Source organism: Pseudomonas sp. MWU12-3103b, assembly GCF_023100615.1.
GTDB classification, from domain to species: Bacteria; Pseudomonadota; Gammaproteobacteria; order Pseudomonadales; family Pseudomonadaceae; genus Aquipseudomonas; species Aquipseudomonas putida_A.
On the sequence record NZ_JALMEY010000020.1, the window covers coordinates 57672 to 113892 of the forward strand.

Genomic DNA, 56221 nt, shown 5'->3' on the forward strand with positions numbered 1-56221 from the left:
CTGGTCGAGCCGGGCAAGACCGCCGAGCTGACCTGGACCTTCAGCAAAGCCACCAGCCTGGAATTTGCCTGCAATATTCCCGGTCACTACCAGGCGGGCATGGTCGGCAAACTGACTGTCAGTCAGTAAGCACTCAAAGGCGGGCGCAAAGGCTGATAGAATCCGCTGATTCTTCAGTCAGGTTTCCGCCATGCATCCCGCAGCCGAACATTCGCCGCTGGGCAAATCCAGCGAATACATCGCCACGTACACGCCGTCCCTGCTATTCCCGATTCCGCGCACCGCGAAATGGGCCGAGCTGGGCCTGACCGCCGAAACCCTGCCGTATAAAGGCGTGGATTTCTGGAATTGCTTCGAACTGTCGTGGCTGCTGCCGTCGGGCAAGCCGGTGGTGGCGATCGGTGAATTCAGCATTCCGGCGGATTCGCCGAACATTATCGAATCGAAGTCGTTCAAGTTGTACCTGAACTCGCTGAATCAGACACCGTTTGCCGATATCGCCAGCCTGGAGGCGACGCTGGTCAAGGACCTGTCGGCCGCTGCCGGCAAACCGGTCGGCGTACGGGTACGCAGCCTGAAGGACGTCGAAGCCGAAGGCGTCGTGGCGTTGCCGGGCGTGTGCATCGACGATCTGGACATCAGCGTCAGCAACTATGAGCATCCGCGTCCGGAACTGCTGCGTTGCGATGATTCGAAGATTGTCGAAGAGAGCGTGCATAGCCATCTGCTCAAATCCAACTGCCCGGTGACCAGTCAGCCGGACTGGGGCAGCGTGGTGGTGGAATATCGTGGCGCGGCGCTGGATCACGCGAGCCTGCTGGAATACATCGTCAGTTTCCGCCAGCACTCGGACTTCCACGAGCAGTGCGTGGAGCGGATTTTCCTCGACCTGCAGCGTTTGCTGAAGCCGGAGAAACTCACGGTGTTTGCACGTTATGTGCGCCGGGGCGGGCTGGATATCAACCCGTATCGCAGCACTGAAGCGGTACAACTGCCGAACCACCGCCTGGTCCGTCAATAAACATCTGAATTGTGGGAGCGGGCTTGCTCGCGAAAGCGGTCTGTCAGTTGATAATGCATTGGCTGACAGACCGCTTTCGCGAGCAAGCCCGCTCCCACATTGGAATGTGTTTCAAATTGTGGAAATGAAAAAGCCCTGCCAGCGCTGGCAGGGCTTTTTGCATTTCAGGGGAGGAAAATCAGATCCCCATGCTACCCAGCGCATTGACGATATTGCGCAGGGTGCCGGCAATGGCCGGGTGTTCGAGTTCAAAGCGGTCCACCGCCAGGTTCACGCCATCGGCGATGCTGGCATCCTGAGTGGCGCTCTCCAGTTTGATTTCAGTTTCGATCTGCGCCATCAGCGCATGCAGATCTTCACGTTCGGCTTCGGACAGCGGCGGATTCTGCTCCAGTTGCTCGCGCAGGGTGTCGAGTTGTTTTTGCAGTTCTTGGGCGGGCATGGTGGGGTTCCTTTTATCAAGAGGCACTGGCATTGACCGCAGCCGCGCGCCAAAGGTCTATGGCTGACCTTTAGATTAATCCACTCTGCTGCAACCTGCATGATCCCGGTCAGGGCTTTTCGCCCTTGAGGCGGCGCAGGTTGATGTCGGCCAGGCAGGTGTCGAGCTCGCCCAGATGATCGATCACCGAATGCACGCCCAGCCCGAACAACTGCAGGGTTGCCTTACCGCGTCGTTGGTCGCGTTCGTTCTGGCTCAGCGCTTGCCACTCGCTCGGCGACAGGCCGCACAGTGAGCCGCAGGACGCCAGGCCGATGGTCCACAGCCCGGCGTTGAGGCCCGCTTGCAGCAACCGGGGCTCGCCGCTCACCAGCACGCAGCCATCCAGGCAGCTGACGTTCAAAACCATCAGCGCCTGCCAGCAGGCGTTCGGTGCGGGCCATGGATTGATTGTTGCTGAATATTGCGTCGGTTTGATCCACGCCGGCAGAGAGGCCGCCAAGGGTTGCGCGAGGGCAGGGGGCAGCTCGTCGATCCACGCACAGGGAATCTGCTGGCGCTGCAGGCTGAGCAGGCTGTCGAGAGCGCCGGGTGTGGCGTGGGCGTGCTCGGGCAGTACGCTGGCGTGTTGATGGGCACGGGCGCCGAAATCCACCAGACAGCCACTGAGTCCGAACAGCACGGCGGTCAGGCCGGGCGCGGCGACAGGCAAGACTTCAGCGTGGGTCATGGCAACGTCCCTGAAATAGGCATGAGGCTAGGCGACGCCGGTGACAGTTGGATGACAGGGGTGTGAAGGCGCTCCCTGGAAACGTCCTGCATTACTCTTCACGGGCAGACTGCCCAAAACGGCTTTTGCGCTTATACTAGCGCTCTTAACGCCTGGGCCCGGGTGCCCGCGCCAGTAAAAATCCAAGGAGTTTTTCTATGCGCTGGAGCAATCCTCTCGCTCAGCTATGTGTATGTGCCAGCGTCCTGCTGGTTCCGTTCGCCGCCAACGCTGCAACGGAAGAAGACCCTTGGGAAAGCGTCAACCGCCCGATCTTCCAGTTCAACGACTTCGTCGACACTTACGCGCTCAAGCCGCTGGCGCAGGGTTATGAGTTCGTGACGCCGCAGTTCCTCGAAGACGGCATCCACAACATGTTCCGCAACGTCGGTGACGTCACCAACCTGGCGAACAACATTCTGCAGGCCAAGCCGGCAGCAGCCGGTGTCGATACCGCGCGTATCATCTTCAACACCACCTTCGGCCTGCTGGGCTTCTTCGATGTCGGTACCAAAATGGGCCTGAATCGCAGTGACGAAGACTTCGGTCAGACCCTCGGTTACTGGGGCGTCAGCAGCGGCCCTTACGTGATGCTGCCGTTGCTCGGCCCGAGCACCCTGCGTGATGCACCGTCCAAGTACGTCGACAGCTACACCGGTCCGTACCGCTACATCAACGACGTGCCTGTCCGTAACTCGGTGTTCGGCCTGAACATCGTCGACACCCGCGCCAGCCTGCTGTCGAGCGAGAAGCTGATCAGCGGCGACAAATACACCTTCATCCGCAACGCCTACCTGCAGAACCGCGAGTTCAAGGTCAAGGATGGTCACGTCGAAGACGATTTTTAATCTCGACCGATGACAGGAAGGCGGCCCGCGAGGCCGCCTTTTTTGTGTGCGCTTATTTCATCTTCAGAATGCTCAGGCCGAGCTTCTGGCCATCGCCGTCCTGGGCCTTGACCCAGACCACTTCGGTCTCCGCTTCCAGCCCGCTCAGCGCCGCATGATCGGAATCGATGCGCACGCTCAAACGGTCACTAACCGCGAACTGGCGCGGCGCTTCGACCTGCATGCCACTGCTAGAGAGGTCGATGCACACGCCCGACACCTGATCCCCTTCATGAATCAACACCACATCGGCATCGACCCGCATGCGAATGAAATCGCGCTTTTCGCTGTAGTCCCGACCGGTTTGACTCATGGCTTCGACCTTCCATTGGGTTACGGTTTGAGCTGTTCTTATAACTCTCGGTGATTTGACAAGTAAAGTCGTCAAGCGACCATCGGCGCATGCTTGAAACGCCCCGCGGATGGGAGTACCGTCTGCGCCTTAGAAGGGCACCTCTGGTGCAATCGCGTTCCGGCTCAGTGCTCGAAAGCGGTGCAGCAGAGAGGCTAGAAAGCGAATCCAGTAGTCTGAGCCGGGCCGATGCCCCGCCTGCTACGCCAACCTAATTCTGGCGCCGTTTGCCCACATGCCAAAAACCAGTGCCACGCTGCTGATAATCGATGATGACGAAGTAGTGCGCGCGAGCCTCGCGGCCTATTTGGAAGACAGTGGTTTCAGCGTCCTGCAGGCCAGCAACGGCCAACAGGGTCTTCAGGTATTCGAGCAAGACAAGCCCGACTTGGTCATCTGCGATCTGCGCATGCCGCAGATGGGTGGTCTCGAACTTATCCGTCAGGTCACCGAGCGCTCACCGCAAACGCCGATGATCGTCGTTTCGGGTGCCGGCGTGATGAACGACGCGGTCGAGGCGCTGCGCCTGGGTGCGGCGGACTACCTGATCAAGCCTCTCGAAGACCTGGCCGTGCTCGAGCATTCGGTGCGTCGCGCGCTGGATCGTGCGCGCCTGCTGCTGGAGAACCAGCGCTACCGCGAGAAGCTGGAGAAGGCCAACCGCGAGCTCGAAGCCAGCCTGAACCTGCTCCAGGAAGACCAGAACGCCGGTCGTCAGGTGCAGATGAACATGCTGCCGGAAAGCCCGTGGCGCATCGACGAGTTCCAGTTTGCCCACCAGATCATCCCGTCGCTGTACCTGTCGGGTGATTTTGTCGACTACTTCCGTGTCGACGAGCGTCGGGTGGCGTTCTACCTGGCCGACGTATCGGGCCATGGCGCCTCGTCAGCGTTCGTCACGGTGCTGCTGAAGTTCATGACCACGCGCCTGCTGTTCGAGTCCAAGCGCAACGGCACGTTGCCGGAATTCAAGCCTTCGGAAGTCCTTGGTCATATCAACCGGGGGCTGATCAGTTGTAAGCTGGGCAAACACGTCACAATGGTCGGTGGAGTCATCGACGAGGAGACCGGTTTGTTGACCTATAGCATCGGCGGCCATCTGCCGTTGCCTGTGTTGTACACGCCTGACAGTGTTCGTTACCTCGAAGGCCGCGGTTTGCCGGTGGGCCTGTTCAATGAGGCCACCTACGAAGATCACGTGCTTGAGCTGCCTCCGACGTTCAGCCTGACGCTGATGTCCGACGGCATTCTGGATCTGTTGCCAGAACCGACGCTCAAGGAAAAAGAAGCCGCTTTGCCCCAACGGGTGAAGTCGGCGGGCGGCAGCCTGGATGGTCTGCGGCAAGTGTTTGGATTGGCCACGCTAGGGGAGATGCCGGATGATATCGCCCTGTTGGTGTTGAGCAGGAACCTTCAATGAGTACCGGTAGAATCCAGTTCGCCGAGCAGGACGGCACCTTCGTCCTGAAGTTCGTCGGTGAAGTTCGCCTGACCCTGTGTTCGGCGTTGGATGCGACTATTGAGAAAATCTTCACCGCGTTGAATTTCAACGCGATCGTGATCGATTTGACCGAAACCCGCAGCATCGACAGCACCACCCTCGGCCTGCTGGCCAAACTGTCGATCCTGTCGCGGCAAAAGGTCGGCCTGCTGCCGACCGTCGTCACCACCCACGAAGACATCACCCGTCTGCTGCAGTCGATGGGCTTCGAGCAGGTGTTCAACATCGTCAACCACCCGGTGCCGTGCCCCGAGTGCCTGGATGACCTGCCGGATCAGGACCAGTCCGAAGAAGTGGTGCGGATCAAGGTGCTCGAAGCGCACAAGATCCTCATGGGCCTGAACGACTCCAATCGTGAAGCCTTTCATGATCTGGTTAACGCCCTCGAAAGACACTGATTCTTTGGGGTTGAGGTTGTCTGTTCCGGCCTCTTCGCGGGCAAGCCCGCTCCCACAGTGATTGAGTGAACCCGAGATCTTCATTCCACACCTGACCCTGTGGGAGCGGGCTTGCTCGCGAAGGCGCCAGTCCAGACGATGCATCTTTCAGCACCGCATAAAAAAAGGGCGAACCCGTTTGGGTTCGCCCTTTTTGCATTTCAACCGCTCAGATCACAGCTTGGCCTGCAGCAGCGCCTCGAGCTTCTCCTGGTCACGGGCGAATTGACGGATGCCCTCAGCCAGTTTCTCGGTGGCCATCGCGTCTTCGTTGGACAGCCAGCGGAATTGCGCTTCGTTGAGGCTCAGGCGCGCTTCGCCGGCGTGGCCCGGGGCGAGTTTGCGCTCCAGTTTGCCAGTGTCTGCCGCGAGCTTGTCGATCAGGTCCGGGCTGATGGTCAGGCGATCGCAGCCGGCCAGTTGCTCGATCTGGCTCAGGTTGCGGAAGCTGGCACCCATGACCACGGTCTTGTAGTCATTGGCCTTGTAGTAGTTGTAGATGCGGGTGACCGACTGCACGCCCGGATCATCGGCGCCGGTGTAGTCGTTGCCGTTAGCCTTCTTGTACCAGTCGTAGATGCGGCCCACGAACGGCGAGATCAGGAACACCCCGGCGTCAGCGCAAGCGGCAGCCTGAGCGAAGGAGAACAGCAGGGTCAGGTTGGTCTGGATGCCTTCCTTCTCGAGGATCTCCGCAGCGCGGATGCCTTCCCAGGTCGAAGCGATCTTGATCAGCACGCGGTCACGGCCGATGCCGGACTTGTCGTACAGCTCGATCAGGCGATGCGCACGCTTGAGCACGGCGTCCTGGTCGAACGACAGGCGCGCATCCACCTCGGTGGAAATGCGGCCCGGAATCACTTTGAGGATTTCCTGGCCCACGGCGACGCCGAAACGGTCGCTGGCCAGACCCACGTCGCCCTTGCAGTCGCTGACGCAGGCGTTCAGCAGCTCGGCGTAGGCGGGGATGGCGGCTGCCTTGAGCAGCAGGGAAGGGTTGGTGGTGGCGTCGACCGGCTTGACCCGGGCGATCGCTTCGAAGTCGCCGGTGTCGGCAACTACGGTGGTCATCTGTTTGAGTTGTTCCAGCTTGGAAGTCATGGGTGTGCTCTGTCCTGTGGGTTTGACGACATTACCCGAGCGTTGACAGCCACTCAAGGGCATCAGGGCGCAACGGGTTCCCCGGGGGCAACAACCTGAGAACGGCTGTTTGAACGGTGGGGCGCGGTATCGATGAATACGATGCCAAAATCGGCCGCAGGTTCAAAGCAACTGACGGCCAGCGCCCCTTGAGCACATTGATGGAGGTTATTGCTGGCTCAGCTGGGTTTTGACCGCAGTTTCTGCCGGTTTCGGCTGGCCATCGGACGTCAACAGACCGAAATTCTTCTCGCGGTCATTGCTGCCGGTGTCGCTGTTTTTCCACTCGTAAATCGAGGTCAGGGCAATGTTGCGGGTTTTGATATCGGCCACGAATGCACTGATTTTACTGGCTTGGCCTTCAGTTCCGCCGTTGGAGGGAAGCGCCGAGATGCCCCATTCGCTGATCACCCCCGGCAGATGGAAGTTCTGCTGGATAAACGCCTGGGCGTTGCTGATCTGCGTGCCGCTCATGCCGTAGGGATGGTAGGAGACCGCGTTGAGGCATTTAGGGTATTCGCTGACGATTCGGTTGAGTGCCACGGTGGACGCCGAGCCGGCGGTCGGTGGCCGGGCAAAACCAAAACCGATCACCGGGACTGTCTGGGGTTTGTCTTGCAGGGTCTTGCACGCTGCGCTCATGAACGGCACGAAGGTCGTGTCGAAATTGCCGGTCGGCCAGTAGGTGCCGAGGTCCGGCTCATTCCATAGCTCGATCGCCACCAGTTGTGAGCCATAGGTCGCTGCCAGGCTGGTCAGCGCGTTGGCATACGCGACCCCCGCATTCGCCAGATCATTGGCCGGTAACGGCTTGGTCGCGCGCAGGGTCATCAGCACCGGCAGTCCGGCTGCGCGGGCCACGGCGAAGGCATCGCTGATCTGCTTCTGGTAGGCCGCGCTGGGCAGGCTGTCAGTCCATACGCCAAAACGCACGAAACTGAAGCCGGTGGCTTTGACGCGCTCGGCGTCGGCAGCGGAGAAGGTCTGGACTTTGACCTGAACCCCGATGGTTTTATTGGCGGGCAATGCCGGGAACAGTTCATTGGCCTGGCTCTGGCCGGTTGCCGCCAGCAGTAACAGGGTCAGGGCGCTAAGGGGTTTGAGATGGGCTGATTTCATGTCGGTTCTCCGGGTGAGAAGTGACAACGGCGAAAAGGTATCTCGAGATAACTGTTTCGAAACTGACAATGGCACTAAGTGCGCCAATGTTATTTTTTGTCAGGAAAACCAGACCTGAAAATCACAGTTATTTTTAGTCCGTTAATTGTGTTTTGGCGGCTTTTGACCCTGTGGTACTTAATACGCTGGTACTAACAGGGCGAATCTATTTCTGAGTGCAGAATGATCTAGTGGGTTCATTAAGATCCGCTCTAGATGTTGGCAGAATGATATTACACAGGAATGTAAACCTTGTTCAAAAAGATCCTCGTCGTGTGCGTTGGCAATATTTGCCGAAGTCCGACAGCAGAACTTCTGCTGCGCAACGCGCTGACCCCCTCAACCATTTCGGTGACGTCCGCAGGTCTTTCTGCGCGGGTCGGCGAAGGCATGGAAGCCTCGGCGCGCCAGGTGCTGGAAGACCACGGGCACAGCGCCGAGGGTTTCCGGGCCCGGCAATTGACCGCCGATATCGTCAATGAATCAGACCTGATTCTGGTCATGGAAAAACAACATGTGAATCAGGTGCTGAAGATTGCCTCGCACGCCCGAGGCAAAGTGTTTCTTCTCGGCAAGTGGCAGAGCGAACGAGAAATACAGGATCCGTATCGTCAAGGTAAGGCCGCTTTTATTCATGCCCATGCATTGATTGAAGATGCTGTTAGCTCGTGGGCGCAGCGCCTCGGACATTGATGAATATTCTTCAGATCAGTGAATGGTAAGAAAGACTTATGCAGTTACCGTCAGTAATCGCCAACCGTGATAACGATCAAGACAGTATTGATCTTCTCGGCATATTCGGCAGTTTGATCGACCAGAAATGGTTGATCGGTGCATTCACCGGTGCATTCATGGCCGCCGGCGTTGCCTATGCGGTATTGGCGACGCCGGTGTACCTGGCGAACGCGCTGGTTCAGGTCGAACCGAAAAAGAACGACATGCTCGGTTTTTCCGACCTCAGCAGCATGCTCGGCGGGCAATCGCCGTCGGTGACCGAAATCGGCATCATCAAGTCCCGTGCGGTGATCGGCAAAACCGTCGACGACCTGCGCCTGGATATCGACGTCACCCCCAACACCTTCCCGGTGGTCGGCGGTTTTCTCGCCCGGCGTTATCGCGGCGAAACCGAGTTCAGCGTGGCGCCGCCGCGTTTTGGCTTCAACAGCTACGCCTGGGGCGGTGAGCGTCTGGAGTTCGCCCGGCTCAATCTGCCCAAAGAACTGTTGGGCAAGAAGCTCACCCTGATTGCTGGCGAACAACAGCACTTTCAGTTGCTCGATGACAACGACAACCTGCTGGTCGAGGGCGTCGCCGGCGAAGCCTTCGCCCAGGACGGCGTCGAGGGTTTGATCGAGCGCCTGCAAGCCAACCCGGGTACTCGCTTTGAAGTGGTGCGCAATCCACGGATCGTGACCATTCAGGGTTACCAGGATGCGCTGGATATCTCCGAGCAAGGTAAAGAGTCGGGGATTATCCGTCTGGCGCTGGCCAGCGCCGATGCGGCCGAGGCGGTGAAGATCCTCAACAAGATCGCCGCGCTCTACGTGGACCAGAACGTGCGCCGCACCTCGGCGGAAGCGGCGCAGAGCCTGGCGTTCCTGCAAAGCCAGTTGCCGCAGGTCAAGCGTGATCTGGCCAAGGCCAGCGATGCGCTCAACGCGTATCAGACCCACGGCAAGACCGTGAATATTTCCCTGGAAACGCAATCGGTGCTTGGTCAGTCCGTGGCGCTGGAAACGCGGATTTCCGAGCTGAAAATGCAGCAGGCGGAAATGGATCGCAAGTTCACCAAGCAGCATCCGGCGTATCGCGCGCTGATGTCGCAGATTGGCGAATTGACCCAGCAGCAGAAGTCGCTGGAAGGCAAGGTCGGTGATCTGCCGGCCACGCAGCAGGAGCTGCTCAACCTGACCCGGGATGTGGAAGTGGCTTCGCAGATCTACACGCAGTTGCTGAACAAATCCCAGGAATTGGACATCGTCCGCGCCGGGGCGGTGGGCAATGTGCGCCTGATCGATCCGGCGGATGTTGACCTGAGCAGCCCGGTCAAACCGAAAAAAGCCCTGATCGTGCTGATCGCAACGTTCCTCGGCGCCTTTCTCGGCGTAGCCCTGGTGCTGTTGCGCAAATCGTTGAGCAAGGGTCTGGAAGGGCCGGAAGCCATCGAACAGCTCGGGCTGCCGGTGTACGCGTCGATTCCCTACAGCGCCTTGCAGCGTGACGAGGACACGAAAAAAGGCCGAGCCAAAATCACCGCCGAGACGCCGGCCTATCTGCTGGCCCTGCGCAACCCGACCGACCTGTCCATCGAGTCGATCCGCAGCCTGCGCACCTGCCTGCATTTCGCCGCGCTGGATTCGACCAACAACCGCATCATGATCTCCGGCCCCAGCCCGCAGGTCGGCAAGACCTTCGTCTCGTCCAACCTCGCAGCGGTCATGGCGCAGAGCGGTCAGCGCGTGTTGCTGATCGACGCCGACATGCGCAAGGGCCACCTGCACAAGACGCTGAATGTGCCGATCGCCAATGGCCTGTCGGACCTGCTGGTCAAGCGCTGCAGCATCGAGCAGGCGATCAACACGGTGGAAATCGACAACCTGCACTTCATCAGCCGTGGTCAGGTTCCACCGAATCCTTCCGAGTTGTTGATGCACGCCAACTTCCGCGATTTGCTCGCCGAGCTGAGTCAGCGCTACGACGTGGTGATCATCGATACGCCGCCACTGCTCGCGGTTACCGACGCGGCGATTGTCGGGCGTGAAGCCGGGATCAGCCTGATCGTCACGCGGTTTGCGGTAAACCCGGCCAAGGAAATTGAAGCGACCATTCGCCGCTTCGCGCAGAACGGCATCGAGCTCAAGGGCGCGGTGTTCAACGGCGTCGAGAAGCGCGCTGCCAGCTACTACGGCAATGGCAGCTATGGCTATTACAACTACGAATACGCGTCGGACAAATCCTGAAATCAGGGGCGTTCCAACAGGCATGAAAGTGGGTGGGTTGTGAAGAAAATACTGCACGTGGCTGAAACGATAAAAGGTGGGGTCGCCACCGTTATCCGCACCATCTCGGCGTCGCCCGAAGGCCATGACTCGAACTACGAGCTGGTCTATCTGGTGCCGCTCGACCAGAAAAAAGAGCTGCACGGTATCGATGAGCAGCAGATTCGCACGTTCGAACGCAGCGGGCGCGATGTGCGTTCGCTGCTGCGATTTGCCTGGCAACTGACCCGGGTGATGCTCAAGGAAAAACCCGATGTGGTGCATTTGCACAGCACCTTTTCCGGGGTAATCGGCCGCGTGGTCTGTGTGCTTCTGCGACCGTGGCGCAGGCCGAAAATCGTCTACTGCCCGCACGCCTTTTCGTTCCTGATGGAAAGCTCGCCGACCAAGCAGAAGATCTACGCATGGATCGAGCGGGTCCTGCAGCGGGTCACCGACGTGATCATCTGCGTCAGCCGCTACGAGATGGACAAGGCTGCGCGGTTCGGCATTCAGCGCTCGCGCATGAAGCTGATCTACAACGGCATCCACCAGCGAGACGAAGCGCCGAAGGCCGAGAGCCCCGCGCCGATCCATCTGCTGTTCGTCGGTCGTCTCGACTACCAGAAAGGTTTCGACGTGCTGCTCAAGGCCTTCGCCAAGGTGCAGCGAAGTGATCTGAAACTGACGGTGGTCGGCAGTGCGGTCAACGAGGACACGGTCGAGTGCCCCGAGATGGACGCGGTCGAGTACCTGCCGTGGGTCACGCCGGCTGAAGTGCAGGCGCTGTATCAACAGGCCGACGCGCTGATCGTTCCGAGCCGCTGGGAAGGTTTTGCCATGGTGCCGCTGGAAGGCATGGCCATGGGCTTGCCGGTGATCGCCAGCAACTGCACATCACTGCCCGAACTGGTCACCCATGAAGTGTCCGGCTACGTCTTTCCCACCGGTGATCACCAGGCGCTGGCCGACGTGCTGGCGCGAATCCAGAAGCCGCGGTTGCTCGACCTCGGCAGCGAAGGCCGGAACATCGTGCGCGAGCGCTTCAGTGCCGCGCTGATGATCCGACAGACCTACGACGTGTATTGCGCTCCCACTTATTAAGTAGAACTCAGCTTATGAACGTAACGATTTTGCATGGCTACAGTGCGTCCAACTCCGGTGACGGCCTGCTCGTCGATCTGGCCATCGCGTTGGTGCAGCGCAACTTTGGCGAAGACACCGCGATCAATGTCGTGGCGTCCGACCCGCAGTCTTTCGCCTACCTGCCGCACCCGCGTTTCGACGCGCCGGTGATGGCGGCCAAGGGTCTTGGGCGGGTCAAGCAGGCGGTGTTTCTCAATCAGTCGTATGCCGGGCTGGCGGATCTGTTGCGCAAGACCGATCTGATCGTCGGCGTCGGTGGCGGCTACATGCGCTCGAAAAGCGCCTTCGAGCACATCAAGCTCAAACTCGGTCACGCCAAGCAACTGGAAACGGCGATCCTCAGCAAGGTGCCGTCGGTGTACCTGCCGCAAAGCATCGGCCCGTTCCATGGCGAGAGCCGCCAGATCGTCGATCACTACGCCAGCGCCGACGCGGTGTTCGTGCGCGATAACCGCTCCTCGGCAATGTTCGATGCCTGCGAAAACGTCTATCGCGCGCCGGATCTGGCGGTGCAGTCACTGGCCAGCAAGATCCTTCAGCAACCGAAGTTCACCCGCTGCGCCGCATCGCCGGCCACCGTGTGCGTGGTGCTGCGCAAGCCGCCGGAGTGGAGCAAGGAAAAGAAGGTCGCCTACGTCGCCAACCTGAAGTTGCTGCTGCAGCGCCTGAAGAACAAAAGCAAAGTGGTCTGCGCGGTGCAGAGCGCCGTTCGCGGCAACGATGACGGTGCGTTCTATCGCGAACTGGGCATCACCGAGGACCTGCTGTCGTTGAAGGCGACGATTGCCAAATATCAGCCGGACCTGGTGATCTCGGTGCGCCTGCACGGCGCCATCGAATCGCTGTTGTCCGGCGTCCCGGCGTACCACATCAGCTACGAGCGCAAAGGCTTTGGCGCCTATCAGGACATGGGCGTGGAGGATTGGGTGATCAATGGCGGCGACATCAATGTCGAGCAGATCATCGACACCGTTTATGCGCCGAACGCGCTGTCGAATTTCGGCAAGCGCCTGACCGACACTTGTCGCGAAATCGAAGCCAAGACGGTGATGATGGACGAGATCATCAAAGGCGTCGTTCGATGATATTTCGCTTGCTGCTGCGCGGCGGAGCCTTGGGCGCGAAGTTCTTGCTGGTGTTGGCCATCACCCATTACCTGGGCTACGAAGCGCTGGGGTTTTATGGCGTGGTGGTCGCGGCGTCGCTGATCGCTTCGAAGTTCTACAGCGTTGGTTTCAGTTCCGAGATCAATCGGTTGATCAGCGTTGGCGGCAGCTCGCGGCGGGTGGTCGACAAAGTCCTGTTGCTGTACCTGGCGGTGGGGCTGCTGCTGTCGCTGCTCACGGTGGGGATTTACTCGCTGTTTCAGCAGGTCGAGGCGAGCACCGCGCTGATCCTCTGCGTGACACTGGTGCTGCTCACCGAACACCTGTCGTTCGAGATCAACTCGTTCGTGTTTTCTGCGCAGAAAGCCACCGCGGGCGCGCTGCTGTTCTTCATCAAGACCGGTCTCTGGGCGCTGCTGGCGGTGGGCGGGATGATGCTCGACTGGGTCTCCGGCATCGCCAGTGTGCTGTGGCTGTGGGTGGCCGCCAACGTGCTGGTGATCGTCGCCGGTTACCTGATCGTGGTGAATGTGCACAAGGGCCGGGTCAGCGAAGCACTGACTACCGCGACCGTGTGGAAGGCCGGGTTGCCGTTCTACTTCGGTACGGGGTTGATCGCGCTGAGTCAGTACGCCGAGCGCTTTCTGATTGCCGATCTCGAACCCTACGCCAGCCTCGGTAAATACGTGTACGCGTGGTCGGCGGCGAACACTTTGCAGGCGCTGTCTTACGCGGTAGTGGCGGTGGTCGGCATTCCGGTGCTGGCCAAGCGGTTTCAGGCGGATCAGCAGTCATTTACGGTCAAGCAATTGTTCGTCAACAAATGGGTGATGCGCTCGTTAGTGGTGTCGGCGGCGGTGGCGGTGCTGATCTATCTGTTCTTCAACGTGGTGCTCGATTACGTCGCCACCAGCGTGCCGCGCCCGGATAACGCGATCCTCGGCGTGTTGATCTTTTCCTTTGCCTTGCGGGCCATTGGCGACATCGTCTGGGGCGGTCTGATCGCCTCGAAAAACAGTCGGGTGTCATTCGCCAGCGCGGCGATCTGCCTGCTGGTGTCGGTCCCGGTCAGCTACCTGCTGATCAAGCACTATTCGATTTACGGCGCGGCGTGGGGCAATGTCTTCGCGATCATCGTCCAGCTCGGTGTGATCGCCGTGTTGACTCGGGCGACCCGTGCCAAAGGGGCGCTGGCATGGGGTTGAAGTTGCCGTGTATCGAGTTTCGCGGCCGCAAACTCGATTCTTCGCTGTCGTTCCTGATTCTGTTCACCGGGTTGTTTCTGTCGGTGGCGATGCCGCTGCTGATCCCGCGTGATCCGGGGCCGGATGCGATGACCTTGTGGTCTTCCTATGCGCGCGCCGACAACTGCAATTTCTGGAACCCGTTCTCGCCGGATCGCTCCTCCTACGAATGTTCGGCGTTCCTGCTGCGGCCCACCGGGATCAACCTGACCAACGCCTGGGCCTACGGGATGTTCTGCAACTTCTTCCTCACGGCGATTCCGGTGGTGGTGTTCCGGCGCATGCCGCTGGCGATCTTCGGCACCCTGTGCCTGTGGGGAATTGTGCGTTCGTTTTTTCTGGAAAACCTGACCAAGGAAATCATCGTCTCGGTGGCGGTGCTGAGCATCTTGTTCAGCTCGCTGACGCGCAAATACCGCGGCGGATTTTTTCTGTCGGCGGTGATCTACGGCGTGCTGATCCGGCCTTACTGGATTCTGTTTTCGCTGTCGTGGGTCGGCGTCTGCGTGATGAAGAAGTATGTGTCGCGCTTCACCTTCTTCCTGATGCTGTTCCTGTTTTACCTGGCGGTGGCCATGGCGATCCAGCTGGCGCTGGGGTTTCCGGTGTCATCGATTCGCGCCAGCAACAACGAGTTGCGCACGGCCGGGGAAGAGGGTTCGAAATCGCTGATCGTCTCTTGGCTCAGCGGCAGTGACTTCGTCTCGCAGGCGCTGGACTCGATGATCATTTTCTTCCGGCTGTCATTCCCGGTGGAGCTGATTCTGTTGTCCGGGCCGGGCCAGGTGATCTTTGTGGCGCTGATGATCATGACCGCGCTGCTGCTGTTCAAAGTCATCACTTCCACCGACTACAAAGGCGCACCGATCGAAACCAAACCCAAGGAACTGATCGCGATTCCGCTGGCGTTCCTGCTGGTGCAGGGTTTGTTCGAACCGGACTTCGGCTCCTTCGCCCGGCACTTTTCCATGGTGGTGCCGGTGTTGTTTGTTGGCCTCGGCCTGATGTTGCGCGCGAACAAACCGGTGCGGGTTGAATCAAGAGTTCTGAATTGAGGCAGGTGCTGTATGTCGAGCAAGAAAAAATCGCTGGAGATCGAAACCCTGCGGGGCCTGGCGTGCCTGCTGCTGGTGCTCTATCACGTCATTGGCCCGTTGGGCGGAGGCCTGAAGATCGATCTCGGCTCGCCGTTTCGGGTGATCGCCGACTCGATGGTGTACGTGCGCATGCCGCTGTTCACCTTCATTTCCGGCTACATCTATTCGATCTACAAAATTCGCGGCAATGACTTTTCCGCGTTCTTCAGCGGCAAGGTACGACGGCTGATCGTGCCGCTGTTTTGCGTCGGTGTGCCGTTCTCGGTGTTGCAGGCGGTGGGGCCGGGGGTCAACAAGGACGTCGGCGTGATCGATGCCTTGTTGTCGTTCTGGGTGCCGGTCAATCACTTCTGGTTCCTGCAGGCGGTGTTCATCATTTTCATGTTCGTCGGCCTGCTGGAATGGCGCGGGATGCTGCGCTCGATGACGCGCTTGTATCTGCTGTTCGCCTTCGCTGCGGCGGTGTTTCTGTTGCCGCCGTTCAAGCTCGATGCGTTCGGCATCAATGGCGCGATTTACCTGCTGCCGTTCTTTGTGGCGGGGATGATCGGCCAGGAAAATGTCGAGGCGTTGAAGCAGCGGTTCAAGGTGGTCGGGCCGCTGGTGTTTGTGTTGATTTCGTTGACGCTGCTGTACGTGGCGGCGATTGATCGTGAGTTGATCGTCGACCGCCGCAGCCTGATCGGTCTGACCGTGGGGTGTGTGTCCTGCATTGCTTTGCTGTCGAGTGACATGCGCTCGAAGTGGCTGACCTGGCTGGGCGGCTACTCTTACGCGATCTTTCTGTTCCATGTGCTGTTCGCGGCGACTTCGCGGTTTGTCATGGGGCGGCTGGGTGTGAAAGACGAAAGCATTCTGGTGCTCAGCGGACTGCTGTTTGGTCTGTTGGGGCCGGTGGTGCTGTCGATGATTTTCAGTCGCTTCAATGTCACTTCGGTGCTGTTTTTGGGCGAGCGTGCGGCGAAGAAAAAACCGGTGGCGAGCGTTACTCCGGTGGTGCCGGCCAATAGCTGAAAGGCTTCGCGAGCAAGCCCGCTCCCACAGGGGTTGTGTGAGTTGCCGAGATCCAATGTGGGAGCGGGCTTGCTCGCGAAGGGGCCATTCCAGACTGAAGGAAATAATGCATGTTGGCAGTAAATGACGCTCAGCCCGTCGCAGCGTCGGTGGTGGAAGTAGGCGATGCGCGCGAGCGCTTTGCGCAGTGGCGCGAAGGCAAGGCCGGGAAGGTCTTGTCGGTCTCGGTGATCGGCGACAGCTACAGCGCCGGGCAGGATTTCTACCTGAACAAACTGGTGCAGCGCGTGGCCGGCGAAGTGGGTTTTGCCGGCCCCGGTTACGTCGGTTTCAACCACGGCGCCGCGCTGGGCGGCACGCATTTCAAATACACCCGCAGCAGCGAAAAGTACTTCGGTGGTGGCTGGCAGGTTTCCGGTCTCGGTCAGGCCAGCCCTGACAGCCGCACGGTCACCGGCAAGCCCGGTGCCTGGTTGCAAATCGATGCCAGCCCGACACCAGCCATCGACACCCAAGTCACCCAGGCGAAATTGCTCTATCTGGGCAACGGCGAAGCCAGTGAGCTGCGCTACCGTTGGACACCCTCGGAAGACTGGCAGCCATTGACGCTCAAGGGTTCGGGCGTTCAGGAAGTACCGCTTGCAGGTCTCTCTTCAGCGCCAGACTGGTCATTCAAACTGGAAGTGGTGAAGGGCGCACCGACCTTGTTTGGCCTGTGGCTGAGCAACGATCAGCACGGCGTGCGGGTTTCAAAACTGGCGGCCTCGGGCGCGGCATCCGCGGATTTCTATCACCAGAACCCGCAATGGCAGGTGCAGTGGAAAGCCGCCGTGTCGAAGATTCCCGCCGACGTTTACCTGATCATGCTCGGCGGCAACGATCAGGGCTTCGGGGTCAAACCCGAACAATACCTGCACAACGTTCAGGGCCTGGTGGCGATGATCCGCGAGATCCAACCGGCGGCGAGCATCAACCTGATCATGCGTCAGGACACCACGCGTTCCAGCGCCTATCCGATGTCGGCGTATGCACAGGTCTTGCAGCCGTGGGCGCACGAGCAGCAGCTGGGGTTTGCCAATCTGCAATGCGCGTTCGGCCCTGACGTCAAACGCTATGCGGCGGCGATGATCGGCCCGGACAAGATTCATCCGCAGCCGGCCACGGGCGGGAAAGTGATTGCCGATTACTTCTATCGCTGGATCGTCAGTGGCATCAACGCGGACAGTTGCGACTTGTAGGAGCTGCGGCACGCTGCGATCTTTTGATCTTGCTCTTGAAAACAAAATCAAAAGATCGCAGCGTGCCGCAGCTCCTACAGGAAAGTGTTTTTATTTGAAGTTATCTATCTGGCTAAGGAGCTCAGCCGTTTTCTGCGGCATCAGTTGCGTGGCACACCGCGTCTCGACATTGATGATGATCGCCGGCTCGTTGCAGCACAGGCGTACGCGGAAGCGCCAGTCGCTGAAGATCACCTTCAGGCCATCACGATCGTCCATTTCCAGCGCCTGCTCGGCATACCGTTGTTTCAGATGGGCGAGCAGGGGATAGGGATCCGCCAGCGTGCGGCGAATGTCGCCGGACGCCGGAAACATGCCGATGCGCTCCACCAGCAGAATGCTGCCCAGCCACGACTCGTTGGCGCTGGGCAACGGCTGATGGCGTGACAGCCAGCTGACCGCCCCGAGGTTGCCCACCTCCCGTTCAATCTCTGCTGCATGCTGTGCCATGTTCATCGGTTGCCTCCTGAAAAGAGAAGTGGGCGGGGCCGTCTCAGCGGCCTTTGAGGTAGACGTTGTCGTAGCAGAAGTTGGTCGCCTGCAGGTAACCCTCGGCGTCGCCGCAGTCAAAGCGCAGGCCCTTGAACTTGTAAGCCAGCACGCAACCGTTCTGTGCCTGTTTCATAAGCGCGTCGGTGATCTGGATCTCGCCGCCCTTGCCCGGTTGGGTGTCGGCGATCAGGTCGAAGATGTCCGGCGTCAGGATGTAGCGGCCGATGATCGCCAGGTTCGACGGGGCATCCTGCGGCGCCGGTTTTTCCACCATGTTATTGACCCGGTAGATGCCCTCGGAAATCAGCTCGCCGGCGATCACCCCGTATTTGTGGGTCTGGTCGGCCGGGACTTCCTGGATGGCGACGATCGAGCAGCGGAATTTCTTGTACAGCTGGATCATCTGCGACAGCACGCCGTCACCTTCCAGGTTCAGGCACAAGTCGTCGGCCAGCACCACGGCAAAGGGTTCATCGCCGATCAACGGGCGGCCGCTGAGAATCGCGTGACCGAGGCCCTTCATTTCCACCTGACGGGTGTAGGAGAAGGTGCAGGTGTCGATCAGCTCGCGGGTGCCGGCGAGGAACTTCTCTTTCTCGGTGCCGCGGATCTGGTGTTCGAGTTCGTAGCTGATGTCGAAGTGGTCTTCCAGCGCACGCTTGCCCCGACCGGTGACGATGGCCATGTGTTGCAGGCCGGCGTCCCGTGCTTCTTCAACGGCGTATTCGATCAACGGCTTGTTGACGATCGGCAGCATCTCTTTCGGCATGGCTTTGGTCGCCGGCAAGAAACGCGTGCCGTAACCGGCAGCGGGGAACAAACATTTACGAATCATAAAAGTATCCTGGACAGTCATGGAACACAGGCAACGGGTGCGCGCACTTATCAAAGCGCACAAGTTTCAATGATTATTGAACGAGTACTTTAATACCTGAGTCAGGTTGTTAATGGCAATTAGCGCAGGGGGTAAAACATGACAATGTTATGAGATGTCGGTTAAGGCGTTATTAGTTATTTTTAGTCGGTATCTGTTGATAGTGATGAGTGTACTTGGGGTGCTAATAAGTACCGGGCAATACAGTTTGACCTGCAAAAATATTTATTGCCAGTGGTTGAACTAATTTTGTTTAAGGCTGTTGTCGTCCTTATTTGTGTGGTGCGCCACAGATTCAATGAAAGGGACTTGACAGGCTACTTGTCACTTATCCAATGACGGACCGCGCTATGAAGATTCTGGTAACGGGTGGCGCCGGCTATATCGGCTCGCACACCACACTTGCGCTGCTTGAAGCAGGTTATGAAGTTGTTGTACTGGATAATCTTTGCAACAGCAGCGATGCGGCATTGCACGCGATAGAAGGTATCTGCGGCAAAAGCGCGTTGATGATTCGCGGCGATGTCTGCGACCGGGCGTTGCTCGACCGGATCTTCCGCGAGCATGCGATCGACGCGGTGCTGCATTTTGCCGGGCTCAAAGCCGTCGGCGAGAGCGTGCGCAAGCCGCTGGATTATTACGAGAACAACGTCGGCGGCAGCATCACCTTGTGTCAGTCGATGGCCGCAGCGGGGGTGTTCCGGCTGGTGTTCAGTTCGTCGGCCACGGTGTACGGCGAGCCTGAGCAGATGCCGATCCGCGAGGATTTCCCCACCGGCATTCCGACCAATCCTTACGGTCAATCCAAGCTGATCGTCGAGAACGTGCTGCGCGACCTGAGTCAGGCCGAGCCGCGCTGGAGCATCGCCTTGCTGCGTTACTTCAACCCGATTGGCGCGCATCACAGCGGGCATATGGGCGAAGACCCCAGCGGCATCCCCAACAACCTGCTGCCTTACATCAGCCAGGTCGCGGTCGGCAGCCTGCAGGAGTTATCGATTTTCGGCGACGATTACCCGACGATCGACGGCACCGGGGTGCGCGATTACATCCATGTTGTCGACCTCGCCGATGGCCATCTCAAAGCCTTGCAATCGATTGCCGACCGCCCGGGCATCCATACCTGGAACCTCGGCACCGGCGACGGCTACAGCGTGATGCAAGTGCTGCACGCCTTCGAACAGGCCAGCGGGCGACCCGTGCCGTACCGGGTGATGCCACGGCGCAGCGGGGACATTGCCGAGAGCTGGGCCGACGCCTCGAAAGCGCAAAAAGAACTCGGCTGGAAAGCCACACGCAGTTTGCAGGACATGGTCACCGACACCTGGCGCTGGCAATCGAATCATCCGCGCGGTTATCTCGAATGATGTCGTTCTAATACTGAATGTTAGTTTCGGTCAGCTGTTAGATATCGTCGGGAAAATACGCTGGAAATGCCTTTTGCAAGTCCGTAGATATAAACCTGCCGTTCGACTTTTATCAGTTGGGTAAGACTGTGAAAGAACGACGGATCTTGTTCGCGATTTTCGCGAACTTGAACGCTACCACCGCTAACTCAGGCCGGTTTTTAACAGGCTGAATGTTAGAAAGGAGTTGATATGAAAAAAGTGATGGCGATTGCCCTGTTGACGATGTTGAGCAACTGGGCGTCCGCTGCTGAAGCGCCGCTAACTGCGGTGACCAATGTATCTGGCAGTGTGGCGGCTTCTACAGCGCCTGCTGCCAGTACTGCAATGGTTGCCAGTGCAGTCGCGGCGTCCAACAGCGGCGGAAGTGCCAACGGCGGTACCACTGGCACCACCGGTACTACCGGCACCACCGGCACGCACAACTAACAGGAACATTTGTTAGTGCAGTACAGGGTCGCCCGACGCAAGTCGGGTGACTTTATTTTTAGATTCGCCCTTGAATAGCGTAGTGCCATTATGACTCGTAGTTTTTCTCTTTTGCTGTTGGCAAGTATCGCTTTGCAAGGTTGCATGTTTTCCCCCGGCCAGTACCTGAGCACCGGCGACATCACGCGCCAGGGCGCCAGCGAAAGCAGTCGGGTCGAGCTGATTCCGATCACGCCCAAGCTGATCTCGATGACCCGTGCCACGCAGAAGCGTGAGACGGTACCGTCGGAACTGTTGGCAACGCCTGCGGAATACCGCATCGGCAGCAACGATGTGCTGTACATCACGGTCTGGGATCACCCGGAGCTGACCGCGCCATCGGGGGCACAACAGCAGATCGACGCCAACGGTCGACTGGTGCGCTCCGATGGCACGCTGTACTACCCGTTCATCAAGGAAGTGCAGGCGGCCGGCAAGACTATTCAACAGCTGCGCTCGGACATCGAAACACGCCTGTCGGCGTTCATCGCCGAGCCGCAGGTGGATGTCGCGGTGCTGCGTTTCGCCAGTCAGAAAGTGGTGGTTTCCGGTGCCGTGGCCAAAGCCGGTCCGCAGCCGATTTCCACCAACCCGCTGAGCGTGGTCGAGGCCCTCGGCACTGCCGGCATCGACACCAACAACGCCGACCTGTCGGGCCTGTTGCTGACCCGCAATGGCCGGGTGTATCCGCTCAATCTCGACTCGCTCAACCAGCAGGATTCCGAGTTGCAGCACGTCTTCCTCAAGGGCGGCGATCAGCTGTACCTGCCGTACAACGACAACAAGCGCATCTACGTCATGGGCGAAGTCAATCAGCCCCGTGCGCTGAGCTTCAAGACCGCGACGATGAACCTCTCCGACGTGCTCGGTTCGGTCGGCGGCTTGAGCCAGACCACCTCCAACGGCAACGCGGTGTACGTGATTCGCGGGGTGGAAAACCTCGATGTCGAGCCGGCGAAAATCTATCAACTGGAAGCCCAGTCGCCGACCGCCATGGCACTTGCTTCGCACTTTGAAGTGCGCCCCCAGGATGTGGTTTACGTCGGCCCGGCCAACGTCACGCGCTGGAACCGCTTCATCAGCCAACTGGTGCCGTCGGCATCGATTGTCGGGACCGGGGCTTCCGCTGCGAAGAACTGGAGCGAATTCAGTAACAACAGCAAATAAGGCCGACCGTGAAAACCTTGAAAGTCGGCGTCTGCCTGATGGCGGCCTTGATGTTGTGTGGCTGTAACCCGCTGATGACCGCCTCGGTGCGCAACCTCAAGTCGGCGGTGATCGGCCCGGACGAGCTGGACGTGAGTGCGGCCCAGGTCGCCGAGGTCAAGTATCCGCAAGTCAAACTGACCACGCCGTCCGGCTCCGGGGTGCTGGCGCTGGTGCGCGAGCGTGAAGACCTGCAGTTCTGGGTCGCCTCCGGTAAACAGGTGTTGCTGCTGCGTGATGGCCTCGCCGTGCGCACCATCGGCCTCGGCGTCGAGGGCGACCTGGACGGCACGCGGCTGGCCGACAACGCGCCGTTCAAGCGCGGCCTGCATCAAGTCGCCGATGGCTTCACCAGTCAGCGCTGGATCGACCTGTACAAGGGCCAGGAAGTCGGCTTGATCGTCAACAGCCGGTTCTCCCGTCGATCCACGCAAACCCTGCAAATTCTCGACAAGGAATACACCGTGCTGCGTGTCGACGAACGTATCGACGTCCCGGCGATCGGCCTGCGCGCGACCAACCATTACTGGGTCGATCCGCTGGACGGATTCATCCTGCAGAGCGAGCAGCAACTGACCGCGCAAATGCGCGTGCGCATCGTGCAACTGACTCCTGATCACAGGCATCTGCCATGAAGCGCTTACGGATGGTATCGGCGGGTTTGCTGTTGCTCAGCGGCATCAGTCAGGCAGCGGTCACCGTCAGCGGCGATGTCGCCAACCCAGGGCCGGTGGAGTTGCCGCCGGGCGGGCGCTTGCTCGACGTGATCAGCGTGGCCGTACCGAATGCCGAAGGTTACTGGCTGGCCGGCGTGTTGCTGCGCCAGTCGTTGCTGGAACAGCAGGCGCGGCTCAAGGCCGGGGTGTTGTTTGATCTCGATGTGTTGCAGCGCATGGCTTCGTTGTTTGACCGACCCAGTCGCGCGGCGCTGGCGCTGCGCCTGGCCGAGCAGGTGCGGCAAATGCCGGTCACCGGGCGTCAGGTGGCGGACCTCGATCCGGTCGCGGTGGAGGTCGGTTTCGCGCGCAACATTCGTCTCGACGATGGCGATCAGCTGATCTACCCGAAACGGGTCGACGAGGTGCAAGTGCTGGGCGCGGTTGCCGAGACCTGCCACCTGCCTTATCAGCCCCTGCTGGAAGCGCGCGAGTACCTGGAAAGCTGCACGCCGCTGGACGATGCCGAGGCCGATTACCTGTGGCTGATCCAGCCCAATGGTGCGGTGCGGCGCGTGGGTATCGCCCACTGGAATCGCGAGAGCGGGCAGTTCCCCGTGGCCGGCAGCAAGATTCTGGTGCCGGTGAAAAACGATGATCTGGATCCGCCTGTTCCTGAACTGAATCAGCAGTTGGCCGAATTGATTGCCACGCAGCTGGCTGAGGTGGTTCGTTGAAGTTACGTTTTGCAGCTGTGTTGTTATTGCCGTGCGGTCTGGTGCATGCCGAGCCGCGTATTACCCAAAATGATTTCGGCGGCACCGGTCTGTTGCAGACCCCGACCGCACGCATGGCCCCGGCCGGCGAACTGAGCGTCAACGCCAACCGCACCGAGCCTTACAGCCGCTACAGCGTGTCGTTGCAGCCCCTGGACTGGCTCGAAGGCTCGTTCCGCTACACCGCCATCACCAACCGCCCGTACGGGCCGGAGTCGATGAGCGGCAGCCAGAGCTATAAGGACAAGGCGGTCGATGCCAAAGTCCGGCTGTGGCAGGAAACCCACTGGGCCCCCGATGTCGCTTTGGGCTTCCGAGACATTGGCGGTACCGGCTTGTTCGCCAGCGAATATTTCGTTGCCAACAAACGCTTTGATAATTTCGATTTCAGTGCCGGCATTGCCTGGGGTTATCTCGGTAATCGTGGCGATCTCGATAACCCGCTGGGCTACCTCGACGATCGCTTCAAGACCCGTCCGGCCCTGGAAGGCACCGGTGACGTCAACGCCGGTTCGTACTTTCGCGGCAAGCCTTCGTTCTTTGGTGGTGTGAGCTATCAGACACCGTGGGACCGACTCAGCCTGAAGCTCGAATACGAAGGCAACGACTACAAGCACGAGCCGAAGGACAACGTGATCAAGCAAGACTCGCCGATCAACTTCGGCGCGGTGTTCAAGGTGGCGGATTCGGTGGACGTCAGCGCGGCGTGGGAGCGGGGCAACACGGCGATGTTCGGCATCACCTTCCACACCAATTTTGTCAGCCGCAAGGCGCCGGCCAAGACCTACGACCCGACGCCGGAACCGCTGCCGGCGAAGATGCCGACCACGCCGATGGAACAGGTCAACTGGGCCGACGTGTCGCAACGCTTGCAACAGAATGCCGGGTACAAGGTCGAGCGCATCAGCCAGCGTGATTCCGAGCTGATCGTCTACGGCGAGCAGCAGCGCTACTTCCATTCGTCGAAGGCTGTCGGCCGCGCGAGCCGGATTCTCGACAACAGTGTGAACGACGACATCAACTGGTTCACCGTGGTCAACAAGCGTTACGACCTGCCGCTGGAAGAGACCAGTGTGCCGCGCCAGACCTTCCGCGAAGTGATCAACAACGAGGAACCGCTGGAGTCGTTGCACCGCACCACCGAGATCAACCCGGCGATGCCGCACAACGAGAAAACCCTCTACAGCGAAGCACCGCAGCACTTCAATTATGGCGTCGGCCTGGGTTTCAAACAGAACGTTGGCGGCCCGGATGGTTTGCTCTATCAATTCAGTGCCGACGCGGACGCCGAGTACCGCTTCAACCGCAACACCTGGTGGAACGGTCTGCTCAGTGCCAACCTGGTGAACAACTTCGACAAGTTCACTTACGATGCGCCGAGCGGCCTGCCGCGGGTGCGTACCGATTTGCGTCAGTACCTGACCACCTCGGAAGTGACCATGCCGTTGTTCCAGGTCAGCCATGCCGAGCAGTTGGACAAGGACCTGTATGGCATGGTCTACGGCGGCTATCTGGAGTCGATGTTTGCCGGTGTCGGCGGTGAGGTGCTGTTCCGGCCGACCGGTGAGCGCTGGTCGGTGGGAGCGGATCTGAACTACGTGCGCCAGCGCGAGTTCGACCAGGGTTTCGGCCTGCGCGATTATTCGGTCTGGACCGGGCACATCACCGGCTACACCGACTTGCCGTACGACACGCTGGCTGCGGTCAGCGTCGGTCGTTATTTGGCCGGCGACTGGGGCGGCACGCTGGACATCTCCCGCGAGTTTTTCAATGGTGTGCGTTTCGGTGCCTGGGCGACGATTACTACTGCTGGCAGCGCCGAGTACGGGGAGGGTAGCTTCGACAAGGGCATCTACCTGTCGATCCCGTTCGACGAAATGATGAGCATGTCGACCATGCGCCGTGCCAACCTGGTCTGGGCCCCCCTGACCCGTGACGGCGGCGCCAGGCTCAATCGCAGCTTCCAGCTGCACTCGATGACCGATAGCCGTGAGGGTGACATGTTCTATCGCAACTTCTCGAAGATTACCGAGTAAACCCGAGAACCCCCCTTGAGACCTGTGGGAGTGGGCTTGCTCGCGAAGGCGCCGGCACATTCAACATCTATGCTGCCTGACCCACCGCTTTCGCGGGCAAGCCACGCTCCCACAGTGTTTTGTGGTGAGGCACATATCCCGATCCATACCGAGATCCCCTGTGGGAGCGGGCTTGCTCGCGAAGGCGTCGGCACATTCAACATCTGTGCTGCCTGACCCACCGCTTTCGCGGGCAAGCCACGCTCCCACAGTGTTTTGTGGTGAGGCACATATCCCGATCCATGCTGAGATCCGCTGTGGGAGCGGGCTTGCTCGCGAAGGCGTCGGCACATTCAACATCTGTGCTGCCTGACCCACCGCTTTCGCGGGCAAGCCACGCTCCCACAGTGTTTTGTGGTGAGGCACATATCCCGATCCATACCGAGATCCCCTGTGGGAGCGGGCTTGCTCGCGAAGGCGTCGGCACATTCAGCATATGTGCTGCCTGACCCACCGCTTTCGCGGGCAAGCCACGCTCCCACAGTGGAACGGGGTGAAGCGCATATCCCGATCCATACCGAGATCCCCTGTGGGAGCGGGCTTGCTCGCGAAGGCGCCGGCACATTCAACATCTGTGCTGCCTGACCCACCGCTTTCGCGGGCAAGCCACGCTCCCACAGTGGAACGGGGTGAAGCGCATATCCCGATCCATACCGAGATCCCGTGTGGGAGCGGGCTTGCCCGCGAAGGCGTCGGCACTGCCACCCTCGCAACCGCCTGACCCACCATCAAATACCGCCCACAAAAAAGGGGACTTTCGTCCCCTTGCGGTATTGCCTGGCTTGTCACCCGTCCATCAATAAATATCTTTCGACAACAACGTAAATGGCGTCTTTACCAGGATCTTCAGATCCAGCCACAACGACCAGTTGTTGATGTAATGCAGGTCCATCTCCACCCGACGCTGCATCTTGTCGATGGTGTCGGTCTCGCCACGGCAGCCGCTGATTTGCGCCAGGCCGGTGATGCCCGGTTTGATTCGATGGCGAGCCATGTACGCGAGGATTTTCCCCGAGTAGTAGTGGTTGTGCGCTACAGCGTGAGGACGTGGGCCGACCAAGGCCATCTGCCCCTGCAGCACGTTGAACAACTGCGGCAGCTCATCCAGCGAGGTGCGGCGGATGAAGCGGCCAACCGCAGTAATGCGCGAGTCATTACGGCTGGCCTGAACCACTTCGCGATCATCGTGCACGCGCATCGAGCGGAATTTCCACACCTGAATCACCTTGCCGTTCCAGCCGTGGCGATCCTGCTTGAAGAACACCGGCCCCGGCGAGTTGATCTTCACCGCCAACGCGATGAACAGCAGCACCGGGCTCAGCAGGATGATCGCCAACAGCGCCACGCCTTTTTCTACCAGACTCTTGCTCAGCGCAGCGGTAGGGCGGCTGGTCAGCGGACTTTCGTTGAGGCAGATCGCCGGCAGACCATCCACGACCTTCACCGAGTGGTTGAGCAGGGTCAGGCTGTTCAAGTCCGGCACCCAGACCACATCGACGTTGGCGCCGAGCAAATCGACGTACATCGCTTCGATTTTCGCGGCCTCGGCCAGCGGCAAGGTGATGTACAAACGGCGGATGTCATGATCCTTGATCAGCTCGAGCAAATCTTCCTGATCACCGACCACACGCGGTGCATCCGAATCCAGATTCGGTGTCGCGCCATTGCTGACCAAACCTACCAGCGGCAGGTTTTCCACCTGACTGATCTTCTTCGCCAGACCCAGAGCCAGCTCGCCGGTACCGACGATCAACGTCTTCTGTGCACTGGTGCGCGAACGCTGGTAGTACTTGGAAAAGGCATGCAGCGGCGCGTACATCAACGCCTGACCGAGGAAGCCGTAGACCGCCCAGCTCAGCGTCACTTCGCGGGAGAACACTTCGTCGGCCTTGCACACGAACGCGATGCCGGCCAGCGCCACCATGGTCATCGACCAGCCCATGAACAAGCGTCCAAGTCCGGTCAGGTAATTGTCCTGCTTGCGGTACACGCCGCTGAACGTATATGCCGGTACCGAGGCCAATACCGCCAGTGTTGCGCACATGCGGTAATAGAACTCGACGGTGCCTGTGTGCCGTTCAGCCAGTATGAATAACAACGCAACAATGAAAGCCTGCGCCAATGCCCATTGGCCCCAGAAGGTAAGTCCCTTGAGGCCGTTATTTCGATTGATCCGTAGAGAAAGTTCCATGAGATATCCCCAGAAATACGTCCATTCAGGTTTCGACAGTTGAAGTCCGAGTTGCTAGATAGGCTTGTTGTTGTTATTGGACGAGTGTCCTGAGGTAACAACGTCGATAGGCCGAACTGTCGTCAATCAATAGACTAAGTTATTGCCGGAGAGGGTGTCTGACGAGTTCTAACAAGATGGCACAGTGCCAACTTTTTAATAATCAAATACAAGGGTGTTAGAAAAGGTCGCAGAGCGGGGGGTGAATAAATTATGTTGTGTTTGTTACTGTAGGAGGGGTGGAGGCAGGGAGCTATTATTACCAGGGGGGAAGCCAAACAGAGTGCTCTTGTTGTTTTTGTAATCGCACTGTTTTCTGTTTGTTTTGTTCGCGGATATCGGCGGTATTTACGCAACGATTTCCTGAATGAGGCAATAACCGCGGTTTCTTACGGCACGGAACAATCGCTCACCATTACTCGCGTTTTTGAACTTGTCCTGCAGGCGACTCAGGCACATCTCCAGGCCGCGATATTGCTCCGGCTCGCGGCCGATGCTGAGGATCAGGTCATCTCGACTGACTACACGTTCTTCGTGATGGAGCATTTTGCGCACCAGCGCGGTTTCCAGTCCGGTAAGGCTGATCTCGACGCCTTCCTTGACCAGGGCGCCTTGATCGTTGTCCAGATGCCAGGTTTCGTTGCAGGTGGCGGCGTCTTCGATGGCGGCAGTGCGGGTGTCGCTCTCTGCACTTTGAAACGGCTTCGCCGATTGTGCGGACAGCCATTCCGATTCGAGGGTGGCCAATATGCGCTGGGTGTCGTGTTCAATCGTGCGGGCAACGTTTTTCCGGGTGCCCCTTGGGTAAGTGAACTCCATCAGCATGGGAGCGGAAGAGGGCGAAGTAGCACCTTCAATAAACATTTGTGCCTGAGACGTGCCAAACGAATTGAAGCGCTCGCTGGACAGAATGCTCTCAAGTTCACGCTGCGACGTTGTACTGTTGGTCACGACGACAAAATATTTTCTTGGGAGGGTTGTACTAGTTTCCATGTCTCTCTCCTAAAATGTGCACCAAAATGGGCGAAAAGGTAAATCGGCAGGCGAGCAATAACTTCCTTGGAAGTAACCGACAGGCAGGGTCTGGGCCCAAAATGGCCTCGATAAATTCCACTCGTTCTGCTGCTATGTTGTTAAGTTTATTGTTATGGTTCGGTGTAGCCGTGCTCATTCAATGGCTTGATTATTAGTAGATTTGAAGTACAACTTGAGCTGTATGGTTGCATATGACGATCCTTCGTGATTATGCAAAGAGAATGGCTGCCCGAGAGTCAGGCAGTCGATATCAGACCCCGCATCAGGCGATAGCCGTAGCCGCGGATGCTCTGAATCGCGTTGGTACCATACATGTCCTTGATTTTTCCACGCAAGCGGCTGATGGATTTTTCCAGCGCTCTCGGGTCGTAGAAATTGGTATTGAGCCCCATGATGCTGGCGATTTCATCATGGCTGAGAATGTGATTGCTGGTCTGCGCAAAGGCTTCCAGGATCTTCATCTCGGCAAACGAGATGTCGAGTTTCTGGCTGGTGCCGCCCTGCAGGCAGATGCGCGTCGGGTCGAGCGTGAGGTTGATATCCCGCTGCCATTCTTCACTGTTGAAGAATTCACCGAGCAACTCGTCGCCCTCGTCGGAAAGGGTATTGAGTTTGATACAGAAGTCGGCACCGGCCAGGAAATACTTGATCTTGTTGAAAGCGCCGCGACCGGTTATGACCGCGCAAATGATCGGTTTCAAGTTGTCGGAACGCAGGTTCTCGATCAGCGCAAGATTGTCTTCCAGCGCTTGCGGAGTGTCGATAACGATGAAGATGGCTCGATACGAACCAGAAAGTTCATTGTTATAGGAACTAGTGTAAGAACTGGCCTCAAGTGCCATATCAGTGCGTACGTGCTTTGCGATCAGCGCACTAAAATGTTCGGCCACGCCACGGGTACGGCCCAGTGTGAGAACGCCGGGTACGTCGTTTGTCGGGCGCGGACTTCTAGTCGCCAAGTTCCCTGAGAGCATCATGCTTTGACTCGAATTAGGTGCTGACATCGGGATGTTAAAGCACCGGTTCTCATCTGTGACTGACAATTGGTAACATTCACGCGATTTTTAGACGTGGCTCCCGAGTTTTCTAACAATAATTAAGCATTTCAAGCTTTTAGTTGATTTTCTCGGGGCTGTGAACTAGTCGTTACATGGTGGCAATGTGGAATTGTGCCACTATTTTGAATCTATGGCGATGGCTTTATTCATGTCCAATTGCCACTGTCGACGATCCTGAGACAATGTGAGCTGGATCACACTTTATTGGCCAGTCGAACTTTTTTCTACTATAGCCCTAAATATTTTTCGTGTAGTTCGTAGGCGGACGTTTATTAACATGGCTTGAGTGTGTCTTTTGATAAGACATATTCTCCGTCGCCTGATCAGGCAATGGGTGTCGCGTTATACCGATTGTTTAACTTCAGATACTCAATTCCTGAATACAGTTGACCGGTCGCTCATCAAGAGCGCTCTGACGGAGGATTAATGGATTTCTGGACCTTTATCCAGGTGTTGATATTGGGCGCGGTAGAAGGCCTGACCGAGTTCTTGCCGATCTCCAGTACCGGCCACCAGATCATCGTCGCCGACCTGCTGGACTTCGGCGGCGAACGCGCGATGGCGTTCAACATCATTATTCAGCTGGGCGCGATCCTGGCCGTGGTCTGGGAGTTTCGCCCGAAGATCTTCGACATAGTCAAAGGCCTGCCGACCCAGCGCAATGCACAACGTTTCACCCTCAACCTGCTGATCGCCTTCCTCCCGGCGGTGGTTCTTGGCGTGCTGTTCGCTGACAAAATCCATCAATACCTGTTTAACCCGATCACTGTGGCCATGGCCTTGGTGGTGGGCGGCATCGTCATGTTGTGGGCCGAACAGCGCAACCATTCGGTGAGCGTCGATCACGTCGACGACATGCGCTGGTCAGACGCGTTGAAAATCGGTTTCGTGCAATGCCTGGCAATGATCCCCGGCACGTCGCGCTCCGGCTCGACCATCATCGGCGGTTTATTGTTCGGCTTGTCCCGGAAAGCCGCCACAGAGTTCTCGTTTTTCCTCGCCATGCCGACCATGGTCGGCGCCGCGGTGTACTCCGGCTACAAATACCGCGACCTGTTCCAGGCCAGCGACCTGCCAGTGTTCGCCCTCGGTTTTGTCATCGCCTTCATCTTCGCCATGATCGCCGTGCGCGGCCTGCTCAAATTCATCGCCAACCACAGTTATGCGGCGTTCGCCTGGTATCGGATCGCGTTTGGTTTGTTGATTCTGGCGACGTGGGTGTTTGGTTGGGTGAACTGGACGGAAGCGGCGGCCTGATCACTGACTGCTGATCAATGTAGCAACCGCGAGGTCGTTCAACGCCGAGTCGGGCAATTCTTGGCGGTAGCGCTGCAAGGCTGATGTGAAATACGTGGCTTGCAGCATGCCGTCGCTGGCGAGGTAATAGCGCGCTGCTTCGATTTCCTCTGGCGAGTAAACACGTTTCTTGAGTCTGGACACATCTGAGGTCGCATCGAACGAGGCCACCGTCGCCGTGAAAAACAGAAAGCCGGAAAGCTGAGTCGACTCAAAAGGGCCACCATCTCCCTTACCACACCCCTTCACAAAGTCGCAGGAGGCGACGGCGCTGGAAGAGATAGTCGAAATTAAAGCGAGGAGGATAAAACGCTTGAACGAAACACAGCGAAACGCGGGCATAAACAAAAGACATCCTGTCAGCACAGCAAAATTCCGGGCAACGCTCATTCGTTGCCCGCACAGTCAAACCATCAATCAACGGCCTTCAAGCAACTCGCCGGCCTGATCCAGCAACGCCAGCGGATCCTTGGCCTTGTGAATATCCACCGACAACAACTGGCGGAATTTACGCGCACCCGGGAACCCGGTGCCCAACCCCAGCACGTGCCGGGTGATGTGATGCATCGCGCCGCCGGCCTGCAAATGCTCGGCAATATAAGGCCGCAACTGCGCCAGCGCCTCGGCACGGCTGATCACCGGGGCGCTGCTGCTAAACAACTGCTGATCGACCTCCGCCAGTAAATACGGATTGTGATAAGCCTCACGCCCGAGCATCACACCGTCAAAGGTCTGCAAATGCTCATGGCAGGCCTCCATCGTCTTGATCCCGCCGTTCAGCACAATCTCCAGCTCCGGAAAGTCCGCCTTCAACTGGGCCGCCACGTCATACCGCAACGGCGGAATGTCGCGATTCTCCTTCGGCGACAAGCCCTCCAGAATCGCAATCCGCGCATGCACGGTAAAACTGGTACACCCGGCATCCCGCACCGTACCGACGAAATCACACAATTCGGCGTAACTGTCCCGCCCATTGATCCCGATCCGATGCTTCACCGTCACCGGAATCGACACCGCATCGCGCATTGCCTTCACACAATCCGCCACCAACTGCGGATGCCCCATCAGGCACGCACCGATCATATTATTCTGCACCCGATCACTCGGGCAGCCCACATTCAGATTCACCTCGTCGTAACCATGCGCCTGCGCCATGCGCGCGCAAGCGGCCAGATCAAGCGGAACACTCCCGCCGAGCTGCAGCGCCAGCGGGTGCTCGGCTTCGTTGTGACGGAGGAAGCGTTCGTGATCGCCGTTGAGGAGAGCGCCGGTGGTGACCATCTCGGTGTAGAGCAGGGCGTTCTTCGACAGGAGGCGTAGGAAGTATCTGCAATGCCTATCAGTCCAATCCATCATCGGGGCCACACTGAAGCGGCGAGACGGCTCGGAACGGGGAAAGCTTGTGTTTGTGGGCGCTTCAGGTTTTTCGAAATTCATTGATACTGATCTTTTATACAGCGGTTTTTACCCATTTTTCCTTGTTTTCTGAATTCGGTTGCTGTAGCAACCGAATTCAGCAATGTAGCAACTGGAAATGGGCACGATCACATCACGCAAGCGCAAGGACAACTCGACGGCCTACACGGCGCAGATACGGATCAATCGGGACGGGCGCACAGTTTATCAGGAAAGCCAAACCTTCGACCGAAAGCAGGTCGCCCAGGCTTGGATCAAACGGCGTGAGACGGAGCTGGCTGAACCAGGTGCGATTGAGCGCGCAAACCGTAAGGGGGTGACGATCAGGAAGATGATCGAGCAGTACCTGGAAGAGTACGAGAAGATCAGGCCGTTGGGTAAGAATAAGAACGCGACGTTGAAGGCGATCAAAGATACCTGGTTGGGCGACCTCGACGACTCGGCCCTGACCAGCCAGAAGCTGGTGGAGTTCGCACAGTGGCGGATGAGTAAAGAGGGTGGCGGTGTTCAAGCGCAGACGGTCGGTAATGATCTCTCGCACCTGGGTGCGGTCCTGTCTGTGGCGAGGCCTGCGTGGGGCTACGAGGTGGATCCTCTGGCTATGTCTGACGCCCGAAAGGTGCTGCGAAAACTGGGTATGGTGAGCAAGAGCAAGGAGCGGAATCGCCGTCCGACGCTTGAGGAACTGGATAAGCTGATGACGCATTTCTTCGAGATGCAGACGCGCCATAAAGCCCAAATCAACATGCCGAAGATGATTGCCTTCGCTCTCTTCTCGACGCGTCGGCAGGAGGAGATCACACGTATCCGCTGGGAGGATCTCGACGAGTCGCGGCAGGCTGTCCTGGTGCGCGATATGAAAAACCCCGGTCAGAAGATCGGCAATGACGTGTGGTGTCATCTGCCAAACGAGGCTTGGGCAATTCTGCAGAGCATGCCCAAGAGTGAGCGTGAGATCTTCCCCTACAACGCGAAATCGGTGTCGGCCGCATTCACGAGGGCGTGCCCGATGTTCGGCATCGAGGATCTGCATTTCCATGACCTGCGGCATGAAGGTGTAAGCCGGTTGTTTGAGATGGACTGGGACATACCGAGGTTCGCGAGCGTATCAGGTCATAGGGATTGGAACTCTTTACGACGGTACACACATTTGAAGGGGCGAGGGGATGCATACGCTAAATGGAAATGGCTGGCCAAGATAAATGTCGCATTAGTCGCATGATTCACTATGCTACATGCGTATTCTGGGCTTCCCGATGGGGCATGCAAAGCGTGGAGAAAAAATGGATGTGAGCATCGCTTGGTGGAATACGGGAATGTCTCCCCCAACAACAAAAAAAAGTGTGAAGCTGAATAAAAAGACTGCAGAGGGGTTTTTAACTGTAATAAAGCATATGCTGGTCGATGGTGATATTGATATTTTAGGTTTGTGTGAAGTTGATGAGACTGACATTCAGTTGGTCGGGGTTTTCCTTCAACAGCTGGGGGTTGGGAATTTTGAGGTATGCTCTTTATATAACTCATCGAGAAATCGGATTAACGATTTTTGCATTATCATAAATAGGGAGAAAATTGAATTTTTGGATCATGAGTATGTTGCTCGTGTTGACGAGGTCAGAACTTACTATAAGGCTGGGGTGAAAGTAAGGTTGCTGGTAGGTGGGGATTCGCTTTTCAATGTTTACCTTTCTCACTGGCAAAGCAGAATGTCTATGCCCGCGAAGGCTCACCGGGGTCAGCTAGGAGGAACTTTAAGGTCGTCAATAAATTCTGTATTTGAGAGGGACGGAGAGAAGTCTCATGTGATTTTGATGGGGGACTTTAACGATGATCCTTATGAAGACTCCATGACGCATCACCTGAAATCTACTCGAGATAAAAGTTTTATGTTGGAGAATAAACGGGTTTTATATAACCCTTTTTGGAGGGAGATGGGCGCCTTAATTCCACATGTTTACGATCAAGAGCAGCTTTGGAATTATCCTTCTGGGACATGCTATTTTAAACAGAAAAAAGAACTTACATACTGGAAAACCTTTGATCAAATTTTATTTTCATCATCTTTTTTTGGTGAGGATAAATGGCATTTCTGTGAGAGCTCTACAAAAATTTATTCTTTGTTGGAGTTTGGTTGCTACTTCGACGATTGGAGTCATGTTTCGGATCATTTGCCAATTTCTACGAAAGTGATGAGGGTTTAGTATGTCTGATTTTATTTCTGCTTTTAAAGTTGGTATAAAGGCGGCTAAGGATTTACATAAGCATGAACTTGAAATTGACGAGGTTTTTTCTGAGCTAGCGAGTACTATGCGACATGTGACAGGGGGGGAGCTCACAATAGTACGTTCAACATCTACTGCGTCAGCCGCAGCAGTCGCTGTGGAGTCCATTATTGGTGCTGCCCCTCGAGCTAGGATAAAGTCAGATGGTGGCGTATACCTGCGTGATGTGTCTGATGCAAAAAGAAGCGTTCGGGTTGCTAACTGGATTAAGCAACCTAAAGGGTTCAGCTTTTCGTTGCAGTTTGACTCTCGTGAGATAATTTCACGAAGTAAGATCGAACTGAAGAATGCTCTATCTGAGTTGCTTAGCTCTCCTGTTGTTGGTGTTGCTTATCTTAGTCTAACTAATTCTTCTAAGAGCGCCGGATCTGATAGTAGCAGTTCCGGTTCGACAGCGGCTAAGCCAGCAATGAAACGTGCGACAGCTAAGCCGGAGGCGAAGAAAACAGCAAAGCTCGCGGCAGCTAAGCCAGCGGCGAAGGCAGCAGCGAAACCCGCGGCAGCTAAGCCAGCGGCGAAGGCAGCAGCGAAACCCGTGGCAGCTAAGCCAGCGGTGAAGGCAGCAGCGAAACCCGCGGCAGCTCAGCCAGCGGCGAAGGCAGCCAAGCCGGCGGCACCTGTAGCGAGGCCTGCGGTACCAGCTGTGCCAAATCAAGATTCGTTCAATGGAGGCGTGAATGAGGTGACGTCCGGAGCTCCCCAAGGTGTAGTCAACGTTGGCGTGTTGAATTGAACGAAATTGAGCTGGGGCAGAGCTGTATTGGTTGTCAATTCCAACAGGGGCGTAAGCCCCTATTTCATGCCACTCGCCCCATGAGCTGATTTTGTTCTCTAGCGGCTTTTTCCCTCTGGCGGTCGATATAGTCGGCCAGATTTTTGAGATGGATACACGACGCGGCTAGACCAGTTATGGAGTGTGAGCTGCAAGTAATGCTTTGCACCACGAGAAGTCTAAATCAGTGTCCGTAGGCTTGAAGCCTGGAACAAGTAGCGGATGACTACTCGGTGAATCGCGTTACTCCCCGGTCTTGCTGCGATAGCAAGCCAAAAGAAACCACATGCCGGGGGAGGGTATCCAGAAGCAACGCGGCGGGATTACACAGATTTCCCTTCGTCCTGATTTCCCATTGGGTCTCAGGACAAGGGCTTCGCCCGGCTCACTCCATCACTACGCTCGATGGCTTCAGTAGGACACAACCGTGGGGGGATTTACGCTCGCGCATGGAGACGGTCATAAGCCGCGGGGTGAACAATGGTCTGAGTTCTGGCGCCCGAATTCAGTTGTTGCAATTGCACCATGGCTTGAGGTCTATTCAAGCGACCAAGCAATGGAGCGCACCATGGAAAATTTTTTTGTTGAGCTGGAAGCGCCGCATCCTCACTGCGTGAAAAATATTGTGTTCGGAGGAAAATTGCCGAAGCGGGGACTCAGATGGGAATTCGTAAACGAGTTAAAGCCAATTGACCTTTATTGCTATCTGTATGCCAAATACGGAGAGCCAAATGGTATTCAGAACTTTTTGAGAACAGATGATTCCGATAACTTAATTCATTGGGAGTGGACACTTGCTAGTGAGCGGGGTATCGTTTCTATTTTGGGTATGAACTTTCGAACTGAAGTCCATTTGATAGGAGATTTTGTTGATTCTGGTCTAACTCTGGAGATGTTTATCAGTCAGATTAAGTCTGATTTAAAAAATTATGGCAAGAAAATATCTGCTTTTCGGCTAGAACTTGAAAAGTGGACTAGATTTTTTAATCCCTATAGTAGAATAAAAAGTTCGGTTGAGCAGAATTTTAAGCAGCTCGATATGCTAGATATTGATCCTCGTAGGGACCGACTGCCTCATCCAGGCGAAGGAACTGACTATGACGAGTTTAAATATCGCTGGCAGGCACTAAACGAAAGATACAGCTCCGCCGTTGGCCTCGTATTTGGTCTCCGTGCCATGCTACCCGTGCTGGCCGAATCATTTGTGAATCTTCTCATATTCGTACTTGCCCGTCCCGAGATTAAGGCTAACGATCGCCTTTTTCAAAATGTCGTCCGTCAGCCAATTGATGTTCGGGTACAAATGTTGTCCGTGCACTGCATAGGATTTTCGAGTGTGGTGGATTATGCCTCAGATGAGTGCAAGGCATTTCACACTTTAATGAATGACCGAAATGACCTTTTACATGGGAATATAGAGATACCGAAGCTCGCAATGGGGGAAGTTTATTTTCGAGAAAAGGTTCCTTTGTTTCTCCAATATGAGGATATGTGGAGCGAGTCCATTGGCGCTTCTTTGCGATCAATTAAGTTTGAAACAATTCAACAAGACCGGAAGGTAGTCGAAGACTTCATTAGTTATCTTGTAGGTAGACTCGCTCCAAAATATGCAGAAACCATTGAGCACATTGCCAGTCAGCGGGACCTTGGTATGAATATCAAGACGGGGAGGCTCGGGGTATTATTCTCAGATCAGATCTCCGATTTTCGCGCCGTGTTCAAATCTGACGAGCCTTGATTCGGCAGTATTCGTCGGGCCTGGGAGGGTAGCAAAGTGTTTCTATTTGACTACCTAAGGGCGCCCATAGGAAATAAAGCGTGTGCGGGCATACTCAGTGTGGAACAAAAAAAAGGGGCGCCCGAACTCCACCCAATGCCTTTTATATATCTAGGCAACCTGCCGAGGACAACTGCCATAGATATAGCATCGGACCTATAGCCCAAATCACCCGCATTTCCGACATTCCTCACGGGAAGAGTCAAGGCACGTCAATCTTCTACCCAGCTATCGCGATGAATCTCGCGGCACCGTTGCACGACCTGTTCTACAAGCGAATTACGTGGGGTCGCGGAAATCAAATCCTTCCCAAAATAGGGAAGTGGCCCTAAGTTGTCACCCAGACCAGCATTCAGTGATGATTAATATCTGATTGCTACGGTGCAACCTTCCTCGCATTCCTGTTTACCCAAGCGAGGTGCAATGTTTCCGGTGTGTTGCTCGCGTGGAGGAGGCGTAGCGCGTTATCGGAGTATCGGGGATGTCGTTGACTGCCGAACTCAAAAATCATCATATTGGCGGCGTCTTCATCTATCTCAAGATAATCTCTAAGGGCTTTACAGCGCGGAGGGGTAATACTTAATTTTTCAGATAGTTGCTGAGGACTTAAGTGGTATTTTTTTTGAAGGTCAACTTCCCGTATTGCCCCTGCCGCTCCTGGATCGTCGCCTGATATAAAACGAACAGGTGCTCCTTCTTTCTTGCTGAAATGGACTTTGACGGTTAATCCCTCACCCGTCACGTCGCTCGCGAGAGTCATCAACCTTGGAAAAACCTCAGAGACCTCTGTGCGATGTTTTATTGCTCGCTCAATACGATCTATGTCCCGCTCTGAGACAGCGATTTGCTCGGTGACATGTCCCTCCATCGCAAGTAGGGTTCTGATTCTTCCCCGAGCTTCGTCACGTGCTCTTTTATTAGGGGCAAGAAGTTCTGCAATTTGCGTGTATTCATTATCAATCAACAGTTCAAACTCTCTCAGCGGTGTAGTTGAAAGAGGTAGGACTCTCAAAGGGAGGTTGCCAGCAAGAGAATCTCCGAAGTGTAGCTTTAGAATTTCGTCAATAGTAGTGATCAACGCTCGAGCATTTAAATACAGTACTTCTTCAGACACCACAATCATCCAATGCTGGGCGGCGTCCCGCATTGCATCAACAGTTCTAATTGTTCCTGCTTGGGAAGCGTTCATATATCCATTGGCTGTCGCCACATTCAAGGCTCTATCTAGCCCGATAGAAATACCTTTTTCTTTGTCAAAAACTGGTTGAGATTTCTGAATCAGCAACGCCTTAATGAGCATCTCACTGCAGTGCTGCATGTGCAGAAGCACGGACTCGGTACGACCTTGGTCGTCGTGGCTATTGAATACCTCTAAGCCCCGGCGTAAAGATGCAATGCCCTTGCTTTTGAGCGTCCGCGCTTCTCGCTTAAGCTTCATGGCTTTTTCCCTTTAGCTTCGCTAAGACCCTAGCATAGCAGCGAGAGCGCGAGAGACAGTCTATTGATACCGTTTGCTTGAAAGTTGCTACACAGCGCATGCGAAAGAGCTGATTAGTCTGAGAATGCGGGGTCATCAGCGCTTACTGCGCCCAATCCATCATCGGGGCGACGGAGAAGCGGCGGGAGAGTGGGGCGGGTGTGGCGGAGATAGGGGACATTGGCGGTTCTAGATTGGGTGGGGCTTGGAGGTGGGGGAGTTTATCAGGATTGGGGGGAAGGAGACGTTCCCAACGTCTAGAGAGTTTTTGGCCAGAAGCCCTAAGGATGTCGAACCAATAAATTTATTTCAGTGTGTAGGCGACCGTCGTGATATGAATACGCAAGTTTCTTGGGTGGGTTATAAAGAATGTCCATAGGGCCATTTTTCTTTCAAATATTTATTGAGGGAGATGTAAATGGATTTAGAGTTTACATATACGCGACTTGCACGCACAGAGGCGAGTGAAAGTTATGTGGTATGGCTTCGTGAAAGTGGAAGCGAATCTAAAGATCGATTGGGGGTTCTTGAGTTGCATTTTGAGAGGCGCGTTGCTCATGGTACCTTGATAATTGAAAGGAAGTTGGATTCAGAAACTTTGGGAGGACTGATATCTAAGATAGATGATGAGTTGGTTAATTATGAAAGAGAGGATTTTATTGTTTCGGTTTATCTAGGGGAAGATGTTGGTTTTTATTCGGATGTAATTGGCGAGGAAGAAAGATCGTATCAGAAGGCTACTCGTGGTGACTTGAATGAGATTCATAAAACAATATCTAAGGTGATAGGGAGACAGCAGGCTGCAAAAGGAAAGCTGACAGAACATGCAATATGTGATTTTTTTGAAAAGCTGGGTTTTCAATCCGAAATTGCAGATTCGCGCTTGGACGCTGCAAAGGTCGATGTGGTAGCCACTTCAAACGAAGAGGTTTTGTATGTGCAGTCCAAGGTCGGCGTAATTTCAAGTTCCGAGATTCGTAAGATTGTTTCGTCTGTTTCCAAAATATCAGAATCGTCTGGTCGGATTATTTCGGCAGTTATCGTAGCTCGAGAATTTCCAATGGATGCAGAGATAAGGCGTCGCTCTCTAGAATCTGAGTTTGGTGTTAATGTAATGTATATTCAGTTGTATCAAATATTGGCAGCTAGTCCTGAATATCGCAGAGCCCTTGGCGGGTAGTCGCGGAAGCGACCTAAAAAGGCGATTGATTTATTCTTATTGATCTTCTGGTAAATAAATTAGTCCCCTATTTTGTTGGGTAGGTCGAGGTCAGGTTATACGTTTGGCGTGTGCCCAGATATCGTGTTCGGAAATTTTTTCTCTATACCGGAAAATCGCATTGGCTCTAGCTTTCGTAACATTATACGCGTTCAATGCCGACGAACTATTCAAAAAAAAGATGACGGGTTTATTTAGAAGATTGAGATGCTTGGTAGTAAATAAATATGCCCCGTTGCCTGTAGGGCTCAGCTTTATTAACAATCCTAAGTTTGCTAGTTTTTCTATATTTTTGGTGTGGTATGATTTTTTTTGTATTGTTTTTTAATCTCTTTCCAGATGTAGCCATATCTGAATTCAAGCCAGCGTATTAGTAACTTGTCCCGCTGTCGGCGGAAGTTGCTTTTTTCTCTTGCCTTCAGTATTTCCTCTATATCAGATTTCAAATTTTCTAAATTGAATGCTGACCATATCATTGGTATCACCGTCTCAAGGTTCGTATGACAGACAGGTGCTACCTCATGATAAAGAATTCGCCTGATATCCTCAGGGTCATAATTTTCGGTTTGGCGCGCAATAGCTTCGTAATCAACTTCTGTATCAACAAAAGCGTCAGATAGCGCCCAATAGACGTCAGCGAGTTCCTTATCCGTCATCGAACGTTCCATGTCAAAAAATCCTCCAGCTCTTCATCCAGACCTGTCAACAAATGAACCGGTGCCGACTTTATCAGACTTGCCTGGAACCGTGCTTTGGGAAAACGCCCTCAATTTAAACGGCTTAAATGTGCACTGTTTAAAGCGTTATTATCTGCACTACCTTAGCCCTACAACGCCTTGCACCATCCCCTACACCTAAGACAGAATCCGCCGGCTTGTGCGCCTAGCTCGCAGGTTCTATCGTCCCTACGTCACTGAAAACCAGTGATCGGGTTTGGTAGCCCGCCTCCGTCAGAAGCACAAGACTACTGTCTTGCGAGGGCGTTTCTCGTCTTCGTTTTATGGTGGTCATGCGCGGGGCGTCTTCGGATGCGCCGGGGTTCCTGACGACCGGTCTACCAACCTGCGTATGGCCTCCACCCTTCGTTTGGTAGCGAGAGTGATGGCTCCTTTTCGTTTATCCGTCAGGAGTTACACCATGTTCAAACCAACACCCAACCCACCCGAAACCAACCCCGCATCCCCCTACGAATCCCTCGATTCCCGCAAACTCCACGAAGCCGCCGAGCGCGCCCTCGATCACTACCTCACCCCAACCAGCCAGATCATGGCCAGCGGTGATCAATCCAAACCAATGTTCTTTGCCAACCCGGCCTACGACACCGAATCCCTGCTCGCCAACGCCAGTGAATCCCTGGGTTCCGCCACGACCATGCTCAACGATTTCGCCGCGTTGCTGGACGTCTCGCACCGCAAGACGCTGCTCGGCATTGCGCAGGTGGTGATGTTGGGGGAGTTGGCGGTGAATCAGGCGTTGGATAACGTCGAGCTCAAGGCGTAGAGCGCTGCCCTCCGTGGCGAGCGGCGAGGTCGTGGTCGCGGAGGGTGTGCTGTCGATGCGCAAAACAACCGCCCAAAATGGCGGTTTTCAGCCTGTTTTCGCAGCAATAGCGATGTGCCACAAAAAATGATGGCAATGCGTCATCACCCGCTCAAAAAAGTTCAACGATTATACAAAAATATAAAGTTGTACAACTTTTCCCAAAATTTATAGCATCCGTTCCAACACCTTTGCTGAAACGATAAATCCAGCGTCAGTCCTGGATTTGTCCGCTGGAGCGTGGGCCGTCGGCACGGCTTTTCGCGTCAGTTTGTTGCAGCCGGGTCAGTGGAAGCTGCCCGTGATTCGCCCAGGACGACGACCCCGAATATGAGCGGTAACTCCGGTTATCAGAGATCTACTTTTTGTGCCTGACGCTGAATCGCGTCAGGGCGTTAGAGGCTGAACATGGCAGAAGCATCGAATTTCCTGGGCAACATCAAGGTTTCCCGAAAGTTGGGGGCCGGGTTTGGCGTTCTTTTGCTGGCGGTGGGGGCGGTGGCCTTCATTGGCTATAACAGCAGCAATGTGCTGGTTGATCGCCTGGGCACGACGCGTCTGATCGGCACGCTCAACGATGCGACGCAGGACATGCGTCTGTCGGAGAAGCAGTACGAAGCGGCGGCGGATGTCGCTTATGCCGAGGCTTATCAGTCGCAGCTGACGGTGTTGCAGGGCCTGATCGCCAAGGCGTTGCAGACCCTGACGCGGGCGGAAAACCAGCAAGCCTTGAAGCGTTTGCAGGACACCACGCTGGCTTACGATCAGCAGGTCAAGCGTTTGGTCGAGGCGGACAAGGCGACCAGCGATGCGCTGAAACCATTGGGGGCGATGTCGGACAAGTACGCCGAGACCTTCAACAGCATGTTCGAGAGCACCACGGCCAGCGCGTTGGCGTCTGCTGATAGCGCGCGGGTGGCGGATTTGCGCACCGTGGCGGATCTGCGCAATGGCATGACGATGTTTCGTCTGATGCTGCGGCGTTATATCGCGGTGCCGAGCGAGGCCAACAAGCAGGTGCTGCTGGATACCACCGATGCGTTTCTGGCCGACATGAGCAAGGCGCGCAGCGGTTTGCCGGCGACCCTGTCGAGTCAGCTTGAAGAGGCGCAGGCCGGCATGCGCCGTTATCGCGAGGTGCTGGTGCAGGTCGCCGCGCTGTTCGAGCAGAAGCAGAGCCTGCGCCAGCAGGTGGATCAACAGAGCCAGGCGATGGACAGCATCATGACCGGCCTGATGGACACTCAGCAGCGTCTGGCGCGGGACGATCAGCAGCGTGCCTTTATCCAGATTGCAGTGCTGACCGTGCTGGCGCTGGTGGTCGGTCTGTTGGCTGCGGTGCTGATCTCGCGGCAGATCACCGGGCCGCTGGCGCTGACGGTGGAACTGGCGCGACGGATTGCCAAGGGCGATCTGACGGTGCAAGCCAAATCCAGCCGCAAGGATGAGTTGGGCGATCTGCAAAACGCGATGCAGGACATGGCGCAAAGCCTGAACACGCTGGTGCAGGGAATCGGTAACGGTGTCACGCATATTTCGACATCGGCGGAGAAGCTCTCGGCGATGAGCGAGCAGACCAGCGCCGGTGTGCGTCAGCAGAAAGTCGAGGTGGATCAGGTCGCCACGGCGATGCACGAAATGGCCTCGACGGTGCAGGAGGTGGCGCGCAACACCACGGACGCATCCGCCGCCGCGACCCTGGCCGATCAGCAGGCGCGTCACGGCAGTGCGGTGGTCAAGCAGGCGACTGTGCAGATCAGCGAACTGTCGGTGGCGATCGAAGACTTGGGCGCGGCGATGAACGTGCTGTCCCAGGACAGTGAGCAGATCGGCAAGGTCATCGATGTGATCAAGGCAGTCGCCGAGCAGACCAACTTGCTGGCGCTGAATGCGGCGATTGAAGCGGCGCGGGCGGGGGAGCAGGGGCGTGGTTTTGCCGTGGTCGCCGATGAAGTGCGCTCGCTGGCGCAGCGCACCCAGGATTCGACCAAGGAAATCGAAGCGCTGATTGTCACCTTGCAGCAGGGTACGCAAGCGGCATCTACGCTGATGACATCCAGTCGCGAGCGCACGCTGGACACCGTGGTGCTGGCGCAGAAGGCCGAGCAGGCGATTACCGAGATCAACCATTCGATCGGCACGATCCAGCAAATGAGCCTGCAGATTTCCGCCGCCGCCGAGCAGCAAAGTGCAGTGGCCGATGAGATCAATCGCAGCATCGTCAGTGTGCGCGATGTGGCCGATCAGTCGGCCGTCGCCAGCGAAGAAAGCGCTGCCGCGACCATTGAACTGGCGTCGCTGGGGCAGGACCTGCAACGCATGACGGCGCATTTCCGCACCTGATGGCATTTCGCAATGAACTTGGCCGGAATTGACCGGTCAGCCTGTATAAGCGGGGGCCGCCAAGCGGCGCCACCCGGTCCGTGCAGTGATTTTTTTCTGGGCCATGGATGGTTGCAACCCGCTCTCAGGGGGCGTCATGACCAATACACCAATTTTCCCCCAGCCCAGCGGGGGGTGCCAAGGATGCCGGCAAAAAGGCGAGGCCGATATGGCGTTCTCCTTCGCGTTCCAGCCGATTGTCGATGTACGTGATCAATCGACCTTCGCCCACGAGGCGCTGGTCCGGGGCGTGCAGGGCGAAGGGGCGCTTTCGGTTCTGCAGCAGGTCGATGACCAGAACCGCTATCGCTTCGATCAACTGTGCCGTGTGCGGGCGATCTCTACGGCAGCGCAGCTGGGGCTCACCGGGTTCCTCTCGATCAACTTCCTGCCGAACGCCGTTTATCGTCCGGACTTGTGCATTCGCAGCACGCTGGAGGCGGCGCGCGCGCATGCGTTTCCGCTTGAGCGGTTGATCTTCGAAGCGGTCGAGGGCGAGCACGTTGAAAGCAACAAGCACTTGATGAACATCCTGCGCGAGTATCGCGAGTTTGGTTTCAAGACGGCCATTGATGACTTCGGTGCGGGGTATTCCGGGCTGAATCTGCTGGCGGACTTTCAGCCGGATCTGATCAAACTGGACATGGCGCTGATTCGCGATATCCATCGCGACCGCGTACGCCAGGCGATTGTGCGTGGCGTGGTGGGCATGTGTGCCGAGTTGGGCGTCGAGGTGATTGCCGAGGGCATCGAGCACCCCGAGGAGCGGGATTTTCTCGCTGATTGCGGGATTTATCTGATGCAGGGATTCTGGTTCGCCAAACCGGCGTTTGAGGCGATGGCGCAGATTCCTGCGCAGGCGTGGCAACCGATCTGACGGGGGCTGGTCTTTGAGCCTGAGCCATCACGTTGAGGTGACGGCTCAGGCGTGCAGATTCAGCCAAACTGGCTCGCCGACTCCACTGCCGATTTCGTCTGCCTTGAGCGAGTCAACTGGTAAGCAATCGCCAACCATACGAACCAACCCGGCATGACCATCAAGGCAATCCGCGTGTCAGGTCGCAATGCCAGCAGACACAGCACAAAGCCTAGAAATGCCAGGGAAAACGAGGCCATCGGTACGCCGCCGGGCATCTTGTAAGCCGACTTCGCATGCAGGTCCGGGCGTTCTTTGCGATAGGCAATGTACGACGCGAGGATGGTCGACCAGGTGAAAATCACCAGAATCGCCGACACGGTGGAGACGATGGTGAAGGCGGTCATCACTTCCGGCACGATGAACAGCACCAGCACCCCAATCAGCATCAGCAGTGTGGTGAACGCCAGACTCAGCAGCGGCACGCTGTTTCCTGACAGTCGCCGGAAGATGCCCGGAGCGTTTTGCTGGTTGGCCAGGCCGAACAGCATGCGGCTCGATGAAAACACGCCACTGTTGGCCGATGATGCCGCCGATGTCAGGACCACGAAGTTGACGATACCGGCGGCCGCGGGAAACCCAGCCACGAGAAACAGTTCGACAAAGGGGCTCTTGACCGGAGACACCTGCTGCCACGAGGTCACGGCAATAATGCAGGTCAGTGCCAGCACGTAGAACAGGATGATCCGCAGCGGAATCGAGTTGATGGCCTTGGGTAAAGTCCTCTCTGGAGATCGGGTTTCAGCGGCGGCGGTGCCGATCAACTCGGTGCCGGCGAAGGAGAAAATTGCCATCTGAAATCCGGCGAAGAAGCCGAACAAGCCGTTAGGGAAGGCCGCCTGTTTATCCACCAGGTGACTCAGGGATGCGGTGACGCCACTCGGGGACACGAAGGACGTGGCAATCAGCACGGTGCTGACGCCGATCAAGGTCACGACGGCAATGATTTTGATGATCGCAAACCAGAACTCCACCTCACCGAACAGCCTGACCGTCAGCACGTTCAGCGCAAACAACGTCGCCAGCATGCCGACGGCGGGTATCCACGCCGGTACCTCGGGGAACCAGTACTGGAAGAATCCACCGACCACGACGGCATCGCCGATCACCGCCACGCTCCAGCTCAACCAATACGACCAGCCGAGAAAAAATGCCGCGCGCGGGCCGAGGTAGGCGCCGGCAAAGTCGGCAAAGGTTTTGAAGTTCAGGTTGGACAGGAGCATTTCGCCCATGGCGCGCATGACGAAAAAAACGAACAGACCGATGATCATGTAGATGAGGATAATCGACGTCCCGGAGAGGGCGATGATCTTCCCGGAGCCCATGAACAGGCCCGTACCGATGGCACCGCCCATGGCCATTAACTGGATGTGACGATTGCTGAGCGTGCGCTGCAGCGCGGGCTGTTCAAGCAGCCCGGAAGGATTCGATTTCATTGCAAAACCTCTTGATTTTATGTTTTTGAGTTTTGGCAGAAAGTAGGTGTCGAGCGTTCTTGTTAGAGAGGCAGCGGCTAATCACAGCGATGCCTGGAGAGTGAATGGCCCCCTCGCAAAATCGCGTGGGGGCGGTCCTTGCTGATTAACTGACGGTGCGCAGACGTGAGGCTGTTGCCGGTTGTGGGTCCAGCAACTGGAAGAGATTTTTGATGTTGGCCGGCGTCGGCACCAGGTGGATGCGCTGGCCGATTTGCTGTTGCTGAGCCAGGTCGTTGAGGTAGCGCAGTGACGAAAAATCTTCCAGAGCAAAGCCCACCGAATCAAAGACCGTCACCTGCGTATCGCTCTCGCGGCCGGGCACTTCGCCCTGCACAATCCGGAAAAACTCGACCACTGGAGAGTCGGCCTCCAATTGCTGAATGTCGCCTTCGATGCGTGTTTGCGGCTCGAATTCGACGATGACCCGGGCGTTGCGCAGGATGTCGGCGTGCAGTTCGGTTTTACCCGGGCAGTCGCCGCCGACCGCATTGATATGCATGCCGGGTTCGATCATTTCGGGCGTGAGAATCGTTGCGTAGGCTTTGTCGGCGGTGACTGTGGTGACGATATGCGCACCCTTGACCGCGTCCTTTACCGAGTCGGCCAGAATCACTTCGATCTGCGGAAACGCCGCCAGGTTGTGCTTCAACTTGAGCGAAGCGTCGCGATCAATATCGAAGATGCGGATTTCGCTGATGCCCAACATTTCATGAAAGGCGAGCGCCTGAAACTCACTCTGCGCACCGTTGCCGATGATCGCCATTGAGGTCGCACCCGGGCGAGCCAGCGACTGCGCAACCAGTGCCGAGGTGGCAGCGGTGCGCACGGCGGTGGTCAATGTCAGTTCGCTGAGCAGGGTTGGATAGCCACTCTGCACATCGGCCAGCAGCCCGAAAGCCATGACGGTCAGCAAGTTGCGCTGACCATTGTCCGGATGGCCGTTGACGTATTTGAACGAGTACTGCTGGCCATCGTCGGTGGGCATCAGCTCGATCACGCCGTCTGCCGAGTGGTTGGCCGTGCGCGGCGATTTATCAAATTGCGCCCAGCGTGCGTAGTCCGCTTCGATGTAGCCCGCCATGTCGCGGATGGCCCGGCGGATGCCGACCTGGGTGAACAGGCGTGCAGCATCATCGACATCAATAAAAAGCGTCATGTTGTTGTTCTCCGATTCAGTCATTCAAAGGCCGCAGAGCGGGGATGGTTCAGCTGCGTTTACTCTCGAAACCATGCAGCACGTTCACCGCATTGATGCCGATTTCATCGACCATGTAGCCGCCCTCCATCACGAACAGGGTGGGGCTACCGACACTGGCGATCAGCGTTCCGATGCCGATGAAGTCCTCGCTTTCCAGCAGGAAGTGGCTGATGGGGTCGTCCTTGAACGTGTCGACACCGAGGGAAATCACCAGCACCTCAGGTGAGAACTGCTGGAGTTTTTTGCAGGCGTGGAGCAGGGCGTTGCGGTAGCTCTCCCACGTGGTGTTTTTCGGCAGCGGGTAGTTGAGGTTGTAACCCTCGCCGACACCCGCGCCGACTTCGTGGCTGTAACCTGAAAAGTACGGGTAGGACACCGCAGGTTCACCGTGCAGCGACACGAACATGACGTCGCTGCGCTGGTAGAAAATGTTCTGGGTGCCGTTGCCGTGGTGGAAGTCGACGTCGAGCACCGCGACACGTTTGGCGCCTTGGGTGATGGCCTGCTGCGCGGCAATCGCGGCGTTATTGAGATAGCAATAACCGCCCATGTATTCGCGCGCGGCGTGATGGCCGGGCGGGCGGCACAGGGCAAAGGCGCTGTCGTGGCCTTCATCGATCAGTTCGAGTCCGGTGAGGGCGATATCCGCGCTGGTTTTCACCGCTTGCCAGGTCGTGGCGGTGATGGGCGAACCGGCATCCATGGCATAGAAGCCGAGCTTGCCGTCGATGAACGTCGGCACTTGCTCGTTGGCCAGATCGCGTACCGGCCAGATCAGGGGCAAGGCATCGTGCGTGCGTCCGGTTGCGCACCATTCGGTCCAGGCACTTTCCAGAAAACTGACGTAGCGCTCACTGTGCGCGTTGACGTAGCACGAGCGGTCAAACGCACGCGGTTCGACGATTTGCCCCAGGCCGACCTGTTTGACGCGGTTGTGCACGGTATCGGCCCGACTCGGTTGTTCGAATGACGGCTTGAGCACGCCGTCCTTCAATTCGGTGCCATGGTGGAAACGGTGGGAATCACTGAAAACTGTAAACATTCTGCGCATCCGTTAATGTGAGCCAGTGCAAATATTCTGTTCCGGCTGACCTGCGCTTTCTTTGCTTTGTTTTCTTGATTCGGTAGATTAATCGGGCGTTCTTACTCAGGATTGGCGTCATGCAGAAAAAATCATCCAAACGCATCAGTCTCGACGAGACCGACCTGGCGATTCTTGAGTTGTTGCAGGAAGACGCCAGTATTTCCAACGCTGAACTCAGTGAGCGGCTGTCGTTGAGCCTTACGCCTTGCTGGCGGCGGCGCAAAAGAATGGAGGAGGCCGGGGTGATCAAGGGCTATCAGGCCAACCTTGATCGGCGAATGCTCGGGCTGGACATCATGGCGTTCGTGCACATCCGTTTTTCCACCCACGCCGATCACGCGCCGGACGCCTTCGAGTCGGTGATTGCGCAACTGCCCCAGGTGCTGTCCTGTCACAAGATCACCGGCGATGCCGATTATGTGTTGCAGGTGCTGGCCGAGGATCTGGATAGCTACAGCGATTTCATCGAGCAGGTGCTCAGGCGCCAAGTCGGGATTGCGTCCATCCAGTCCAGCCTGGCGTTGCGTGAGGTCAAGACCAGTAGCCGTATTGCGATACCCAGACCGGGAAGGGATTGAGCGGGCCGGGGGAGTTTTTCCAATGGGGTGACAGAGTCTTTTGCGGCGTTGTCGGAAGACCAGCCGATTGCCGCAGCCCTGGATTCTGAACCCGCGCTGTCGATCAGCAAAATTTCATCTTGCCGGGCGCGACTTAGGCCTACGATGCTTGCACAAGATCATCCCAAGGGGAGCCGTACCATGCGCACCAATGTCGTCAAAGTGCTGTTGATCGCCGCAGCTGTCTCGGTATTGAGTGCCTGTTCGGGCGCCGGAGGTTTGACCACCACCAGTTGTTTCTCCTCGGATTGCCAATCGCCGGAGGGTCGCACAAATGCAACGACCCTCAAATTCGGCGGTAACAGTATTGGTAGCAGCTTGAACCAGTACAGCTCCGGGATGTTGCACAACGATTGATAGAAATAGAACCTGAACCTGTGGCGAGGGGATTTATCCCCGATGGGTTGCGAAGCAACCCCCGCTTTTAAAACAGCGGACTGCTGCGCAGCCCAGCGGGAGCAAGCTCCCTCGCCACAAATGTTTGTGCCTGGAAGATTACTGCGGCACTGCCAGCCACTCACCAATGACCTTCTGATAACTGCCAGTGACTTTGCTCAGGTGCAGCCATTGATCGACGTACAGCTTCCAGCTGATGTCATCGCGCGGCAGCAGATAGGCCTTTTCGCCGTACTGCATGTACTGGTGCGGATTCACCGCGCACAAACCCGGTTTGAGTTTCTGCTGATACAGCGCTTCCGAGGCGTCGGTGATCATCACGTCGGCCTTGTTATCGAGCAGTTGCTGGAAGATCGTCACGTTGTCGTGCAGGGCCAGTTGCGCCTTGGGCAGGAAGGCATGGACGAAGGCTTCGTTGGTGCCGCCCGCCGGTTCAACCAGACGCACGTTGGGCTGGTTGATCTGCTCGATGGTCTGGTACTTGGCCTGCTCGGCGCAGCGCACCAGCGGGATCTTGCCGTCGCTGTCGAGGGTGTTGCTGAAGTAGGCTTTTTTCTGCCGCTCCAGCGTCACTGAAATGCCGCCCATGCCGATGTCGCACTTGCCGGCCTGCATGTCCGGCATCAGGGTTTTCCAGGTGGTTTGCACCCACTCGACCTTGACCCCGAGGCTGTCGGCCAGCGAGCGCGCCATGGCGATGTCGATGCCCTCGAAGTCGCCGTCGGTGCGCTTGAAGGTGTAGGGCTTGTAGTCGCCGGTGGTGCAGACGCGCAGTTGGCCTTGTTGCTGGATGCTGTCGAGGTGCGAAGGGCTTTCCTGGGCCTGAACGCCAGCGGCCAGGGTCAGCGCGCCGCAAAGGATCATCGTGCTTTTTAGAATGGTCATGGACATCGGCTTCTGCAGAGGACGGTGAGCCAGTGTAGTGAAAGGCCTTCGCGGGTGTCATCCCGCGTCCGGACTCAACGTGCCAAGCCACGCCACCAACGTCACGATCAGCAGGGCCATGCCCAGTTCCAGCAGCACGCTGCGCCTGAGTGCATTCGCCGCGATGACGTGCTGTCCATCGCATAGCGATCGCTCCAGCGCAGGCCCAAGGTGAAAGCGGTTCAGCGCCGCCAAAACCAGCATCGCGGCAAACAGCAAAACCTTGATCGCCAGCAACATCCCATAGGTGCCGAGCAGCACGTCGTGCAGCCTCGGGCCGACGATGAACAGGTAATTCACCACGCCGCTCACTGACAGCGTCAGCACAATCGCCGCGCCGATCCATTCGAAGCGTTTCACCGCCTCTGCCAGCAGGCGAATCCGTGCTTCATCCACACCACCCCGCGCCAGCAGCACCAGCGCCAGCATGCCGCCCAACCATGCCCCCGCCGCCAGTAGATGGAGGATGTCGCTGAGGAAATGCCAGAAACGCAGCGAGCCCTCGTCCATTGCTCCGTGCCCACTCCACGCAAGGGAGGTGAGGGCGACCGCGCCGGCCATCGACGCGAGCCACTTCCCCGGCTGAGCCAGCACCACGATCAGTGCAATCATGCGCAGCGCCCACGCCAGCCCGACGTCCGTTTCCAGCAGCATCATCTGCAGGTGCGGCCAGAGTGCGGCGAGTTCGGTTTCGCCACTCATGGCGCTCGTCATCAGCAGCAATCCAGCCACTGACAGCAGGGCACCGAGCAACGCCAATCCACGCAACAGCGGCCTGAACCGCAGCGGCGCGTTCACGCTGCACAGCGCAAACAACGCCACCCCGAACAACAGCAGCAAATCCACATACAACGCCAGGCGCAGAATGATGTTGATCAGTTCAGCCATCGCTCACTGCACTTTGAACGTGACGTTGCCGGTGATCGGGTGCGTGTCGGACGACACCGCACGCCACTCGACCTTATAGGTGCCGGCGGGCAACGGCGTGAGCGGGGTGACAAGCATGGATTTCGGGTCGCTGCCGGCGCTGACTCTGGCCTTCATCGGCATCGGCGAATGGGCCATGCCGGGCATCTCGGTCATCACCAGTTTGGCGCCGGAGAACTGAGTCAGCAGGCTCTCGGAAAAGTGCAGTTCGATCTTGTCGGGAGCCGCGCCGTCGGCACCTTCGGCCGGGGTTGATGACAGCAGTTTCGGGTGAGCCTGAGCGAGGCTGCTCAAGAGCAATCCGCTGGCGAGTACAAGGGTGATATTCAATGTGCGCATGCAAGACCTCTGGGGTGTTTTTCAGTGGGAATTCAGAACCACAGCCGCACACCGAGCACGAGCCGTGCTTCGCTGCGACTTTCGCCTTCTTCGCGGACGTAATCGGCGGTGTTGCCGTAGGTGCGGTGCCACGTCACGCCGAGGTACGGCGCAAATTCGCGGCGGATTTCGTAGCGCAGGCGCAGGCCGGTTTCAGTGTTCGACAGGCCGGAGCCGAGGCCCCGTTGCGGGTCGTTTTTGCCGTAGACGTTGAGCTCGGCGGTGGGCTGCAGGATCAGCCGATTGGTCAGCAGAATGTCGTAATCGCCCTCCAGCCGCAGTGCGCTTTGTCCGCCTTCGCCGAGAAACGCCGTGGCCTCGGCTTCGAAGTTGTACAGCGCCATGCCCTGCACACCGAACGCGGCCCAGGTTTGTGGGGCGCCGGGTTTGAAGTCCTGACGCACGCCGCTGACCACGTCCCACCACGGCGAAATCGCGTGGCCCCACAATGCCTGGAGCTCGGCGTCCTCGGTCTTGCCGTTGCTGCGTTCGCCTTCGGAGCGCAGCCACAGGCGATCAATGTCGCCGCCGATCCAGCCGGACAGATCCCAGGCCAAAGCGCTGCCGTCATCGGCGTTTTGCCATTCGAGTTTGTCGGCGAGGAAGTAGCTGTTGATCACGCTGTCGTGCACCTGATGGCCGGCGGGGCTGACGAACACGGCGGCGCGGTCGGCGTCGGTCAGCACCGGGATCGGCGTGCGACTTTCAGTCGGCGCGGCGGGCTGCATCATGCCGTCGTCCATGCTCTGCATCGAGTGATCCATGCCGGGCATCTGACTGTGATCCATGCCTTGCATGTCGTCGGCGGCGGCCATGACGGAAGTGCTGATGAGTAACAAGGAGAACGTTGCGATTCGAGTCATGATCGGCCCCTTCATTCTTCCACCCGCACTTCGCGGAACATGCCGGTTTCCATGTGATAAAGCAGATGGCAGTGATAGGCCCAGCGGCCCAATGCATCGGCCGTCACCCGATAGCTGCGACGGGTACCGGGGGGCATGTCGATGGTGTGTTTGCGCACCTGAAAGTTGCCGTTCTCGTCTTCCAGATCGCTCCACATGCCGTGCAGGTGGATGGGGTGGGTCATCATGGTGTCGTTGACCAGCACCAGACGAAGGCGCTCGCCGTACTTGAGGCGCAGCGGCTCGGCGTCGGAGAATTTGATGCCGTTGAACGACCAGGCGAACTTCTCCATGTGCCCGGTCAGGTGCAGCTCGATCGTGCGCCCGGAATCGCGGCCGTCCGGGTCTTCGAAGGTGCTGCGCAGGTCGGCGTAGGTCAGCACGCGACGGCCGTTGTTGCGCAGGCCGAGGCCAGGGTCGTCGAGTTTCGGCGCGGTGCTCATGGCTTGCATGTCCACCAGCGGATTGTCCTGTTCGCTGGCGGGGTGCGATTGCATCGGACCCATCGCCGAGTGATCCATGCCCGCCATGGCGCTCATGTCCATCGAGCCGTGATCCATCCCGGCCATGCCCATGTCGTCCATGGTCACCAGCGGGCGCGGGTCCAGCGCAGGCACCGGTGCTGCCAGACCGGCGCGGGTGGCGAGGGTGGCGCGGGCGTAACCACTGCGATCCATGGCCTGGGCAAACAGGGTGCAGGCCTCGCTGTCAGGCTCGACGATCACGTCGTAGGTCTCCGCCACGGCGATGCGCAGCTCGTCGACGCTGACCGGTTTGACGTGCAAACCGTCTGCCGCGACCACGGTCATTTTCAGCCCCGGAATGCGCACGTCGAAGTAAGTCATGGCCGAGCCGTTGATCAGCCGCAGACGCAGTTTCTCGCCGGGGCGAAACAGCCCGGTCCAGTTGCTGTCGGGCGTATGGCCGTTGATCAGGAAGGTGTAGGTGGCGCCACTGACGTCGGCGATGTCGGTGGGGTTCATCTTCATTTGCGCCCACATCGTGCGGTCGGCGACGGTGGCCCCCCAGCCTTTGTCGCTGACGTCGTCGATGAAATCGCCAACGGTGCGCTTGTGGTCGTTGTAGTAGTCGGACTGCTTTTTCAGGGTCTTCATCAGGCTGGCCGGGTCTTCGTCGGTCCAGTCGCTGAGCATCACCACGTAGTCGCGGTGGTACTGGAACGGCTCCGGCTCTTTCGCGTCGATCACCAGCGGCCCGTAAACCCCGGCCTGCTCCTGCAAGCCGGAATGGCTGTGATACCAGTAAGTGCCGTGCTGCCGCACCTTGAACTGGTAGACGTATACGCCGCCGGGTTCGATGCCGTGAAAACTCAGGCCCGGCACACCGTCCATGTTCGCCGGCAGCAGAATGCCGTGCCAATGGATCGAGGTGCTGGCGCTGAGTCGGTTGCGCACCCGCAACGTCACCGTATCACCCTCGCGCCAGCGCAAGAGCGGGCCGGGCAGACTGCCATTGATGGTCAGCGCAGTGCGCGGGCTGCCGGTGAAGTTGACCGGGGTTTCGCCGATGAACAGCTCGAATTCGCTGCCGCTCAGTTCGTTGATCTGCCCAGGCGGGGTCAGCGCCCAGACAGGCGCGCGCCACAGACCGAGGCCGCCGAGCAGGCCGCTGGCGGCCAGGCCTTTGACGAAGGTGCGTCTTGAGGTGTTGGAAGGCATGCGCTGGAAGTCCCCGTTTGATACATGACGGGGAGGCTACCCAGCGCTGGCTTTCAGTTGGCTGAGAGGGGGATTACAGTTTTGACAGTTTGGCCACTCGCGTTATAGGCCGAGACCTTCCTGCACCACCTGCAAAAGATTGTTCTCCGTCAGCGCAATCGCATCCAGTTCCTGACCGGTTTCCACCGTTTGCAACCACCAATGGCTTTCGTGATGTTCATCGACGGTGCGCAGCAGATAGGTGTTGCGCTCGGGCAGGGTGATCTGCACGCGGCCGGCGCCGTCCTCGGTAAACCGCGCGATGGGATCAAATGTCAGGGTTTGTTGATTGGCTTCGATCACCAGTTGGTCGATCGCGTAATCGTGGCTTTCGCCATCGGGTGAGCTTTCGCAAACGTGGGTCGGGTTGCGACGGATTTTCAGGCCCACTTCAGTGACTGGCTGCAGCCAGGCCTCGATGCGGTGGTACAGATCGTAGACCTGCGCCGGCCAGCAATCGATCTCCAGCGCGGCATCCGCATGGGTGTGCCGGGTTTGCTTGAGTTTGGCGGCCAGTTCGTCTGCTTTACTCATTTCGGATCCCTTGGTTTGATGTCTGCCTGTTAATCGTAGACCGTTCAACGGTGTACGGCCTTGCCTTGCGTCATGCGCTTGCAACACAAGCATGGCGAAATCAGCGCTGGCCAAGTCTGGTCAGCATCAAAAACCACGGACGCAGGCGTCCCAAGGAGCGGGTACATGAAAAAGCTGTTTACAATTCTGGCGCTGATCGCGCTGACGGCCGGTAGCATCGGCCTGAGTTCGGCGCGTCAGTCGAACGCCAGCAAGGTACAAACGGAAGCGGTGGCGGGGCAGTTCGATTACTACCTGCTGAGCTTGTCCTGGTCGCCAACCTTCTGCCTCACCCACAAAGATGACGTGCAATGTTCCGGCAAGGGCTACGGCTTCGTGCTACACGGCTTGTGGCCGCAATACGCCAACGGCGGCTGGCCGGAATCCTGCCCACCGCTGACCACGCTGTCGGCGGCGGAAACCACCAAGGGCCTGACGCTGTTCCCGACCAAGAAATTGCTCGATCACGAATGGTCCAAGCACGGCACCTGCAGCGGCCTGGGCGCGATGGGTTATCTGGACGAAGCGGACAAAGCGGTCGGCGCGGTGAAAATTCCGCAGGAGTTGCAACCGTTCAGCAGCTCGTATTACTTCGAAGCCCAGGAAATCGCCGACCTGTTCCGCAAGGCCAACCCGGGGATTCCGGCCAATGGCATCGCGGTGATCTGCAGCGGCCCGGAACTCTCGGAAGTGCGGGTGTGCATGGGCAAAGACCTGCAGTTTGGCGCGTGCGGCAAGGGCGTGAAGACGCAGTGTCGGGCGGGGGATATTCGGGTGCCGCCGTCGCGTTGATGTGAGTGGTTGCACGAATGAAAAAGGCGCCTCGATCGGGCGCCTTTTTTTGCCTGAAGGTTTGAAGCACCCGGAAAATTCACGCATGCTTGCGCCCCCAAAAAGGATGACCCGCCACACTGCAAGGAGCTGTTCATGAGCGGAAAACCCGCCGCCCGCGTCACCGATCCAACCGCCTGCCCACTGCCGGGACATGGCACCAATCCGATTGCCAGTGGCTCGCCGAATGTGAATTTCGACGGATTGGCGGCTGCCCGAATGACCGATAAATCAGCGTGCGGCAGCCCGATTACTGGCGGCGTTTCCTCGACGG

Annotated in this window: 55 protein-coding genes (2 of these 55 only partly in view); 32 read left to right on the forward strand and 23 right to left on the reverse strand. The window is 57.4% G+C overall.

Annotation, left to right across the window (positions count from 1 at the left end):
- Together M0808_RS25265 and queF are read left to right on the forward strand one after the other, a co-directional pair.
- Positions 1 to 129, forward strand: partial view of a cupredoxin family protein gene (locus M0808_RS25265; protein WP_247842778.1) — the 3' end only. It extends 405 nt beyond the left edge of the window; only the last 129 of its 534 coding nucleotides appear in the window; its start codon lies beyond the left edge, outside the window; its stop codon occupies positions 127 to 129.
- 61 nt (positions 130 to 190) lie between these two features.
- Positions 191 to 1021: an NADPH-dependent 7-cyano-7-deazaguanine reductase QueF gene (queF, locus tag M0808_RS25270; RefSeq protein WP_098964791.1), complete on the forward strand. Its 831-nt coding sequence runs from the start codon at positions 191 to 193 to the stop codon at positions 1019 to 1021.
- 178 nt (positions 1022 to 1199) lie between these two features.
- On the opposite strand, the gene M0808_RS25275 is transcribed toward queF, so the two are convergent.
- Together M0808_RS25275 and M0808_RS25280 are read right to left on the reverse strand one after the other, a co-directional pair.
- The gene (locus M0808_RS25275; protein ID WP_041074003.1) at positions 1200 to 1463 is read right to left on the reverse strand and encodes a DUF4404 family protein; all 264 of its coding nucleotides are present in this window, start codon (positions 1461 to 1463) and stop codon (positions 1200 to 1202) included.
- A 109-nt stretch (positions 1464 to 1572) separates the two neighbouring features.
- Entirely contained in the window at positions 1573 to 2193 is a 621-nt protein-coding gene (locus M0808_RS25280) for an HAD family phosphatase (protein WP_247842780.1), read from the reverse strand.
- A gap of 197 nt (positions 2194 to 2390) precedes the next feature.
- Between M0808_RS25280 and M0808_RS25285 the strand changes: the two genes are divergently transcribed.
- Positions 2391 to 3080 (forward strand): VacJ family lipoprotein, encoded by a 690-nt coding sequence (locus M0808_RS25285; RefSeq protein ID WP_098964788.1) that lies wholly within the window; start codon positions 2391 to 2393, stop codon positions 3078 to 3080.
- Between the two features lie 52 nt (positions 3081 to 3132).
- Here M0808_RS25285 and M0808_RS25290 read toward each other — a convergent pair whose 3' ends face one another.
- The gene (locus M0808_RS25290) at positions 3133 to 3432 is read right to left on the reverse strand and encodes a PilZ domain-containing protein (protein ID WP_247842781.1); all 300 of its coding nucleotides are present in this window, start codon (positions 3430 to 3432) and stop codon (positions 3133 to 3135) included.
- 274 nt (positions 3433 to 3706) lie between these two features.
- On the opposite strand from M0808_RS25290, the gene rssB reads away from it, so the two are divergent.
- The gene (gene rssB / locus M0808_RS25295) at positions 3707 to 4891 is read left to right on the forward strand and encodes a two-component system response regulator RssB (protein WP_041074010.1); all 1185 of its coding nucleotides are present in this window, start codon (positions 3707 to 3709) and stop codon (positions 4889 to 4891) included.
- Entirely contained in the window at positions 4888 to 5370 is a 483-nt protein-coding gene (gene rssC / locus M0808_RS25300; protein WP_003226553.1) for an anti-sigma factor antagonist RssC, read from the forward strand. The genes rssB and rssC overlap by 4 nt, the downstream gene beginning before the upstream one ends.
- 213 nt (positions 5371 to 5583) lie before the next feature.
- Here rssC and tal read toward each other — a convergent pair whose 3' ends face one another.
- Both tal and M0808_RS25310 read right to left on the reverse strand, forming a co-directional pair.
- Positions 5584 to 6510 carry a transaldolase gene (gene tal / locus M0808_RS25305; RefSeq protein WP_247842783.1) on the reverse strand — a complete coding sequence of 309 codons (927 nt, stop codon included), beginning with the start codon at positions 6508 to 6510 and terminating at the stop codon, positions 5584 to 5586.
- 207 nt (positions 6511 to 6717) lie between these two features.
- Positions 6718 to 7668: a glycosyl hydrolase family 5 gene (locus M0808_RS25310; RefSeq protein WP_134786943.1), complete on the reverse strand. Its 951-nt coding sequence runs from the start codon at positions 7666 to 7668 to the stop codon at positions 6718 to 6720.
- Positions 7669 to 7959: 291 nt separating this feature from the next.
- On the opposite strand from M0808_RS25310, the gene M0808_RS25315 reads away from it, so the two are divergent.
- The 8 genes from M0808_RS25315 (at position 7960) to M0808_RS25350 (ending at position 17530) form a co-directional block, all read left to right on the forward strand.
- Positions 7960 to 8400 carry a low molecular weight protein-tyrosine-phosphatase gene (locus tag M0808_RS25315; RefSeq protein ID WP_007968224.1) on the forward strand — a complete coding sequence of 147 codons (441 nt, stop codon included), beginning with the start codon at positions 7960 to 7962 and terminating at the stop codon, positions 8398 to 8400.
- A gap of 38 nt (positions 8401 to 8438) precedes the next feature.
- Positions 8439 to 10667, forward strand: coding sequence for a polysaccharide biosynthesis tyrosine autokinase (locus M0808_RS25320; protein WP_247842788.1), 2229 nt, complete (start codon positions 8439 to 8441; stop codon positions 10665 to 10667).
- Positions 10668 to 10706: 39 nt separating this feature from the next.
- Positions 10707 to 11789: a glycosyltransferase gene (locus M0808_RS25325; protein WP_348773062.1), complete on the forward strand. Its 1083-nt coding sequence runs from the start codon at positions 10707 to 10709 to the stop codon at positions 11787 to 11789.
- A gap of 14 nt (positions 11790 to 11803) precedes the next feature.
- Complete coding sequence (locus M0808_RS25330) at positions 11804 to 12916, forward strand: polysaccharide pyruvyl transferase family protein (protein WP_247842796.1); 1113 nt, start codon at positions 11804 to 11806, stop codon at positions 12914 to 12916.
- Positions 12913 to 14142, forward strand: coding sequence for a polysaccharide biosynthesis C-terminal domain-containing protein (locus M0808_RS25335; protein ID WP_247842798.1), 1230 nt, complete (start codon positions 12913 to 12915; stop codon positions 14140 to 14142). Before M0808_RS25330 ends, M0808_RS25335 begins: the two co-directional genes overlap by 4 nt.
- On the forward strand, positions 14133 to 15236 hold the full coding sequence (locus tag M0808_RS25340) for a hypothetical protein (protein ID WP_134786938.1): 1104 nt from the start codon (positions 14133 to 14135) through the stop codon (positions 15234 to 15236). The genes M0808_RS25335 and M0808_RS25340 overlap by 10 nt, the downstream gene beginning before the upstream one ends.
- A gap of 12 nt (positions 15237 to 15248) precedes the next feature.
- Positions 15249 to 16292, forward strand: a complete 1044-nt coding sequence (locus tag M0808_RS25345) for an acyltransferase (RefSeq protein WP_247842799.1) — start codon at positions 15249 to 15251, stop codon at positions 16290 to 16292.
- Positions 16293 to 16402: 110 nt separating this feature from the next.
- A complete protein-coding gene (locus M0808_RS25350; protein ID WP_247842807.1) occupies positions 16403 to 17530 on the forward strand; it encodes a GDSL-type esterase/lipase family protein in 1128 nt (375 codons plus the stop codon).
- 90 nt (positions 17531 to 17620) lie between these two features.
- Here M0808_RS25350 and M0808_RS25355 read toward each other — a convergent pair whose 3' ends face one another.
- Both M0808_RS25355 and galU read right to left on the reverse strand, forming a co-directional pair.
- Positions 17621 to 18025, reverse strand: coding sequence for a mannose-1-phosphate guanylyltransferase (locus M0808_RS25355; protein ID WP_247842808.1), 405 nt, complete (start codon positions 18023 to 18025; stop codon positions 17621 to 17623).
- 37 nt (positions 18026 to 18062) lie between these two features.
- Positions 18063 to 18896, reverse strand: coding sequence for a UTP--glucose-1-phosphate uridylyltransferase GalU (galU, locus tag M0808_RS25360; protein WP_027611481.1), 834 nt, complete (start codon positions 18894 to 18896; stop codon positions 18063 to 18065).
- 389 nt (positions 18897 to 19285) lie between these two features.
- On the opposite strand from galU, the gene galE reads away from it, so the two are divergent.
- The 6 genes from galE to M0808_RS25390 all read left to right on the forward strand — a co-directional run bounded on the left by galE (position 19286) and on the right by M0808_RS25390 (position 25483).
- Entirely contained in the window at positions 19286 to 20302 is a 1017-nt protein-coding gene (galE, locus tag M0808_RS25365; RefSeq protein ID WP_027611482.1) for a UDP-glucose 4-epimerase GalE, read from the forward strand.
- Positions 20303 to 20533: 231 nt separating this feature from the next.
- A complete protein-coding gene (locus tag M0808_RS25370; RefSeq protein ID WP_003226528.1) occupies positions 20534 to 20770 on the forward strand; it encodes a hypothetical protein in 237 nt (78 codons plus the stop codon).
- A gap of 144 nt (positions 20771 to 20914) precedes the next feature.
- The gene (locus M0808_RS25375; RefSeq protein WP_096797780.1) at positions 20915 to 21976 is read left to right on the forward strand and encodes a polysaccharide biosynthesis/export family protein; all 1062 of its coding nucleotides are present in this window, start codon (positions 20915 to 20917) and stop codon (positions 21974 to 21976) included.
- A gap of 8 nt (positions 21977 to 21984) precedes the next feature.
- Positions 21985 to 22650, forward strand: a complete 666-nt coding sequence (locus tag M0808_RS25380) for a YjbF family lipoprotein (RefSeq protein WP_247842809.1) — start codon at positions 21985 to 21987, stop codon at positions 22648 to 22650.
- Positions 22647 to 23408 carry a capsule biosynthesis GfcC family protein gene (locus M0808_RS25385; protein ID WP_247842810.1) on the forward strand — a complete coding sequence of 254 codons (762 nt, stop codon included), beginning with the start codon at positions 22647 to 22649 and terminating at the stop codon, positions 23406 to 23408. The genes M0808_RS25380 and M0808_RS25385 overlap by 4 nt, the downstream gene beginning before the upstream one ends.
- Complete coding sequence (locus M0808_RS25390; protein WP_123588486.1) at positions 23405 to 25483, forward strand: YjbH domain-containing protein; 2079 nt, start codon at positions 23405 to 23407, stop codon at positions 25481 to 25483. The genes M0808_RS25385 and M0808_RS25390 overlap by 4 nt, the downstream gene beginning before the upstream one ends.
- An 835-nt stretch (positions 25484 to 26318) precedes the next feature.
- Here M0808_RS25390 and M0808_RS25395 read toward each other — a convergent pair.
- From M0808_RS25395 to M0808_RS25405, 3 genes are all read right to left on the reverse strand, one after another.
- Positions 26319 to 27713, reverse strand: coding sequence for an undecaprenyl-phosphate glucose phosphotransferase (locus tag M0808_RS25395; protein WP_202370444.1), 1395 nt, complete (start codon positions 27711 to 27713; stop codon positions 26319 to 26321).
- 387 nt (positions 27714 to 28100) lie between these two features.
- Positions 28101 to 28745, reverse strand: a complete 645-nt coding sequence (locus M0808_RS25400; protein ID WP_096796999.1) for a helix-turn-helix domain-containing protein — start codon at positions 28743 to 28745, stop codon at positions 28101 to 28103.
- Between the two features lie 278 nt (positions 28746 to 29023).
- Entirely contained in the window at positions 29024 to 29764 is a 741-nt protein-coding gene (locus tag M0808_RS25405; RefSeq protein ID WP_027611489.1) for a winged helix-turn-helix domain-containing protein, read from the reverse strand.
- Between the two features lie 507 nt (positions 29765 to 30271).
- On the opposite strand from M0808_RS25405, the gene M0808_RS25410 reads away from it, so the two are divergent.
- Positions 30272 to 31102: an undecaprenyl-diphosphate phosphatase gene (locus M0808_RS25410; RefSeq protein WP_247842812.1), complete on the forward strand. Its 831-nt coding sequence runs from the start codon at positions 30272 to 30274 to the stop codon at positions 31100 to 31102.
- Here the strand turns inward: M0808_RS25410 and M0808_RS25415 are convergent, their stop codons facing one another.
- Positions 31103 to 31483, reverse strand: a complete 381-nt coding sequence (locus M0808_RS25415; RefSeq protein ID WP_247842813.1) for a DUF2388 domain-containing protein — start codon at positions 31481 to 31483, stop codon at positions 31103 to 31105.
- A gap of 75 nt (positions 31484 to 31558) precedes the next feature.
- Complete coding sequence (gene dusA, locus M0808_RS25420) at positions 31559 to 32578, reverse strand: tRNA dihydrouridine(20/20a) synthase DusA (protein ID WP_247842814.1); 1020 nt, start codon at positions 32576 to 32578, stop codon at positions 31559 to 31561.
- Between the two features lie 97 nt (positions 32579 to 32675).
- Here dusA and M0808_RS25425 point away from each other — a divergent pair, with 97 nt between their 5' ends.
- From M0808_RS25425 to M0808_RS25440, 4 genes are all read left to right on the forward strand, one after another.
- Positions 32676 to 33779, forward strand: coding sequence for a site-specific integrase (locus M0808_RS25425; protein WP_247842820.1), 1104 nt, complete (start codon positions 32676 to 32678; stop codon positions 33777 to 33779).
- A 13-nt stretch (positions 33780 to 33792) separates the two neighbouring features.
- The gene (locus M0808_RS25430; protein ID WP_247842821.1) at positions 33793 to 34758 is read left to right on the forward strand and encodes an endonuclease/exonuclease/phosphatase family protein; all 966 of its coding nucleotides are present in this window, start codon (positions 33793 to 33795) and stop codon (positions 34756 to 34758) included.
- Between the two features lies 1 nt (position 34759).
- Complete coding sequence (locus tag M0808_RS25435) at positions 34760 to 35572, forward strand: hypothetical protein (protein ID WP_247842822.1); 813 nt, start codon at positions 34760 to 34762, stop codon at positions 35570 to 35572.
- 607 nt (positions 35573 to 36179) lie between these two features.
- Entirely contained in the window at positions 36180 to 37349 is a 1170-nt protein-coding gene (locus M0808_RS25440; protein WP_247842823.1) for a hypothetical protein, read from the forward strand.
- A gap of 415 nt (positions 37350 to 37764) precedes the next feature.
- On the opposite strand, the gene M0808_RS25445 is transcribed toward M0808_RS25440, so the two are convergent.
- Positions 37765 to 38826: a hypothetical protein gene (locus M0808_RS25445; RefSeq protein ID WP_247842825.1), complete on the reverse strand. Its 1062-nt coding sequence runs from the start codon at positions 38824 to 38826 to the stop codon at positions 37765 to 37767.
- A gap of 457 nt (positions 38827 to 39283) precedes the next feature.
- On the opposite strand from M0808_RS25445, the gene M0808_RS25450 reads away from it, so the two are divergent.
- On the forward strand, positions 39284 to 40045 hold the full coding sequence (locus M0808_RS25450; RefSeq protein WP_247842827.1) for a hypothetical protein: 762 nt from the start codon (positions 39284 to 39286) through the stop codon (positions 40043 to 40045).
- Positions 40046 to 40368: 323 nt separating this feature from the next.
- On the opposite strand, the gene M0808_RS25455 is transcribed toward M0808_RS25450, so the two are convergent.
- Positions 40369 to 40752 (reverse strand): hypothetical protein, encoded by a 384-nt coding sequence (locus M0808_RS25455; RefSeq protein ID WP_247842829.1) that lies wholly within the window; start codon positions 40750 to 40752, stop codon positions 40369 to 40371.
- Positions 40753 to 41221: 469 nt separating this feature from the next.
- Between M0808_RS25455 and M0808_RS25460 the strand changes: the two genes are divergently transcribed.
- The 3 genes from M0808_RS25460 (at position 41222) to M0808_RS25470 (ending at position 44882) form a co-directional block, all read left to right on the forward strand.
- Positions 41222 to 41584, forward strand: a complete 363-nt coding sequence (locus tag M0808_RS25460) for a DUF6124 family protein (RefSeq protein WP_247842831.1) — start codon at positions 41222 to 41224, stop codon at positions 41582 to 41584.
- Between the two features lie 447 nt (positions 41585 to 42031).
- Positions 42032 to 43966 (forward strand): methyl-accepting chemotaxis protein, encoded by a 1935-nt coding sequence (locus tag M0808_RS25465; RefSeq protein ID WP_247842833.1) that lies wholly within the window; start codon positions 42032 to 42034, stop codon positions 43964 to 43966.
- Positions 43967 to 44174: 208 nt separating this feature from the next.
- Positions 44175 to 44882, forward strand: coding sequence for an EAL domain-containing protein (locus M0808_RS25470; RefSeq protein WP_247842834.1), 708 nt, complete (start codon positions 44175 to 44177; stop codon positions 44880 to 44882).
- 59 nt (positions 44883 to 44941) lie between these two features.
- On the opposite strand, the gene M0808_RS25475 is transcribed toward M0808_RS25470, so the two are convergent.
- From M0808_RS25475 to M0808_RS25485, 3 genes are all read right to left on the reverse strand, one after another.
- Positions 44942 to 46357: an amino acid permease gene (locus tag M0808_RS25475; protein ID WP_247842836.1), complete on the reverse strand. Its 1416-nt coding sequence runs from the start codon at positions 46355 to 46357 to the stop codon at positions 44942 to 44944.
- Between the two features lie 145 nt (positions 46358 to 46502).
- Positions 46503 to 47555 carry an ornithine cyclodeaminase gene (locus tag M0808_RS25480; RefSeq protein WP_247842838.1) on the reverse strand — a complete coding sequence of 351 codons (1053 nt, stop codon included), beginning with the start codon at positions 47553 to 47555 and terminating at the stop codon, positions 46503 to 46505.
- Positions 47556 to 47604: 49 nt separating this feature from the next.
- The gene (locus M0808_RS25485) at positions 47605 to 48639 is read right to left on the reverse strand and encodes a histone deacetylase family protein (RefSeq protein WP_247842842.1); all 1035 of its coding nucleotides are present in this window, start codon (positions 48637 to 48639) and stop codon (positions 47605 to 47607) included.
- Between the two features lie 119 nt (positions 48640 to 48758).
- On the opposite strand from M0808_RS25485, the gene M0808_RS25490 reads away from it, so the two are divergent.
- Positions 48759 to 49259 (forward strand): Lrp/AsnC family transcriptional regulator, encoded by a 501-nt coding sequence (locus M0808_RS25490; RefSeq protein WP_045122550.1) that lies wholly within the window; start codon positions 48759 to 48761, stop codon positions 49257 to 49259.
- A gap of 180 nt (positions 49260 to 49439) precedes the next feature.
- Positions 49440 to 49655 (forward strand): hypothetical protein, encoded by a 216-nt coding sequence (locus M0808_RS25495; protein WP_247842844.1) that lies wholly within the window; start codon positions 49440 to 49442, stop codon positions 49653 to 49655.
- 138 nt (positions 49656 to 49793) lie between these two features.
- Here the strand turns inward: M0808_RS25495 and M0808_RS25500 are convergent, their stop codons facing one another.
- From M0808_RS25500 to M0808_RS25525, 6 genes are all read right to left on the reverse strand, one after another.
- Complete coding sequence (locus M0808_RS25500; RefSeq protein WP_247842846.1) at positions 49794 to 50579, reverse strand: transporter substrate-binding domain-containing protein; 786 nt, start codon at positions 50577 to 50579, stop codon at positions 49794 to 49796.
- Positions 50580 to 50636: 57 nt separating this feature from the next.
- The gene (gene copD, locus M0808_RS25505; protein ID WP_247842847.1) at positions 50637 to 51506 is read right to left on the reverse strand and encodes a copper homeostasis membrane protein CopD; all 870 of its coding nucleotides are present in this window, start codon (positions 51504 to 51506) and stop codon (positions 50637 to 50639) included.
- A gap of 3 nt (positions 51507 to 51509) precedes the next feature.
- The gene (gene copC, locus M0808_RS25510; protein WP_027611506.1) at positions 51510 to 51884 is read right to left on the reverse strand and encodes a copper homeostasis periplasmic binding protein CopC; all 375 of its coding nucleotides are present in this window, start codon (positions 51882 to 51884) and stop codon (positions 51510 to 51512) included.
- Positions 51885 to 51916: 32 nt separating this feature from the next.
- Positions 51917 to 52786 carry a copper resistance protein B gene (locus tag M0808_RS25515; protein ID WP_247842848.1) on the reverse strand — a complete coding sequence of 290 codons (870 nt, stop codon included), beginning with the start codon at positions 52784 to 52786 and terminating at the stop codon, positions 51917 to 51919.
- Between the two features lie 11 nt (positions 52787 to 52797).
- Entirely contained in the window at positions 52798 to 54504 is a 1707-nt protein-coding gene (locus tag M0808_RS25520) for a copper resistance system multicopper oxidase (RefSeq protein ID WP_247842854.1), read from the reverse strand.
- A gap of 102 nt (positions 54505 to 54606) precedes the next feature.
- Positions 54607 to 55077, reverse strand: a complete 471-nt coding sequence (locus M0808_RS25525; RefSeq protein WP_098964677.1) for a hypothetical protein — start codon at positions 55075 to 55077, stop codon at positions 54607 to 54609.
- Between the two features lie 165 nt (positions 55078 to 55242).
- Between M0808_RS25525 and M0808_RS25530 the strand changes: the two genes are divergently transcribed.
- Both M0808_RS25530 and M0808_RS25535 read left to right on the forward strand, forming a co-directional pair.
- The gene (locus tag M0808_RS25530) at positions 55243 to 55908 is read left to right on the forward strand and encodes a ribonuclease T2 (protein ID WP_247842855.1); all 666 of its coding nucleotides are present in this window, start codon (positions 55243 to 55245) and stop codon (positions 55906 to 55908) included.
- A 129-nt stretch (positions 55909 to 56037) separates the two neighbouring features.
- Positions 56038 to 56221 carry the start of a PAAR domain-containing protein gene (locus M0808_RS25535; RefSeq protein ID WP_348773063.1) on the forward strand. 320 nt of this gene lie beyond the right edge of the window, so only the first 184 of its 504 coding nucleotides appear in the window; it begins with the start codon at positions 56038 to 56040; the stop codon falls past the right edge of the window.

What these genes read in the sequence shown, in the direction of transcription:
- queF (WP_098964791.1), top strand. Translation starts at nt 191, where the DNA reads ATGCATCCCGCAGCCGAACATTCGCCGCTGGGCAAATCCAGCGAATAC.
- M0808_RS25275 (WP_041074003.1), bottom strand. Translation starts at nt 1,463, where the DNA reads ATGCCCGCCCAAGAACTGCAAAAACAACTCGACACCCTGCGCGAGCAA.
- M0808_RS25280 (WP_247842780.1), bottom strand. Translation starts at nt 2,193, where the DNA reads ATGACCCACGCTGAAGTCTTGCCTGTCGCCGCGCCCGGCCTGACCGCC.
- M0808_RS25285 (WP_098964788.1), top strand. Translation starts at nt 2,391, where the DNA reads ATGCGCTGGAGCAATCCTCTCGCTCAGCTATGTGTATGTGCCAGCGTC.
- M0808_RS25290 (WP_247842781.1), bottom strand. Translation starts at nt 3,432, where the DNA reads ATGAGTCAAACCGGTCGGGACTACAGCGAAAAGCGCGATTTCATTCGC.
- rssB (WP_041074010.1), top strand. Translation starts at nt 3,707, where the DNA reads ATGCCAAAAACCAGTGCCACGCTGCTGATAATCGATGATGACGAAGTA.
- rssC (WP_003226553.1), top strand. Translation starts at nt 4,888, where the DNA reads ATGAGTACCGGTAGAATCCAGTTCGCCGAGCAGGACGGCACCTTCGTC.
- tal (WP_247842783.1), bottom strand. Translation starts at nt 6,510, where the DNA reads ATGACTTCCAAGCTGGAACAACTCAAACAGATGACCACCGTAGTTGCC.
- M0808_RS25310 (WP_134786943.1), bottom strand. Translation starts at nt 7,668, where the DNA reads ATGAAATCAGCCCATCTCAAACCCCTTAGCGCCCTGACCCTGTTACTG.
- M0808_RS25320 (WP_247842788.1), top strand. Translation starts at nt 8,439, where the DNA reads ATGCAGTTACCGTCAGTAATCGCCAACCGTGATAACGATCAAGACAGT.
- M0808_RS25330 (WP_247842796.1), top strand. Translation starts at nt 11,804, where the DNA reads ATGAACGTAACGATTTTGCATGGCTACAGTGCGTCCAACTCCGGTGAC.
- M0808_RS25335 (WP_247842798.1), top strand. Translation starts at nt 12,913, where the DNA reads ATGATATTTCGCTTGCTGCTGCGCGGCGGAGCCTTGGGCGCGAAGTTC.
- M0808_RS25340 (WP_134786938.1), top strand. Translation starts at nt 14,133, where the DNA reads ATGGGGTTGAAGTTGCCGTGTATCGAGTTTCGCGGCCGCAAACTCGAT.
- M0808_RS25345 (WP_247842799.1), top strand. Translation starts at nt 15,249, where the DNA reads ATGTCGAGCAAGAAAAAATCGCTGGAGATCGAAACCCTGCGGGGCCTG.
- M0808_RS25350 (WP_247842807.1), top strand. Translation starts at nt 16,403, where the DNA reads ATGTTGGCAGTAAATGACGCTCAGCCCGTCGCAGCGTCGGTGGTGGAA.
- M0808_RS25355 (WP_247842808.1), bottom strand. Translation starts at nt 18,025, where the DNA reads ATGAACATGGCACAGCATGCAGCAGAGATTGAACGGGAGGTGGGCAAC.
- galU (WP_027611481.1), bottom strand. Translation starts at nt 18,896, where the DNA reads ATGATTCGTAAATGTTTGTTCCCCGCTGCCGGTTACGGCACGCGTTTC.
- galE (WP_027611482.1), top strand. Translation starts at nt 19,286, where the DNA reads ATGAAGATTCTGGTAACGGGTGGCGCCGGCTATATCGGCTCGCACACC.
- M0808_RS25370 (WP_003226528.1), top strand. Translation starts at nt 20,534, where the DNA reads ATGAAAAAAGTGATGGCGATTGCCCTGTTGACGATGTTGAGCAACTGG.
- M0808_RS25375 (WP_096797780.1), top strand. Translation starts at nt 20,915, where the DNA reads ATGTTTTCCCCCGGCCAGTACCTGAGCACCGGCGACATCACGCGCCAG.
- M0808_RS25385 (WP_247842810.1), top strand. Translation starts at nt 22,647, where the DNA reads ATGAAGCGCTTACGGATGGTATCGGCGGGTTTGCTGTTGCTCAGCGGC.
- M0808_RS25395 (WP_202370444.1), bottom strand. Translation starts at nt 27,713, where the DNA reads ATGGAACTTTCTCTACGGATCAATCGAAATAACGGCCTCAAGGGACTT.
- M0808_RS25400 (WP_096796999.1), bottom strand. Translation starts at nt 28,745, where the DNA reads ATGGAAACTAGTACAACCCTCCCAAGAAAATATTTTGTCGTCGTGACC.
- M0808_RS25405 (WP_027611489.1), bottom strand. Translation starts at nt 29,764, where the DNA reads ATGATGCTCTCAGGGAACTTGGCGACTAGAAGTCCGCGCCCGACAAAC.
- M0808_RS25410 (WP_247842812.1), top strand. Translation starts at nt 30,272, where the DNA reads ATGGATTTCTGGACCTTTATCCAGGTGTTGATATTGGGCGCGGTAGAA.
- M0808_RS25415 (WP_247842813.1), bottom strand. Translation starts at nt 31,483, where the DNA reads ATGCCCGCGTTTCGCTGTGTTTCGTTCAAGCGTTTTATCCTCCTCGCT.
- dusA (WP_247842814.1), bottom strand. Translation starts at nt 32,578, where the DNA reads ATGAATTTCGAAAAACCTGAAGCGCCCACAAACACAAGCTTTCCCCGT.
- M0808_RS25425 (WP_247842820.1), top strand. Translation starts at nt 32,676, where the DNA reads ATGGGCACGATCACATCACGCAAGCGCAAGGACAACTCGACGGCCTAC.
- M0808_RS25430 (WP_247842821.1), top strand. Translation starts at nt 33,793, where the DNA reads ATGCGTATTCTGGGCTTCCCGATGGGGCATGCAAAGCGTGGAGAAAAA.
- M0808_RS25435 (WP_247842822.1), top strand. Translation starts at nt 34,760, where the DNA reads ATGTCTGATTTTATTTCTGCTTTTAAAGTTGGTATAAAGGCGGCTAAG.
- M0808_RS25440 (WP_247842823.1), top strand. Translation starts at nt 36,180, where the DNA reads ATGGAAAATTTTTTTGTTGAGCTGGAAGCGCCGCATCCTCACTGCGTG.
- M0808_RS25445 (WP_247842825.1), bottom strand. Translation starts at nt 38,826, where the DNA reads ATGAAGCTTAAGCGAGAAGCGCGGACGCTCAAAAGCAAGGGCATTGCA.
- M0808_RS25450 (WP_247842827.1), top strand. Translation starts at nt 39,284, where the DNA reads ATGGATTTAGAGTTTACATATACGCGACTTGCACGCACAGAGGCGAGT.
- M0808_RS25455 (WP_247842829.1), bottom strand. Translation starts at nt 40,752, where the DNA reads ATGGAACGTTCGATGACGGATAAGGAACTCGCTGACGTCTATTGGGCG.
- M0808_RS25460 (WP_247842831.1), top strand. Translation starts at nt 41,222, where the DNA reads ATGTTCAAACCAACACCCAACCCACCCGAAACCAACCCCGCATCCCCC.
- M0808_RS25465 (WP_247842833.1), top strand. Translation starts at nt 42,032, where the DNA reads ATGGCAGAAGCATCGAATTTCCTGGGCAACATCAAGGTTTCCCGAAAG.
- M0808_RS25470 (WP_247842834.1), top strand. Translation starts at nt 44,175, where the DNA reads ATGGCGTTCTCCTTCGCGTTCCAGCCGATTGTCGATGTACGTGATCAA.
- M0808_RS25475 (WP_247842836.1), bottom strand. Translation starts at nt 46,357, where the DNA reads ATGAAATCGAATCCTTCCGGGCTGCTTGAACAGCCCGCGCTGCAGCGC.
- M0808_RS25480 (WP_247842838.1), bottom strand. Translation starts at nt 47,555, where the DNA reads ATGACGCTTTTTATTGATGTCGATGATGCTGCACGCCTGTTCACCCAG.
- M0808_RS25485 (WP_247842842.1), bottom strand. Translation starts at nt 48,639, where the DNA reads ATGTTTACAGTTTTCAGTGATTCCCACCGTTTCCACCATGGCACCGAA.
- M0808_RS25490 (WP_045122550.1), top strand. Translation starts at nt 48,759, where the DNA reads ATGCAGAAAAAATCATCCAAACGCATCAGTCTCGACGAGACCGACCTG.
- M0808_RS25495 (WP_247842844.1), top strand. Translation starts at nt 49,440, where the DNA reads ATGCGCACCAATGTCGTCAAAGTGCTGTTGATCGCCGCAGCTGTCTCG.
- M0808_RS25500 (WP_247842846.1), bottom strand. Translation starts at nt 50,579, where the DNA reads ATGACCATTCTAAAAAGCACGATGATCCTTTGCGGCGCGCTGACCCTG.
- copD (WP_247842847.1), bottom strand. Translation starts at nt 51,506, where the DNA reads ATGGCTGAACTGATCAACATCATTCTGCGCCTGGCGTTGTATGTGGAT.
- copC (WP_027611506.1), bottom strand. Translation starts at nt 51,884, where the DNA reads ATGCGCACATTGAATATCACCCTTGTACTCGCCAGCGGATTGCTCTTG.
- M0808_RS25515 (WP_247842848.1), bottom strand. Translation starts at nt 52,786, where the DNA reads ATGACTCGAATCGCAACGTTCTCCTTGTTACTCATCAGCACTTCCGTC.
- M0808_RS25520 (WP_247842854.1), bottom strand. Translation starts at nt 54,504, where the DNA reads ATGCCTTCCAACACCTCAAGACGCACCTTCGTCAAAGGCCTGGCCGCC.
- M0808_RS25525 (WP_098964677.1), bottom strand. Translation starts at nt 55,077, where the DNA reads ATGAGTAAAGCAGACGAACTGGCCGCCAAACTCAAGCAAACCCGGCAC.
- M0808_RS25530 (WP_247842855.1), top strand. Translation starts at nt 55,243, where the DNA reads ATGAAAAAGCTGTTTACAATTCTGGCGCTGATCGCGCTGACGGCCGGT.